Consider the following 57314-nt stretch of genomic DNA (forward strand, 5'->3'; position numbering starts at 1 on the left):
GCGCAGGCCGCCGCATACACCAGCAGCCTCGCGGCCTCCGTCCGCGTGGCCATCTCGGCGGCCCGGTGGGAGACGGCCTGGAGGTCCTTCAGCGGTCCGCCGAAGGCGAACCGGCCAGAGGTGTGCGCGAGCGTCGCGTCGAGTGCGGCCTGCGCCATGCCGACCGCGAAGGCGCCGACGCTTGGCCGGAAGAGGTTGAGGGTGTTCATGGCCACGCGGAAGCCGCGCCCCGGCTCGCCGAGCACGTCCTCTCGGGTGACGGGCACGCCGTCGAACGCCAGGGCGCCGATGGGGTGCGGGGAGAGCATCTCCAGCGCGCTGCCGGTGAGGCCGGGCCGGTCGGCGGGGACGAGGAACGCGGTGATGCCGCGCGCGCCGTGCGCCTCACCCGTTCGGGCGAACACGGTGAAGAAATCCGCCTCGGGGGCGTTGGAGATCCAGCGCTTCTCGCCGGTCAGCCGCCAGCCTTCGGCGCCGCTGCCCACGGCTTCGAGGGCGAGCGCCGCGGCGTCCGACCCGGCGTCCGGCTCGCTGAGCGCGAAGGCGGCGACGGCCCGGCCCGCGACGACGTCCGGGAGCCAGCGCTCGCGCTGCGCGCCGGTACCGGCCTGGACGAGCGGGTAGGTGCCGAGGCCCTGCAGCGCCAGCGCGGTCTCGGCCTCCGTGCAGGCGTAGGCGAGTGACTCGCGCAGCAGGCACAGGTCGAGGGCGCTCGTGTCGCCGAACAGGCGCTTGAGCAGGCCCAGTTCGCCGAGGGCGGCGACGAGGGGCCGGTTGACGCGGCCCGGCTCGCCCTTCTCGGCGAGGGGGCGCAGCCGCTCGGCCGCGAGCGTACGGAGCTCCGCGCACCAGGCGGCCTGTGCCGGGTCGAGCGAGAATGCGGACATCCGTGCCCCCACTTCTTGCGGCAGGGGGTCCGGGGGTGGACCCGGGAAAAGCACCGTATCGCGAACTGTTGACTGTCGTCACCATCACGATACGCTCGATGCGCGACCCCACCACGACAAGGGGGCGAACATGGAGCTGACACCCTCGGCCCACCGCGACACCTTCCCGCGCGAGCATCTCCCGCCCGCGGAGCAATGGCCCCGGCTGCTGCTCGACCTGCCCGAGCTGCGCTATCCGGCGCGGCTCAACTGCGGGGCGGAACTGCTGGACGCGACGATCGAGCGGTACGGGGCGGGCCGGACCGTCTTCCGTGACGGGAGCGGCACCGTCTGGACGTACGGCGAGCTGCGCGAGCATGTGAACAGGATCGCGCACGTCCTGACCGACGAGCTGGGTGTGGTGCCTGGCAACCGGGTGCTGCTGCGCGGACCCACCACCCCCTGGCTCGCGGCCTGCTGGCTCGCGGTGGTGAAGGCGGGTGCGGTGGCTGTCACCGTGCTGGCCCAGCAGCGGTCGCAGGAGCTCGCCACGATGTGCGAGATCGCCCGGGTGGGCCATGCGCTGTGCGACGTCCGTGCGGTCGACGACCTGGTGAAGGCCGAGGTGCCGGGGCTGCGGATCGTGACGTACGGCGGGGACGCGCCCGACGATCTGCTGCGGCTGGCGGCCGGGAAGCCGGCGTCGTACGAGGCCGTGGCCACGGCGGCGGACGATGTCGCGCTGATCGCCTTCACGAGCGGGACGACGGGGCGGCCGAAGGGGTGCATGCATTTTCACCGGGATGTGCTGGCTGTCGCCGACACCTTCTCGGCCCGGGTGCTGCGGCCGACGCCCGACGACGTGTTCGCGGGCAGTCCGCCGCTCGGCTTCACCTTCGGGCTCGGCGGCCTGGTCGTCTTCCCGATGCGGGTGGGCGCGTCGGCGCTGCTGCTGGAGCAGGCGGGGCCGAGGCAGTTGCTGCCGGCGATCGCGGAGCACCGGGTGTCGGTGCTGTTCACCGCGCCGACCGCGTACCGCGTGATGCTCGACGACGCCGCGGGGTACGACCTGACGTCCCTGCGGCGCTGTGTGTCGGCCGGGGAGAACCTGCCGGCCGCGACATGGCACGCGTGGCAGGAGCGGACGGGGCTGCGCATCATCAACGGCATCGGCGCGACCGAGCTGCTGCACATCTTCATCTCCGCGGCCGACGGGGACATCCGGCCCGGCACGACCGGGCTGCCGGTCCCGGGCTGGGAGGCGCGGGTCGTGGACGGCACGACCGGGGTGCCGGTGCCGGACGGCGAGCCGGGGCTGCTGGCGGTGCGCGGGCCGGTGGGCTGCCGGTATCTGTCGGACCCGCGGCAGCGCGACTACGTGCGTGACGGGTGGAACGTCACCGGTGACACGTACGTACGCGAGCCGCAGGGGTGGTTCCGCTATGTGGCCCGCGCCGACGACATGATCATCTCGGCGGGCTACAACATCGCGGGGCCCGAGGTCGAGGACGCGCTGCTGGACCACCCCGACGTGGTGGAGGCCGCGGTGGTCGCCCGCCCCGACGAGCTGCGCGGCCAGATCGCGGCGGCGTACGTCGTGGTGCGCGAGGGGGTGGTGCGCGACGTCGTGACGGCGCGGGCGCTGCGCGACTTCGTCAAGTCCCGCCTGGTCCCGTACAAGTGCCCGCGCGTGATCGTCTTCCTCGACGCGCTGCCCCGTACGCCGACGGGCAAGCTGCAGCGCTTCCGGCTGAGGGGCCTAGAGTGATCACGTGGCCGAGCAGCACACTCCCCGTTCCCTGATCGTCACCCTGTACGGCGCGTACGGACGCGAGACCGCGGGTCCGCTCGCGGTGGCGGAGCTGATCCGTCTGCTGGGTGCGCTCGGCGTGGACGCTCCGTCCGTGCGCTCCTCGGTCTCCCGGCTCAAGCGGCGCGGTCTGCTCGTCGCCGAGCGCACGGCGTCCGGTGCGGCCGGTTACGCACTGTCGGCGGACGCGCGTCAGCTCCTCGACGACGGTGACGAGCGCATTTACGGCCACCCCGTGCCGAAGCCGTCCGACGGCTGGGTGATCGCGGTCTTCTCCGTCCCGGAGGCCGAACGCCACAAGCGGCACCTGCTGCGCTCCCGTCTGGCCCGCCTGGGCTTCGGCACGGCCGCGCCCGGCGTCTGGATCGCGCCCGCCCGCTTCGCCGAGGAGACCCGTCACACCCTGCGCCGTTTGCAGCTCGACCCCTACGTGGATCTCTTCCGCGGCGAACACCTCGGCTTCGCCCCGACGGCGGAGGCGGCGGGGCGCTGGTGGGACCTGGAGGCGATCGCGAAGCAGCACGAGGAGTTCCTGGACACGCACGAACCGGTGCTGCGGTCCTGGGAGTCCCGCTCCGACACCCCGCCCGAGGAGGCGTACCGGGACTATCTTCTGGCCCTCGACTCCTGGCGCCGGCTGCCCTACGCGGACCCGGGTCTGCCGAAGGAGCTCCTCCCCGACGACTGGCCGGGCGGCCGCTCGGCGGCGGTCTTCGCGGGGTTGCACAAGCGGCTGCGGGACGCGGGCGCGGAGTTCATGACGACGGCAGTGTGAGGCGCGGCTTGGGGGCGTCCGTGCGGCCCGTCGGGGGTTTGCGGCTGCCGGCGCGGTACGGGGGCGGCCAGGGGGCGGCCTCGCCGGTGTAGTTCTGGTCGGCGGCCGCGTGAAGGGTCCAGTGGGGGTCGTACAGGTGGGGGCGGGCCAGGGCGCAGAGGTCGGCGCGGCCCGCGAGGAGGAGGGAGTTGACGTCGTCCCAGGAGGAGATCGCGCCGACGGCGACGACGGGGACGCGGAGGGTGTTGCGGATCCGGTCGGCGTAGGGGGTCTGGTAGGAGCGGCCGTACTCGGGCCGTTCGTCGGGGACGACCTGGCCGGTGGAGACGTCGATGGCGTCGGCGCCGTGGGCGGCGAACGCGCGGGCGATCTCCACGGCGTCCTGTGCGGTGGTGCCGCCCGGTGCCCAGTCGGTGGCGGAGATGCGGACGGTCATGGGCCGGTCGTCGGGCCAGACGGCGCGGACCGTGTCGAACACTTCGAGCGGGAAGCGCAGCCGGGCGGCGAGTGAGCCGCCGTATCCGTCCGTGCGCCGGTTGGTGAGCGGGGAGAGGAAGCCGGAGAGCAGGTAGCCGTGGGCGCAGTGGAGTTCGAGCAGGTCGAATCCGCTGTGCGCGGCGCGCCCGGCGGCTGCGGCGAACTGCTCGCGGATCGCCGTGAGTCCGGCCCGGTCGAGCTGGTGCGGGACCTGGTTGACGCCCGGGTGGTACGGGAGCGGTGAGGCGGCGACGAGCGGCCAGTTGCCGTCCGGCAGGGGCTGGTCGATGCCTTCCCACATGAGCTGGGTGGAGCCCTTGCGGCCGGAGTGGCCGAGCTGGACGCCGATGGCCGTGCCGGGCGACCGGGTGTGGACGAAGTCGGTGATGCGGCGCCAGGCTGCGGCCTGTTCGTCGGTGTAGAGGCCGGCGCAGCCGGGGGTGATGCGGCCGTCGGCGCTGACGCAGACCATCTCGGTCATGACGAGCCCGGCGCCGCCGAGGGCCCTCGCTCCGAGGTGGACGAGATGGAAGTCGCCGGGGACGCCGTCCTCGGCGGAGTACATGTCCATGGGCGAGACGACGACACGGTTGCGCAGGGTCAGCCCGCGCAGCCTGAAGGGCGTGAACATCGGGGGCGTGCCGGGCGGGCAGCCGAAGTCCTCCTCGACGGAGTCGGTGAACGCCCGGTCGCGCAGCCGGAGATTGTCGTGTGTGACACGGCGGCTGCGCGTGAGCAGGTTGAACGCGAACTGCCGTGGCGGCTGGTCGAGATACGTCCCGAGCTCCTCGAACCAGCGCAGGCTGGCCGCCGCGGCGCGCTGCGTGGACTCCACGACGGGCCGGCGCTCGGTCTCGTACGCCGCGAGGGCCTCGGGGAGCGTGGGCTGCTCCTCGATGCAGGCGGCGAGGGCGAGGGCGTCCTCGACGGCGAGTTTGGTGCCGGAGCCGATGGAGAAGTGGGCGGTGTGCGCGGCGTCGCCGAGGAGCACGGTGTTTCCGTGCGCCCAGCGGTCGTTGACGACGGTGCGGAAGGCGATCCACGCGGAGCTGTTGCCTCGCAGCGGGCGGCCGCCGAGGGCGTCGGCGAAGACCTTGGCGCAGCGCTCGGCCGACTGCTGCTCGTCGCACTCGTCGAGCCCGGCCGCCCGCCAGACCTCCTCGCGCATCTCGACGATGACGGTGGAGGCGCCGGACGGGTTCTGCGGCCCGGAGGGACTCGTTGTGGGGTGGTGGTCGGGTGAAGGGCGGGAGAAGGGGTATCCGTGGAGCTGCATCACGCCGTGCTCGGTCTCGGCGATCTCGAAGCGGAAGGCGTCGAGGGCGAAGTCGGCGGCGAGCCAGATGTAGCGGCAGCGGTGCGTGGTGATGCGCGGCGCGAAGACGGCGGCGTGCGCGGCGCGGGTGAGGCTGTGCACACCGTCGGCGGCGACGACGAGGTCGTACGAGGCGGCGAGCTCGGCGGCGGGCGGGGCCTCGGTGCGGAACCGGAGCCGCACTCCGAGGGACGCGCACCGCTCGTGCAGGATCTCCAGCAGTCTGCGCCGGCCGAGCGCGGCGAAACCGTGCCCGCCGGAGGTGAGGGTCTGGCCGCGGTGGACGATGTCGATGTCGTCCCAGCGGACGAACTCGTCCTGGAGCGCCCGGTAGACGGCGGGGTCGGCGTGCTCGATGCCGCCGAGGGTCTCGTCGGAGAGGACGACGCCGAAGCCGAAGGTGTCGTCGGGGGCGTTGCGCTCCCACACGGTGATGTCGCGGCGGGGGTCGAGCCGCTTCAGCAGCGCGGCGGCGTACAGCCCGCCGGGGCCGCCGCCGATGACGGCGACGCGCAGGGGTGCGCCGCGGTGGGGGGCGGGGTCTGTGGCGGGTTCCTGCCCGGCCTGCCCCTTCGCGAAGCGGGAGGCATCCCCCCCGGCCCCCCACCGGGGCTCCGCCCCGGACCCCGATTCGGGGGCGCCGTCCCCGCGTCCCCTCCCCCTACGCCCTGGCGGGCCTGGGGGGACCCCCGCCTCGATCGCCGGAGGGGCTCCTGCTGAGCCTGTCCGGCGATGGTGGACGGACATCCGGGCCGACCGGGCGGTACCGGACACGTCCCTGGGGGCTGCGGGCTCGCCCGCGGAGCCGACGTGGCCGCGGGGCTCCCCCGCGTACGACGGCATCGTCAGCGCCCCTGCCAGTTCGGGGCGCGCTTCTCCGTGAAGGCCGCGTGGAACTCCGCGTAGTCCTCGCCGTTCATCAGCAGCGCCTGCGTCGCCGCATCGAGTTCCACCGCCGCGGCGAGCGGCATGTCGAGTTCCGCGGTGAGCAGGGCCTTGGTCTGGGCGTGGGCGAGGGCGGGGCCGTCGGCGAGCCGGCGGGCGAGCGCCGCGGCCGCCTTGTCCGCCTCGCCCTCCCCGGTCAGTTCGCTGATCAGCCCGATCCGCTCGGCCTCGACGGCGCGGACCGGCTCGCCGAGCATCAGCAGCCGCGTGGCGTGCCCGAGCCCGACGACGCGCGGCAGCAGATACGCGGCGCCCATGTCGCCGCCGGAGAGTCCGACCTTGGTGAAGAGGAAGGAGAAGCGGGCTGACGGGTCCGCGACCCGGAAGTCAGCGGCGAGCGCGAGCACCGCCCCGGCTCCGGCGGCGACGCCGTGGACCGCCGCGATCACGGGGAAGGGGCATTCGCGCAGGGCACGTACGACCTGCCCGGTCATCCGGTTGAAGTCGAGGAGCTGGGCGGTGTCCATGGCTAGCGTGGCGCCGATGATCTCGTCGACGTCGCCGCCGGAGCAGAAGCCGCGGCCCTCGCCGCCGAGGACGAGTGCGCGCACGGATCGCTCGCGGGACAGTTCGGCGAGCAGGTCACGCAGGTCGGCGTAGGCGCCGAAGGTGAGCGCGTTGAGCTTGTCGGGGCGGTCGAGCGTGACGGTGGCGACACCGTCCTGCCTGGTCAGGCGGAGATGGCGCCATTCGTCGGTGCGGGGCGCCGAGCTGGGAAAGGGGCTCATGGACGCGGCCTCCCTCGGGCTGCCGGCTGCTGCGGACTGCCGCCGGCCAGTGCCTGCCCCACGAAGTTATCACTTCCACGTGACTCCCGTCACGAGGGCGCGATACGGCGGGCCCGGCAGCCCGGGCAGGCCCGACGACCCGTCACATGGTCGCGGCCGCGCAAAGGTCCCGTATCAGGTGGGGCACAGGTCCTCGGACGGACGGCCCAGAGGCCCTTGGATAGGGTCCTACCCCTCCGTACGGTGGAAAGCAGTACCAGCAGGTACGGAGCACTGCGAACGGACCCGCCTTGTGTAAAGCCCCCTCCACCGCCGCCGCGGCGGCGGCGGACGCCACCACCACTTCCTGGCGTCTCGCGCTGCCGCACACGACGGCCGCCATACCGCTCGCCCGTGCCCTGATCCGTACCGCCTTCGCGGAGCTCGAGGCGGCCGACAGCGACACCGCGGAGCTCCTGACGGCGGAGCTCGTCGCCAACGCGGTGGAGCACACCGCGGGCGGGGGCCCGATCCAGCTGGTCGTGGAGCTGCTGCCGACGGGCTGCCAGGTCGAGGTGCACGACCACGACCCCGCCCCGCCGGGCGGCCTCTGCGAGCCGCTGCCGGACTGCGGGCCCGACCCCTGGCAGGAGCACGGGCGCGGCCTGCTCCTCATCCGCGCCCTCAGCTCCGCCTGCGGGCACCGCCCCACTCCTCACGGCAAGGCGGTCTGGTTCACGCTTCCCGCGGCTGAGGGGCCCGCTGCCGCGGCGGGTCCGGCTCCGGGCGTGCCGTCCCCTCGCCCGCCGCTGCCGGAGTCGTAGCGGCTATTCGCTCGCGCCGCCCAGCGTCGCCACCAGCACCGCCTTGATCGTGTGCATCCGGTTCTCCGCCTCGTCGAAGACGACCGAATGCGCGGACTCGAAGACCTCGTCCGTGACCTCGAGCTCGCTCAGGCCGTGCCTCTCGAATATCTCCCGCCCGATCGTGGTGCCCAGGTCGTGGAGGGCCGGCAGGCAGTGCAGGAACTTGACGTCCGCATGGCCGGTGGCGCGCAGCACGTCCATCGTCACCGCATACGGGGAGAGGGCCTTGATGCGCTCGTCCCACTTCTCCTTCGGCTCGCCCATCGACACCCAGACGTCGGTGGCGACGAAGTCGGCGCCGGCGACGCCCTCGGCGATGTCCTCGGTGAGCGTGATCCTCGCGCCGGAGGCCGCGGCGGCCTCGCGTGCGGCGGCGACGACCTCGTCCGCCGGCCAGTACGCCGCGGGCGCGACGATCCGCACGTCCATGCCGAGCAGGGCGCCGGTGACCAGGTACGAGTTGCCCATGTTGAAGCGGGCGTCACCGAGGTAGGCGAAGGCGATGCCGGTCAGCGGCTTGTCGCTGTGCTCGGTCATGGTCAGCACGTCGGCGAGCATCTGGGTGGGGTGCCAGTCGTCGGTGAGCCCGTTGAAGACGGGGACCCCGGCGTGGGCGGCGAGCTCCTCGACGGTCTCCTGGCTGTTCCCGCGGTACTCGATTCCGTCGAACATCCGCCCGAGCACCCGAGCCGTGTCCCTGACCGACTCCTTGTGACCCATCTGCGAACCGGCGGGGTCGAGATACGTCGTCGACGCCCCCTGGTCGGCGGCGGCGACCTCGAACGCGCAGCGCGTACGTGTCGACGTCTTCTCGAAGATGAGCGCGATGTTCTTGCCACGCAGTCGCGGGACCTCGGTACCGGCCCGCTTGGCGGCCTTGAGTTCCGCGGCCAGGTCGATCAGGCCTCGGAACTCCTCCGCGGTGAAGTCGAGCTCCTTGAGGAAGTGGCGGCCTTCGAGGTGTGTCGCCATGGTGGGTGCTCCTGGGTCGCGAATGCGGGACCATGGAAGTCTATACGAGGCACTGCATTGCTATACGGTCAGGGGGTGCCGGCGCCGGCGGCGTCACGCTCGACGGGACAGCTCATGCACCGCGGGCCGCCGCGCCCTCTGCCCAGTTCGCTGCCCGGGATCTCGATGACCTCGATGCCCTGCTTGCGCAGATGGGTGTTGGTCGTGACGTTCCGGTCGTACGCCACGACCACGCCCGGCTCGACGGCGAGGACGTTGCAGCCGTCGTCCCACTGCTCGCGCTCCGCCGCGTGCACGTCCTGCTTGGCCGTGAGGACCCTGATGTCCTGCAGACCCAGGGCGGCGGCGATCGCGCTGTGCATGTGCTCGGGCGGATGGTCGGTGACCCGCAGGGCCACGCCCCGCTCGCCCTCCGCCGGCTCGATCGTGTACGAGCGCAGCATGCCGAGGCCCGCGTACTGGGTGAAGGTGTCGTGGTCCACCATCGTCAGCACCGTGTCGAGGTGCATGAAGGCCCGCCGCTTGGGCATGTCCAGGGCCACGATGGTCCGCGCGGACCCGGCCTGGAACAGCCCGCGTGCCAGCATCTCCACGGCCTGCGGGGTGGTGCGCTCGCTCATCCCGATCAGCACCGCACCGTTGCCGATGACCAGGACGTCGCCGCCCTCGATGGTGGAGGGGTAGTCGGCCTGGCCCTCCGACCAGTGGCGGAACTCGCCCGCCTCCGGGCCGGTGAACAGCGGATGGTGTGTGTAGATCGCCTCGAAGTGCACCGTCTCGCGCCGGCGGGCGGGCCAGCGCATGGCGTTGATGGAGACGCCGTCGTAGATCCAGGCGGAGGTGTCGCGGGTGAAGATGTGGTTGGGCAGCGGGCCGAGCAGGAAGTCGTCCAGGTCCATCACATGGAAGCGGACGGACGCGGGCTCCGAGTGACCGGCGAGGAACTCCCTCTTGGTCATCCCGCCGACCAGGGCCTCGGTCAGGGTGGCCGTGTCCATCGCGTCGAAGGCGGCCCGCAGATGGTCCGTGGCGAGCGGGCCGTACTCCTTCTCGTCGAAGACGCGGTCGAGAACCAGCTTCCTGGCTGCCGGGATCTCCAGTGACTCACGCAGCAGATCACCGAAGAGATGCACCTTCACTCCGCGGTCGCGGAGCACGTCCGCGAAGCCGTCGTGCTCCTGGCGGGCGCGCCGGACCCACAGGAGGTCGTCGAAGAGGAGCGCGTCCTTGTTGCGGGGGGTGAGCCGCTTCAGTTCCAGATCGGGGCGGTGGAGTATGACCCGGCGCAGCAGCCCGGTCTCGGAGTCGACGTGGAATCCCATGGGGAAACGTTCCCAGACCGGCCCCCTCCCCGCCCACACTGATGGCAAAGCGGGGGCGGAGAGGATGGGAAGGGGCGAGGGGCGGGGCGTGGGCGGGAGCCGGGCCGCGCTTCCTGCGGCGCTACTGGTCGAACCCGAGCACGGCCCCCGGCGTCGCCCGGAGCTCCGGAAGCGACACGCCCGCCTCGGGCCGGGCCAGGCCCGGCAGACCATCCGTCCCGGCGGCGGGAGCCGTCAGGGGCGCGGCGACGTCGGCGCCCGGAGTCGCGGCCATCAGGTCCGTGTCGGGCGACGCGAGGTGGACGGCGCCCACCTCCTCGTCGCTCAGCGGGTGCGGCAGCGGAACCCCGGCCCGCGCCCCCGGCAGCTCACTCGTCAGCGGCACCCGGGGCACGATGCCGGTGGGCAGAACCTTCCCCTCCTCGTACCGCGGACCCTCGGGTGCGCTCGGCACGGGCAGTGGCGCCGCCGCGCTCACGGTGGGCGCCTCCAGGGGAACGGCCTGCTCCAGCGGGTCCAGCGGAACCACGACCGGCACATGCGGCGCGGCCACGGCGGACGGCGCCGCCACCGCCGCGGCCACACATGCCATGAGCGCTCCGAGGCTCCCGCGCGCGATCGACTTCATCCTGCACTCCGTCCTTCCAGAAATCGCGGACACCCTGCTGTCCGGAAGAACGAGCCCACCGCCGGAATCCGGCCACCTTTCCCCCGACTGCAGTAATCGTCGGATCAGCGGCAGGCCCCGTGGATCGGTGCGATCCGTCCACGGGGCCCGGCGCTGGGAGCCGGAGGCCGACCGGAGCGGGCCGTAGGCCGTCGGTCAGAGCCGGGGGTCGACCGGCTCCGACTCCAGGGCGAGCACCGCGAAGACCGCCTCGTGGACCCGCCACAGCGGCTCCCCGTCGGCGAGCCGGTCCAGGGCCTCCAGTCCGAGGGCGTACTCGCGCAGCGCCAACGACCGCTTGTGGCCGAGGAACCGGCTGCGCAGCCGGGTGAGGTTGTCCGGGCGGGTGTACTCGGGACCGTAGATGATCCGCAGGTACTCGCGCCCGCGCACCTTGATCCCGGGCTGGACGAGCCGGCCCTTGCCGTCCCGTACGAGCGCACGCAGCGGCTTGACGACCATGCCCTCGCCGCCCCCGCCGGTCATCTCGAGCCACCAGTCGACTCCGGCGCGCACCGATTCCTCGTCGCCCGTGTCGACGACGAGACGGCGGGTGCGCTGAAGCAGCCCGGATCCGCCGGCGGCTCCGGACGTGGCGGCTCCGGACGTGGCGGCGTCGGCCTCCACGAGCCGGTCCAGCCAGGCCAGTTGCTCGTCGTGCGGTACGGCGGCGAGGGAGCGGCCCTGGACGGCGAGGATCTGGAAGGGCGCGAGGCGCACCCCGTCCAGGCCCTCGGTGGTCCAGCAGTACCGCCGGTACGCCTCGGTGAACGCGGCCGCGTCCGCGGCCCGTTCGCGCTGGCGCTCCAGCAGCTCGCCCACCTCGATGCCGCGGGCGACGGCGGCTTCGAGGGCGGCGGTCGCGCCGGGGAAGACCGCGCCGGACGCGGCGCCGACGGCCGCGTACTGCTTGCGGAGCAGCCCGGACGCCTTGAGCGACCACGGCATCAGCTCGCCGTCCAGCAGCAGCCAGTCGGTCGCGAGCTCGTCCCACAGGCCGGCACCGGTCACGGCCGCGCGCAGGCGCTCCAGGATCTCCTCGGTGACCTGGGCATCGTCGAAGAAGGGACGGCCGGTGCGGGTGTGCAGGGCGCCGGTCGCTCCTTGCACGCCGAAGCGCTCCCGGGCCACGTCCGCGTCGCGGCAGACCAGCGCGACCGCCCGCGAGCCCATGTGCTTCTCCTCGCACACGACCTGCGCGACACCGTCCGCCTTGTACTGTGCGAACGCCTCGGCCGGGTGCTCGAGATAGCCGTCCTCCTGCGAGGTCGCAGTCGGTGCCATCGTCGGCGGCAGGTAGGCGAGGAGCCGCGGGTCGACCGCGAAGCGGCTCATCACCTCGAGGGCCGCGGCCGCGTTCTCCTCCCGCACGGCGACGCGACCCATGTGACGGGTCTCCACGATGCGGCGCCCGTGGACATCGGCGAGGTCCAGCGGGCGGCCCTGGTGTCCGCCGGGCGCCTCGGTGACCAGTGGCTTTACGGGCTCGTACCACACCTTCTCGGCCGGAACCTCGACGAGTTCACGCTCCGGCCAGCGCAGCGCGGTCAGCTTTCCGCCGAAGACCACACCGGTGTCGAGGCAGATGGTGTTGTTGATCCAGGACGCGGTGGGCACGGGTGTGTGGCCGTACACCACGGCGGCCCGGCCTCGATAGTCCTCGGCCCAGGGGTAGCGGACGGGCAGCCCGAACTCGTCGGTCTCCCCGGTCGTGTCGCCGTACAGCGCGTGCGAGCGGACCCGGCCGGAGGTACGGCCGTGGTACTTCTCGGGCAGGCCCGCGTGGCACACGACGAGCTTGCCCTCGTCGAGGACGTAGTGGCTGACGAGGCCCTCGATGAACTCCTGCACCTGCGCACGGAAGTCCGGGTCGGTCGCGTCCTCGCGCTGCAGCTGCTCGATGGTCTCGGCGAGGCCGTGGGTGTGCTGGACCTGCCGGCCCTTCAGCCAGCGGCCGAGCTTGTTCTCGTGGTTTCCCGGCACGCACAGGGCGTTGCCGGTGGCCACCATGCCCATCACGCGGCGCAGCACACCGGGGCTGTCGGGGCCCCGGTCGACGAGGTCACCGACGAACACGGCGGTGCGGCCCTCAGGGTGTGCGCCGTCCCTGTAGCCGAGCGTCGCGAGCAGGGTGTCCAGCTCGGAGCGGCAGCCATGGATGTCGCCGATGATGTCGAACGGGCCTGTCAGATGCCGCAGGTCGTTGTAGCGCTTCTCCAGGACGACCTCGGCCGACTCCACCTCCTCGGCGCTGCGCAGGATGTGCACCTTGCGGAAGCCCTCGCGCTCCAGTCCGCGCAGCGAGCGGCGCAGCTCGCGGCGGTGCCGCTGGATGACGTGGCGCGGCATGTCCGCGCGGTCGGGGCGGCCCTCGTTGCGGACGGCGCACACCTCTTCGGGCAGGTCGAGGACGATCGCGACGGGCAGGACGTCGTGCTCGCGCGCGATCTGGACGAGCCCGCGGCGGCTTTCCTGCTGGACGCTGGTGGCGTCGACGACGGTGAGCCGGCCGGCGGCGGCCGCTTGCCGACGATGTAGTGCAGGACGTCGAAGGCGTCGCCGCTGGCGCTCTGGTCGTTCTCGTCGTCGGCGACCAGGCCGCGGCAGAAGTCGGACGAGATCACCTCGGTGGGCTTGAAGTGCCTGCGGGCGAACGTGGACTTGCCCGAGCCGGTGGCGCCCACGAGGACCACGAGGGAGAGGTCGGGGACGGGCAGGATGCGGGTGGTGGTGGTCATGCCGCCCCCACCTCCTTCGTGGTCAGAGTGAATACGGCCATCTGGGTCGGGGCGCCCACCTCGGGGTCGTCGTCGCCGACGCCCGCGTGACGGACGTCGTATCCGTGGCGCCCGGCGACCCGCTCCGCCCAGTCCCGGAACTCGGCCCGGGTCCACTCGAAGCGGTGGTCGCTGTGGCGGACGTGCCCGGCGGGCAGGGACTCCCAGCGGACGTTGTACTCGACGTTCGGCGTCGTCACGATCACGGTGCGCGGGCGTGCGGAGCCGAAGACGGCGTACTCAAGGGCGGGCAGCCGTGGCAGGTCGAGGTGCTCGATGACCTCGCTGAGCACGGCCGCGTCGTAGCCGGTGAGCCGCTTGTCGGTGTATGTGAGCGAGCCCTGGAGGAGCGTGACGCGGCTGGACCGGCGCTCGCCCATGCGGTCCAGCTTCAGTCGGCGGGCGGCGACGGTGAGGGCGCGCACGGACACGTCCACGCCGACGATGCCGGTGAAGCGCATATCCTTGAGGAGCGCCTGCACCAACTGGCCCTGCCCGCAGCCCAGATCGAGCACGGTGGCCGCGCCCGCCGCGCGCAGGGCCTCCAGGACGGCTTCGCGGCGCTGCTCGGCGAGGGGCACGGGGCGCTCGTCGGTGTCCGTGGTCTCGTCCACGGCGTTGTCGACGTCCTCGACCTCGAGGTCGTCGCTCTCGGCGAGGCGTACGAGCTCGAGCCGCTCCATCGCCTGCCGGGTCAGTCCCCAGCGGCGGGACAGATAGCGGCTGGTGATGAGCCTCTGCTCGGGGTGCTCGGCCAGCCAGCCCTCGCCCGCCCGCAGCAGCTTGTCGACCTCGTCGGGTGCGACCCAGTAGTGCTTGGCGTCGTCGAGGACCGGCAGCAGGACGTACAGCTGCCGCAGTGCGTCGGCGAGCCGCAGCTCCCCTTCCAGGACGAGCCGTACGTACCGCGAGTCGCCCCACTCGGGGAACTGCTCGTCGAGCGCCACCGGTTCGGCGTCGACGGAGGCCCAGCCGAGCGGGCCGAACAGCTTCCGCACGAGCTCGGCCCCACCGCGCGCGGGCAGTGCGGGAACCTCGATCCGCAGCGGCAGCGGGTTCTCCGCCCGCTCCGGTATCGCGTGGCACACGCCGCGCAGTGCGCTCTTGAAGACGGTGCTCATCGCGACGGAGAGGAGCGAGGACGCCGCGTAGGGCCGGTCGTTGACGTACTGCGCGAGGGCCGAATCCGGCGCTCCGCCGCGCCCCTTGCCCTTGCCGCGCCGCACGAGCGCCACCGGATCCACCTCCAGCAGCAGCGCGGCTGTGCAGCGCTCGGCGGTGGCCTCGGGGTAGAGGATGTGCGCCGTGCCGTGGGAGGTGGAGAACATCTGCGCCTTGTCGGGATGCTTGTGCAGCAGAAAGCCCAGGTCGGTGGCGGGACGCTCGGGGGTACCGGTCGTGCTGATCGTCATGAACACGTGTCCGAGTATTGCCCGGTCGACGTCCTCTGACCAGGTATTTTCACGGGTACGGCCATGGCGTACCGCTACGGCTGCGGCCGGGTGAGGGCGGCCAGCCCGGCGATACGGTCCGGGCCCACGCGGCAGCAGCCGCCGACGAGCCGTGCGCCGGCCGACTGCCAGTCGCGCGCGCGTGCCGGATCGAAGGTGACGCCACCGCGCCAGGAGCGTGCGCCGGCGTCCCACCGCTCGCCGCTGTTCGGGTAGACGACGACCGGCTTGCCCGTCAGCCGGGCGGCGAGCTCCACTGCCCGGTCCGCGTCGCCGGGCTCGCAGCAGTTGACGCCGACGGCGATCACCTGGTCGTCGCCCGCGGTGAGGGCGAAGGCCGCCGCCAGGTCCTGGCCGGCGCGGGTGCGCTCTCCCGCGATGGTGTACGAGAGCCAGACCGGCAGGCCGACCGCGTGGGCGGCCCTGAGCAGCGCCTCGGCCTCATCCGTGTCCGGCACCGTCTCCAGTGCGAGTACGTCGGGGCCGGCGGCCGCGAGGGCCTCGATGCGGGGGCGGTGGAAGGCCTCCAGCTCCCGCACCGTGAGTCCGTACCGGCCGCGGTACTCGCTGCCGTCCGCGAGCATCGCCCCGTACGGGCCCGCCGACGCCGCGACCCACACCTCCCGGTCCGCGTGCTCGGCCGCGGCACGGGCGAGATCCACGCTGCGGGCCAGCAGGGCGGCCGCCTCGGCCCTGCCCACGCCGCGCCGGGCGAAGCCCTCGAAGGTCGCCTGGTAGCTGGAGGTGATGAGCACCTGGGCGCCCGCCCGCACATACGCCGTGTGGGCGGCCTCGATCTGCTCCGGGCCGTCGGCGAGCAGCCGCGCCGACCAGAGGTCGTCGGACAGATCGCAGCCCTGCGCCTCCAACTGGTTGGAGAGACCACCGTCGAGGACGAGCGGCCCTTCGGCGAGAGCGGCGGCGAGGCTGCGGACGGGCTTCACAGGTGACTCCGGGTGACTCCGGCCGGTTCCGGGTGGGCTGGGGTGGGGTGAGCGAGGTGACGTGAGGTGGGTGGGTGGGGTCAGGTGGGTGGGGTGGGGATCAGCCGAGCTGGGACTGGACCTGGGAGGAGATGAGCTCCAGGTGGTCGAGGTCGTGCAGGTCGAGGACCTGCAGATAGACGCGGGACGAGCCGGCCGCGGCGTACCGGCCGAGCTTGTCGACGACCTCCGCGGGCGAGCCGGCGAGGCCGTTGGTCTTCAGCTCCCCGACCTCGCGTCCGATGGCGGCGGCACGACGCGCGACCTCCGCGTCGTCCTTGCCGACGCAGACGACAAGGGCGTTGGAGCAGACAAGGTCGTCCGCCTTGCGGCCGGCCTCCTCGGCGGCGGCGCGGACCCTGCCGAACTGCCGCTCGCTGTCCTCCACGGACGCGAAGGGCATGTTGAACTCGTCCGCGTACCGGGCGGCCAGCCGCGGGGTGCGGGTCGCACCGTGGCCGCCGATGAGCACCGGGACCCTGCGCTGGGCGGGCTTGGGAAGGGCGGGCGAATCCTGCAGCTGGTAGTACGTGCCCTCGTAGCTGAAGGTCTTTCCCGTCTCCGTGGCCCACAGGCCGGTCACGATGGCGAGCTGCTCCTCGAGCCGGGCGAACTTCTCCTTGGGGAAGGGAATGCCGTACGCCTTGTGCTCCTCCTCGAACCAGCCCGCACCGAGCCCGAGCTCGATCCGGCCGCCCGACATCTGGTCGACCTGGGCGACCTGGATGGCGAGCACTCCGGGCAGCCGGAACGTGGCGGCGGTCATGAGCGTGCCGAGCCTGATCCGCTTGGTCTCGCGGGCGAGCCCCGCGAGGGTGATCCAGGCGTCGGTGGGGCCCGGGAGGCCGTCGGCCGAGCCCATGCGCAGATAGTGGTCCGAGCGGAAGAACGCGTCGAAGCCGAGGTCCTCGGTCGCCTTGGCGACCATCAGCAGGGTGTCGTAGGCGGCCCCTTGCTGGGGCTCCGTGAAGATTCGAAGATCCATGCCTCCATCCTGCACCGTCGTGCGCGGGTCAACCTCTCCATGCGGGCCGGTCCGCCCCGTCCTGCCTCAGGGCGAACTCGTCGCCGAGTCCGGATCGACCCGGCGACCCTCGCGGTCACAACGACCCTCCCGGTCGCCACCCCCTTCACGGTCCCGGTCACGGTCCGGGTAGCGGGCACGGTCGCGGTCGCGATCGTGGTCACGTAAGGAGAGTCTTCGCAGCATCGCCCGGACGCGGTCGTTGGATTCGTCCGTGGCGTCGATCGCCTCGATGCACTGCCAGTAGAGCCCCTCCTCGTCGGTGGCACAGGCGACGCCGACGAGGGCTATGCCGATCTCTCCGAGCAGCGCGCTCAGGAGTGTCAACGCCCGGCGCGGATCGGTGACTTCGCTGAGCTGCGCGGCCCGGAGGCTGCCGAGCCCGAGCAGCGGGGGATCGGCGATCCCGCCGCCGCGACCGCCCGCCTCGCTGAGGCCGCGGGCCTCGCCGCGCAGCTCCTGGGGCCCGCACAGGGCCAGTTGCGTTCCGACCGCCTGGGCGAGGGCCTGCGCCTGCCAGGCCTCCGCCACGATGTCCAGCGCGACACGGCTCTCCGCCAGTGCGTGCCGGCCGGCCGCGATGAGCCGCTCCGCTTCCATGTACGACGCCCCCGTTCGTACGAAATTCCGCCCAATCAATCACTACCCAGAGTGAAGGTCATCCAGACGAAAAGCCAGGGGAATTCGGAAATCTGTGGACAGGAAGCGGGTTGGGGAAAGGTCGGTCACTCCGAAGAGTGACGGTCTGCTCGTGAGGGTCCGTCCGACGGCCGTTCGGCCGCCGGGAATCGCAGTTCGTTCCGGTCGATCTTCGCGGCGAGAGCGGCCGGCGCGTCGACGCCGAGCACGTCGCAGAACTGCAGCAGATAGGCGAGAACGTCGGCCACCTCGTCCGCCACACGGTGGGCCTTTTGCGGGTCGTCCATCACCCGCGCGGACTCCTCGGGCGTCAACCATTGGAAGATCTCGACGAGTTCGGCCGCCTCGACGGTCAGCGCCACCGCGAGGTTCTTCGGGGTGTGGTACGGCCCCCAGTTCCGGGCGGCCGCGAACTCGGCCAGTCTGCGCTGCAGTGCTTTCACGTCCAGTTCGTTCACGGCACCAGGTCTACCACCGATACTCCCTCGATCTCCCGGGCGAATGCCCCGCGGTCGCGGTCGCTCACGGTGCCCAGCAGCCGGAGATGGCCGTCGGCGCAGACCGAAGCGGCCAGGGAGGCCAGTTCGGCGGCCTGGCGACGGTCCAGACAGCGGTCGAAACCGTCGGCCAGGACCGTGAGGCACTGCAGTGCCCCGGGGACCTCCGCGGCCTGGTCCACCGCGAGCACACCCGGACCCGTGAGCAGGACCAGGGCGAGCGCCAGATAGCGCAGTTCGCCGTCGCCGAGCCGCCCGAGCGGCGTGGCACCGCCGGCGGCCCGGCCGAGGACCGCCCGTACCGTCCCGTCCGCGAGCTCCTCGACGCCCACCTCGGACACCGGGCCCGCGCAGCCCGCCCGGGCGACGGCGGCGAGCCGGGCATGGCGGCGGACGCACTCGCTGCGCGTGCGGTGGAGCACCGCCGCGAGGTTGTCGCAGCCCCGTCGCAGCCGCCCCTCACCCGGCGGGACCGGCGCACGCATCGACCGCGGCTGCGGGTCGCACGCGAACACCGACCGCAGCGCCACCACCACCTGCTCGGCGGCGGCCAGCACCTCGCGCTCCCCGTCCGTCCTGCCGGAGACCCGCAGCGGCAGCAGCGCCGTGCCGAGCCGGTCGTCGGGAAGCGGGGCGCGGGTGACCGGGACGGCGCCCGCCGTGTGCCAGGCGGCCTGCACACAGGGGCGGGCGGGGTCGCGCAGGGCCGTGCTCAGCAGAGTCCGTCCGCCGCTGGTCAAACGCTCGCCGACGATGCGCAGTTCCGGCTCGGCCTGTACGGCGAGGTCGAGGCGCACGGAGCCGGCGGGCCCGTGGACCGTGCAGCCGATGCGGAATCCGCGCCGGCCCTGCGCGTCCGCCTCCGCGCGCTCGGGGACACAGCCCGCGGGGTCGGGGAAGGCCTCGCCCAGCGCCGCGCCCGAGCCGAGTCTGGCCAGCGCCTCGTACGCCCGCAGGGCGCTCGACTTGCCGCTGCCGCTCGGCCCGGCGAGCAGCGTCACCGGCGAGCCGAGCGGAAAGGCCGCTCCCCGGTGCGAGGCGAAGGCGGAGAGCCGCAGCTCGGTGACCACGGGGAGAGCAGCGGCCGCGTGGGGAGCGCAAGAGGAGTCGACGGCCGCGGACACCGCGGGAAGTGTGCTGGTCGGTGCGTTCATACGGGAACGCTACGCAGGGCCGCGCGCGACGAACCGTTACGCCGGAAGGGGCTTCCTACGAATGGGGGACAGCCGCCGCCGCGATGCCTTCGACCTCTGTGCCGAGCGGTGCGAGCAGGAAGACGTTCCGGTCCACCCGGTGCATCCCGCAGCCGAGACCGAAGACGACACCGCTGCTGAAGTCCAGGATGCGCTTGGCCACATCGGCGTCCGCGCTCGTGAGGTCCAGCAGCACCGGGATCTGCGCGAAGAGGTACTCCGCGACCTCGCGCGCGTCGGCGAACACCTGCACCCGCAGGACGACCATGCGGCGCTGCTCGGCCGCCTCCGCGGCCGAAACGCCGTAGCGCTCCCGCGGGATCGTGTCGTGGTTGACTCTCGACGGCCACTCGTTGCGACCGCGCAGTGGAACGACCTGGGCCAGGCCCTCCCACTGCTCGTCGGTGACGTCGTACCTCTCGTACCTGCTCATGGGACCATCCTCGCGCCCCTCACCCGTTCGGCCCAACACCGACACGGCGCGACAGGTCCCCGTTCTTGACGACCGCTCGGTCCTCGACCGCCCGGTCCTCGACCTCTCAGTCCCCGGACCCTCAGCCCTCGAACCGGTAGCCCATGCCGGGGGCGGTGATGAGATGCCTCGGGTGGGAGGGGTCCGATTCGAGCTTGCGCCTCAACTGGGCCATGTAGACGCGGAGATAGTTGCTCTGCGTGCCGTACGTCGGCCCCCAGACCTCCTGGAGCAGCTGCTTCTGGCCCACGAGCCGGCCGCGGTTGCGGATCAGCACTTCGAGCAGATTCCACTCGGTGGGTGTCAGCCGTACGTCACGTCCCTGCCGTTGGACCTTCTTGGCGAGCAGGTCGATCGTGAAGTCCTCGGTCCTGACGGTCAGCGAGCCCTCTCCCGGGGCCGCGGCCGCGGTCCGGCGGGTCGCCGCACGCAGGCGGGCGAGGAGCTCGTCCATGCTGAACGGCTTGGTGATGTAGTCGTCCGCGCCGGCGTCGAGGGCGGCGACCTTCTCTTCGGAGGTCCGCCGCGCGGAGACGACGAGGACGGGCACCTGGGTCCAGACGCGCAGGGCGTGGAGTACGTCGATGCCGTCCATGTCGGGCAGGCCGAGGTCCAGGAGTACGGCGTCCGGCGTGGACTCCCCCGCGATGCGCAGGGCGGAGGCCCCGTCGGTCGCGGCGTCCACATCGAACGTGCGGGCCTTCAGGTTGATCACGAGAGCCCGTACGAGCTGCGGGTCGTCCTCGACCACCAGCACCCGGGTCATCGGTGTGCCTTTCTGTAGTACGGCCCCGGGCAGCAGGCCGCTGGGGTTTCCCAGCTGTCCGCTGCCCGGGGTTCGATCAATTGCCGGTCACCGCTCGGTCACCGCTCGATCACTGCCGACTCACTTCTCGGTGAGCTGCTTCAGCGCGATGTTGAGCTCGAGCACGTTGACGCGGGGCTCACCGATGAAGCCGAGGATCCGGCCGCTGGTGTGCTCGTCGACGAGCTTCTCGACCTGCTTGACGTCGAGGTTGTTCTCCTCGGCGACCCGGTGGACCTGGAGCTCGGCGTACTCCGGGGAGATGTCCGGGTCCAGGCCGGAGCCGGAGGAGGTGACGGCGTCGGCCGGCACGTCCGAGGGCTTGACCGTGTAGGTGGCGGTGGAGTTGTCCTTGATCACGGCGGCCTTGGCACCGAGGACCTGGGCGCAGAGCGTGCCCTCCTCGGCGTTCTCCGGGCACTTGCCGTCGACCGCGCCGTTGTCGCCGGACCGGTTCGTCGCGCCGGACAGGAGCAGCGAGTACTGGGTGTTCACGCTGTTGCTGCCGAGGCCGTTGGACGGGCGCGGCTGGAACCACTTGAGGTCCGCGACCGACGCCTCCTCCGCGTCGTCCGGGTTCTTCTTCGGCAGGTAGTAGGTCTGGCCGATGAGTTCGGAGCCCACCACCTTGCCGTCGGCCTCGATCTCCGAGCCGTTCGCCTTGTTGCTGAACAGGCCCTGGGCGACGCCCGTGACCACCAGCGGGTAGATGACGCCCGTCACCAGGGTCAGGACGAGCAGGGCACGGAGCCCGGCCCCGATCAGCCGTGCCGCGCTTCCGAAAGAGTTGTTCATGGCGATCAGCCGATTCCGGGGATGAGGGAGATGAGCAGGTCGATGATCTTGATGCCGATGAACGGGGCGATGAGGCCACCGATGCCGTAGATCCCGAGGTTGCGGCGGAGCATCTTGTCGGCGCTCGTCGGCCTGTACTGCACGCCCCTGAGGGCGAGCGGCACCAGCGCGATGATGATCAGCGCGTTGAAGATGACCGCGGACAGGATCGCGGACTCCGGCGAGGACAGCTGCATGATGTTCAGCTTGTCCAGGCCCGGGTAGACCACCGCGAACATCGCGGGGATGATCGCGAAGTACTTCGCCACGTCGTTGGCGATGGAGAAGGTCGTCAGCGCGCCGCGCGTGATGAGGAGCTGCTTGCCGATCTCGACGATCTCGATGAGCTTGGTCGGGTTGGAGTCGAGGTCCACCATGTTCCCGGCCTCCTTGGCGGCCGAGGTACCGGTGTTCATCGCCACGCCGACGTCCGCCTGGGCCAGCGCCGGGGCGTCGTTCGTACCGTCACCCGTCATCGCGACGAGCTTGCCGCCGGCCTGCTCCCGCTTGATGAGCGCCATCTTGTCCTCGGGAGTGGCCTCCGCGAGGAAGTCGTCGACGCCCGCCTCTTCGGCGATCGCCTTGGCGGTCAGCGGGTTGTCACCCGTGATCATGACGGTCTTGATGCCCATGCGCCGCAGCTCGTCGAACCGCTCCCGCATGCCGTCCTTGACGACGTCCTTGAGGTGGATGACGCCCAGGATGCGGGCGCCTGCCTCGCCGTCCTCGGCCGCGACGAGCAGCGGCGTGCCGCCCGCCTCGGAGATACGGTTCGCGACCGTGTCGGCGTCGTCGGCGACCTGGCCGCCGCGCTCCTGCACCCAGGCGATGACCGAGGCCGTGGCGCCCTTGCGGACCTTGCGGCCGTCGACGTCCACGCCGGACATACGGGTCTGGGCGGTGAACGGCACCCACGTGGCGTGGGCCAGCTCGCCCTGGTGGCGCTCGCGCAGGCCGTACTTCTCCTTGGCGAGGACCACGACCGAGCGGCCCTCCGGAGTCTCGTCGGCGAGCGACGAGAGCTGGGCGGCGTCCGCGAGCTCGGCGGCGGTGGCGCCGTCGACCGGGACGAACTCGGCGGCCTGGCGGTTGCCGAGGGTGATGGTGCCCGTCTTGTCGAGCAGCAGCGTCGACACGTCACCGGCGGCCTCGACCGCACGGCCGGACATCGCCAGCACATTGCGCTGGACCAGTCGGTCCATACCGGCGATACCGATCGCCGACAGCAGTGCACCGATCGTGGTCGGGATGAGGCAGACCAGCAGCGCGACGAGCACGATCATCGTCTGCGGGGCGTCCGCGTAGGTCGCGAACGGCTGCAGGGTGACGACCGCGAGCAGGAAGACGATGGTCAGCGAGGCGAGCAGGATGTTCAGCGCGATCTCGTTGGGCGTCTTCTGGCGCGCGGCGCCCTCGACCAGCTTGATCATCCGGTCGATGAAGGTCTCGCCGGGCTTCGTCGTGATCTTGATGACGATCCGGTCGGACAGCACCTTCGTACCGCCGGTGACGGCCGAGCGGTCGCCGCCGGACTCACGGATCACCGGAGCGGACTCACCCGTGATGGCGGACTCGTCCACCGAGGCGACGCCCTCGACGACGTCACCGTCGCCGGGGATGATGTCGCCGGCCTCGCAGACCACGAGGTCGCCGATGCGCAGGTCGGTGCCCGGCACGCGCTCCTCGGTCTTGCCGTCCTTGGCCAGGCGGCGCGCCACCGTATCGGTCTTGGCCTTGCGCAGGGTGTCCGCCTGCGCCTTGCCGCGGCCCTCGGCGACGGCCTCCGCCAGGTTGGCGAAGATCACGGTCAGCCACAGCCAGGCCGTGATGGCCCAGCCGAACCAGTCGCTCGGGTCCGTGATCGCGAAGACCGTGGTCAGCACCGAGCCGATCAGGACGACGAACATCACGGGGGACTTGATCATCACCCGGGGGTCGAGCTTGCGGATCGCGTCCGGGAAGGACTTGATCAGCTGCTTGGGGTCGAACAGACCCGCTCCGACACGCCCGGCGTCGGGCTTGTGCCCGGTCGGGACGTCCTGGTGCGGTGCCCGGGTGGGTGTGGCAGTGGACATGGAGCCGGGCTCCTCTTGCTTCTTTACGTTGGTGGTCATGACGCCAGCCCCTCGGCGAGCGGGCCCAGCGCCAGGGCCGGGAAGTAGGTCAGACCGGTGATGATCAGGATCGTGCCGACCAGCAGACCCGCGAAGAGCGGCTTCTCGGTCCGCAGCGTGCCTGCGGTGGCGGGTACCGGCTTCTGCTCGGCGAGCGAGCCGGCCAGCGCCAGGACGAACACGATCGGGAGGAACCGGCCGAGCAGCATGGCCAGACCGATCGTGCTGTTGAACCACTGGGTGTCGGCGTTGAGACCCGCGAACGCGGAGCCGTTGTTGTTGGCACCGGAGGTGTACGCGTAGAGGATCTCGGAGAAGCCGTGCGCGCCCGAGTTGGTCATCGAGTTGGCCGGGGTCGGCAGGGCCATCGCCGCGGCGGTGAAGCAGAGCACCAGCGCCGGGGTGACGAGGATGTAGAGCGCCGCCAGCTTGATCTCGCGGGTGCCGATCTTCTTGCCGAGGTACTCGGGCGTACGGCCGACCATGAGGCCCGCGATGAAGACCGCGATGATCGCCATGATCAGGATGCCGTAGAGGCCGGAGCCGACACCACCGGGGGCGATCTCGCCCAGCTGCATGCCGAGTATCGTGATGCCGCCGCCGAAGCCGGTGAACGAGGAGTGGAAGGAGTTCACCGCGCCGGTCGAGGTGAGCGTGGTGGCGACCGCGAAGATCGACGAGGCGCCGATGCCGAAGCGGGTCTCCTTGCCCTCCATCGCGCCGCCGGCGACCTCGAAGGCCGGGCCGCGGCCCGCGAACTCGGTCCACCACATCAGGACGGTGAAGCCGATCCAGATGATGACCATCGTCGCGAGGATCGCGTAGCCCTGCTTCACCGAGCCGACCATCTTGCCGAAGGTGCGGGTGATCGAGAACGGGATCAGCAGGATCAGGAAGATCTCGAGCAGGTTGGAGAGCGGGTTGGGGTTCTCGAAGGGGTGCGCGGAGTTGGCGTTGAAGTAACCGCCACCGTTGGTGCCCAGTTCCTTGATGGCCTCCTGGGAGGCGACGGCGCCGCCGTTCCACTGCTGCGAGCCGCCCATGAACTGGCCGACCTCGTGGATGCCGGCGAAGTTCTGGATGGCGCCGAGCGCGACCAGGAGGATCGCGGCGATCACGGAGATCGGGAGCAGGATGCGGACGGTGCCGCGGACCAGGTCGGCCCAGAAGTTGCCCAGCTCACCGGTGCGGGAGCGGGCGAAGCCGCGCACGAGGGCGACGGCGACCGCCATGCCCACGGCGGCGGAGACGAAGTTCTGCACCGCGAGGCCGCCGGTCTGGACGACGTGGCCCATGGCCTGCTCGCCGTAGTACGACTGCCAGTTGGTGTTCGACACGAAGGACGCGGCGGTGTTGAACGCCTGGTCCGGGTCGATGGAGGAGAAGCCGAGCGAGCCGGGCAGGCTGCCCTGGACGCGCTGCAGCAGGTAGAGGAAGAGGACGCTGACGGCGGAGAAGGCGAGGACGCCGCGCAGGTAGGCGGGCCAGCGCATCTCGGCGGTCGGGTTGGCACCGATGGCCTTGTAGATCCACTTCTCGACACGCAGGTGCTTGTCGGAGGAGTAGACCTTGGCCATGAAGTCGCCGAGCGGACGGTACGCCAGCGCGAGCGCCGCGATCAGCGCGAGCAGCTGGAGCACACCAGCAAGAACGGGGCTCATATCTGTGCTCAGAACCTCTCCGGCTTGACGAGGGCGAGGACGAGATAGCCCAGAAGGGCGACGGCCACGATGAGGCCGACGATGTTTTCGGCGTTCACAGCTTTGCCACCCCCTTGGCGACGAGAGCCACCAGCGCGAAAACCGCGATCGTGGTGACGACGAAGGCCACGTCGGCCATCGTGTGCTCCTAGATTTGAGGCTCGGAAATTCGGATCGGACCGTTAGAGGAAACCTCGGGACGGAGGCCCCGAGCCCTCCGTTGACGGTGCCCTTACGGCCACTGACACGTCTTTGACGCGACTCTTACGCGTGTCGCCACCGTCCCAGGAAAATCGCAGGCAGGGCACGGGGGCGTGGGCCGAACGGGTGCACCGGAGCACGCGGAACGGCCGGCCGGTCACCGCGAAATCCGGTCACCGGACGGCCGTCGGAGGGCCTGCTTCGATTCTCGGGGACGCCTGAGAGCTCCTCCGGGCCTCAGGGAGGCCCGGAGGTCCTGGGGAGCCTCCTGCGCGCTCAGTCCAGCCGGAAGCGCAGTCGGCAGATCACCGCGTTCGTGTCGCGCCGCACGGCGTGCGCGACCACGGCCCCGCGCTGGTTCTGCAGCATCCGCTGCCACAGGTGCGCCGGCTCGACCTCGGGGATCAGCACGGTGACCCGGACACCGGGGTCGGTGACGGCCAGCTTCCGTACGTAGTCGGCGACGGGACGGCCCAGGCTGCGACGCTCCGAGGGCACACGGACGAGCTCCACGCCCGGGTTCCACAGCGCCCAGTCGCGCTCCAGCGAGTCGGTGGCGGCACGGTCCTCCGCGTCCGCGTGGCAGACCGTGACCGCGCGGACCTCGTCACCGAGCGACACCGCGGCGGTGAGTGCCTCGCTGGTGAGCCGGGTCAGGGATGACACGGGAACGACGACCAGGGACCGCTCGCGGTGGGGCGGCTCGGGGATACGGCCGACGCCGAGGCGCTCACCGATCTTCCCGTACGCGCGGTGCACCAGCTCGAACGCGACGACGAGCAGTGGCAGCGCGACCACGATCAGCCAGGCGCCGTCGTGGAACTTGGTCGCCGTCACGACGACGGCCGAGACGCCGGTCAGGAGCGCGCCGAGGCCGTTGAGCACGGCCTTGCCGGCCCAGCGCGGGCCGCGCACCTTCTGCCAGTGCAGGACCATGCCGGCCTGGGCGATGGTGAAGCCGACGAAGACGCCGATGGCGAAGAGCGGCACGAGAGTGTTGGTGTCGCCGCCCGAGAAGACGAGCAGGGCGGCGGAGACCCCGGCGAGGGCGAGCACACCGTGGCGGTGGACCTGGCGGTCGGCCTTCAGCCCGAAGACGTGCGGCAGGTAGTTGTCGCGGGCCAGCAGCTTCAGCAGGACGGGCAGTCCGCCGAAGGAGGTGTTCGCGGAGAGCGCCAGCAGCACCATGGTGGCGAACTGGATGAGGTAGAAGCCCCAGTTGTGCCCGACGGAGGCGTCGGCGAGCTGGGCGAGGACGGTGACGCCCTCGACCGGCTGGAGCCCGAAGCGGGAGATCAGCACGGACAGGCCGATCAGCATCACGCCGAGGAGCGCACCGAGGGCGACCTCGGCGTGCTGGGCGCGGCGGGCGGCCGGGGCGCGGAAGGAGGGCACGGCGTTGGCGATGGCCTCGACGCCGGTGAGGGCCGAGCAGCCGGAGGCGAAGGCCTTCAGCAGAAGCAGCGCGCCGACCGTGGTGGCGTTGTCCGCGAGGACGGAGGCGTGGCCGGCGGCCGCCTCGGTGGAGGCGGGCCCGTCGCGGAACAGACCGACGACGATCAGGACCAGGATCGAGGCGATGAAGACGACCGTCGGCACGATGAAGGCACGGGCCGAGTCGACGATGCCGCGCAGATTGACACCGGTGATCAGGACGAGGACCGCGAGGCACAGCCACAGCCGGTCGTCGTACAGCGCGGGGAAGGCCGAGGTGAGCGCCGCGACTCCGGCGGTGACGGCCACGGCGACGTTCAGCACGTAGTCCAGGACGAGCGAGGCGGCCGCGACCAGGCTGGTGCGCTTGCCCAGGTGCGTCTTGGCGACCGCGTACGAACCGCCGCCGTCCGGGAAGGCGGAGATGACCTGACGGTACGAGGCGACCAGCACCGCGAGCAGACCGGCGATGGCGAGCGTGACGGGGAGGGTGAAGCCGAGTCCGTAGCCGCCTGCCGCGGCGAGGACCAGGACGATCGCCTCCGGTCCGTAGGCCACCGAGGCCATCGCGTCGAGCGAGAGCGCGGCGAGACCGGTGACGGCGGTCAGCTTGTGTCGCGCACCGGTATCAGGGGGGTCCTCGACGCCGGGGGCGGGGAGGGCCTCGGTGGTGACTGCGGCCATGCGCGGGTGACTCCTTTGGTTCAGATCAGCTCAGGGTGGGTGCGCTCCCGGACATGAACGCCCGCTCCTGGCGCCTTCTTTGCGCCGGACCGCTGCGTCTTCACACCTTCTTGACACCTGGCATCAGGCAGCCGTCAGAAGTGGGCGCCACGGCGTCAGCAGCCCGTCAAGGTCCGCCGCGAGCCGCGGCCGTGTGCTTAGCGTCGGCACCATGGGACGACGTATCACCGGATCCGCGGCGCTGCCGACCGGCGGGACGGCCTACGACGACGGCTGGGCCAAGGAGCTCAGGGACGCCGTGCGCTGTGCCGCACTGCTCCTGGGACTGCTGCTGGTGATCGACGCGGGCAGCGGTCACCTCACCTGGGCGCGCGGCCTGCTGTGGGCGGCACTCGCCGTGGCGCTGTTCGCCGTGCTCGTACCACCGCGGATCTCGGCGGGCGATGGCTGGCTGGCCGCGGACGGCCTCCTGCGCAGGCGGGTCGTGCGTACGGATCGTCTGGTGTCGGTGCGCTGCTCGGACGGGGTGTCCCAGCGTCTGGTGCTCCGCGACACCGAGGGCTCCCGGGTCGAGGTCGACCCGCGGGTCTTCGTGGCCAACCCGGCGCTGTGGCGCCGCCTGGACGAGGACGCGCGGACGTGCGTGGAACACGGGACGCTGCTGTGCGGGACGACGGCCCTGCGGCAGCTGTCCGAGCGGATCGACCGGGAGACGGCGCGGACGGTCTTCAAGGTCTCGGGCCTGGAGTAGGCCGAGGCAGCGTGGCACCGGCCCGACGGCCGGAGCGGGGGCACCATCTCCCCGACCCGCAGCAGGGCAAGGTGCAGAATCTGTACACATCCGTACAATTCACACCCGAACCACCTTGATCTTCCGGAGGAGGGTGCGTGCCAGGTCAGCCGGATCAGCGCGGTCAGTCGTCCATCACCGAGACCGAGCGGCTGATCCGGGCCAAACTGGGCGACACTCCGATCCACCGCGAGCAGATGGCCCTCGTCGGCACCATCCACCGCGCGGCGGCGGCCGTACGCCAGCACGTCGAGAACTCCGTGCTGCGCGGCGCCGACCTCACCTGGACCGGCTTCGTCGTGCTGTGGGTCGTCTGGATCCGGGGCGAGCTGGAGACCCGCCTGGTCGCCGAGGAGGCGGGCATCTCGAAGGGAACCCTGACCGGCGTCGCCCGCACCCTGGAGTCGCGGGGCCTGGTCGGACGCATCGAGCATCCCACCGACGGCAGACGAGTGCTGCTGGCCCTCACGGACGAGGGAGAGACGCTGATGCAGCACCTGTTCCCGGAGTTCAACGCCGAGGAGGCCTTCGTGGCCGAGCAGCTCGGCGACGAGGAGTGCCGGCGGACGGCGGACGCGCTGCGCCGGGTGGTGGTCCAGATCGAGACGCACGGCGAGGAGCGGCGACGGCAACTCCTCGGCGGTGCACCGCCGGTGCCGCGGCGCAGCGGGCGGCGGCCGAAGGCCTGAGCGGCCCACCCGGCGGGTTCGCCCGGCATCCGCTCGATGATCAGTGGCATGGCCGGCACCGTCGGCACCGCCGCCGCAGGACGACGACCGGGGCAGCGACGGCTCCGAGCACCAGCGTCGCCGCCGCGGCGCGCTCCGTGACGGGGAGACCTGGACCTGCCATACGTACGAGGTCGATCGGCTCGGCCTCGTGCTGCGGTTCACGGGCCGGGGACTCCGGTTGCGCCGGGGAGGCGGAGCGCCGCTGCGGGAGACAGTCCGCGACCTGCCCGACGAGCTTGTCGCCCACCTCGGCCATCACCCCACGGCCGAACTGGGCCGTCCGCCCGGTGACCGGGAGACCGGTGCGGACCGACACGGCCGTCGCGCCGCCGAGCCGGGGCGAGCGCGGCCGTGACGGTGGAACGTGCCGTGCCCTGGCCGCGCGCCTCCTTGCCGCCGGCGGTCAGCACCATCCGGTGCGCCTCCTCGTCCTGTCCGCCGAAGACGGCGGTGCCGCGGTAGGTGAGCGTGATCGGGCCGAGCTTGACCGTCGCCGTGCCGCTGGTGGTCTCGCCGTCGTACGTCTCACGGTCGTACGACTCCACGGTCGCCCCGGGCGTGCAGGCGCGACGGCCTCGGTGTCGAGGAGCGCGCGCCAGGCGTCGTAGGCCGGGAAGGGAACGGCGAATTCGTGCCGGAGCTCCACGGTCCGCCCGGCCTGTCAGGCGTTCAGACCGGGTGGATCGCCCCCGCCGTCGCGGTCAGCGGCGCGCCGCTGCCGCCCCAGCGCAGAGCGACGATCTCCGCGGCGACGGACACGGCCACCTCCTCCGGGGTACGGGCCCCGAGGTCCAGGCCCACGGGTGAGCGCAGCCGCGCCAGTTCCGTCTCGCTCAGCCCGGCCTCCCGCAGTCGTTTCATGCGGTCGTCGTGGGTGCGGCGGCTGCCCATCGCCCCGATGTACGCGGCCTCGCGGCGCAACGCCTCCTCCAGCAGCGGCACATCGAACTTCGGGTCATGGGTGAGAACACAGATCACCGTGCGGGAGTCGGTCTCGGTGGCGCCCAGATAGCGGTGCGGCCAGTCGACCACGACCTCCACGCCCTGCGGGAAGCGTTTGGGCGTGGCGAAGACCGGGCGGGCGTCGCACACGGTGACGCGGTAGCCGAGGAAGTCGCCGATGCGGGCGACGGCCGCCGCGTAGTCGATCGCGCCGAAGACGAGCATCCTCGGCGGCGGGGCGAACGACTGCAGGAACACGGTGACGGCGTCCTCGCGGCGCTGGCCCTGCGGGCCGTAGTGCCGGAGCCCGGTCGCGCCCTGCGCGAGCTCGCCGCGCGCGTCGGCGGTCACGGCCGCGTCGAGGCCGGGTGCGCCGAGGGTGCCGGCGACGGTGTCCGGCCACACGGCGAGCGCGGCGCCGCGAAGGGCCGGGCCGTCCGTCACCGACGCCACCGTCACGGGGCGGTGCCCCGCGACCGACTCGGCGACCGCGCCGAACCCCGGGTCGGTGTCCGGCGCCACCCGCCGGACGAGCAGGGTGATCGCGCCGCCGCAGGTCAGCCCGACGGCGAACGCGTCCTCGTCGCTGTACCCGAAGGTCTGCAGCCGCGCCTCGCCGTCGGCGACGACCTCCTTGGCAAGCTCGTAGACCGCGCCCTCCACGCATCCGCCGGACACGCTGCCCAGGACCTCGTCGTCCGGCCCCACGGCCATCGCCGCGCCCGGGCCGCGGGGGGCGCTGCGGCTCACCGCGACGACCGTGGCGAGCCCGAAGGGTTCGCCGGCCGCGTACCACCGGCTCAGCGCCGGGAGGATGTCACGCACGCTCGGCTCCTCTCACGCACGTCCATGCCTGTCCGGGTCCGTGCGACGAGCCTTCTCCGGACGTGCCCGGCACCGTCCGGTCGCCCCGGGTGTCCGTCATCAAGCACCGGACAGGCTCACCGAGAACCGGGACCGTGCAGCCGCCGCCGGCATCCCTCCTCGAACAGCGCACGGGCTCACCGAGAACCGGAACCCTCGAACGCGTCGTCGGCCCGGTCGACTTCATCGACCGGCAGCACGGACGGCCGGGTCTGCAGGGCCCGCAGCAGCGGCCGTTCAACAAGGACGGGGAACCTCCGGTCGCACAGCCCGCCCTCCGACCGCGCGGCGTCGGTGGTCCCGGCGGCCTGCGCGGCCCGCCGGTGCAGCAGCTGCCGCGGGAAGTCCCCGTCGAACAGGGCTTGCGCGGCGTCGATCCCCTCATGGCGCCGGAGCCGGATGCGCGGCGCGCCCGGCATGTCGGCGAGTGCCCCCACAGCGAGGTCCCGCCCACACCCGCGTCGCCCCCGCAGAAGACCGGCCGGTGCAGCTTGAGTGCCGGACAGCAGGCGATGATCAGCCCTTCGTCCATGAGATACCCGACGTCCTCCAACCGCCTCCGCACCTCGTCCGGTCCCACCGTCACCGAGATACGGGTCATCAGCCCTCCCAGGGAGCCCGGGCAGGCAGTACCAGCCGATTTGTATTTGCGTATACGACTTTAGAGCTGCCGAGACACCCCCGCGACCGCGCCCGTCCGCGGCTGACCGGCTCCCCTGACTCGTCGCCAGAGGGTCCTCCACGGTCCTGACCCGGGCCGTCGGGGAGTGCCCGCCCCGCATCGTAGGGGCGCGTCGGCCCCGCGTCGCGAAGCGGTGGGCACGGTCCGCGCGGGATCGCGCGGCCCGGTTTCCCGCGTGGCGCGGCCTCGTGGTGCGACGATCTGCGGATGAGCGATGCCGATGCCGATGCCCCTTCCCTCGCCTCGGCCTGGTGGCCTGCGCGGCTGCACACGGAGCGGCTGGTGCTGCGACCGGTCGGCGAACAGGACCTTCCCGTGGCCGAGGTCCTGTGGCGGGACGAGAGGGTCCGGGCCTATCTCGGCGGACCCGTCAGCGAGGAGAGGATCGCGATCCGGCGGGCCTACCTGCCGGTCGCCGTGGGCGTGTTCGCGGTCGCCCTCCGGGAGACCGGGGCGATGATCGGACTGGTCACGGTCGACCCGCGGTCCTCACGGGGCGCCACGGAGGTGTCGTACCAGTTGCTGCCGGATTCCTGGGGCATGGGCCTGGGCCGCGAAGCGGTGGGAGCCGCGGTGGGCTGGGCACGGGAGAGCGTGCCGGGCTCCGGCCGGGTCGTGGCCGTGACCCGGACGGCGAACCGGGCGTCGTGCAGGCTGCTGGAGGCGATCGGTATGCGCTGCACCGACGTGCTCGTCGAGTACGGAGAACGCCAGGCCGTCTACCACACGGACCCGCCGCCTCCGCCCCTCGGCCGAGACGCGGTCCCGGTCGTCACCGGAGTGCTGCCGGGCGCCGCCTGAGCCGCTCGGTCGTCGATGCCGCCGCCTGAGCCGCGTTCATGGTCCGGCGCCTCCGCCGTCGTATCGCTCGCGAGCCGGGTCAACGGCCGGCAGGTACGGAGCGGAAACTCCTCGGCCGTGGTCAGCAGGGCGTCCCCCGCGAAGCGAGGCGCGGCCGGCCAACGCGCACCGGCCTCCGCCTCGCCGGCTCCGCAGACGTCCGTGACGACGACCGGGACGCATCCCGGGTCCGCCGCGTCGCGGACGGTGGGCTCCACACCGATCTCCAGGGCGACGCCGACGACGGCGACGGTGGTGATCCCGCAGTCGCGGAGCGCGATGTCGAACCAGGTGCCCTCGAAGGCCGACATGGTGATCTTGTCGATCACGGCCTCGCGGTCGGTGGGCCGAACTCGGGGACGAGCTGTGTCCGCGGAGCCCCGGCGGGAAGGACGAGACCACGTCCGCGGCCCGCTCGGCCCGCTTCCAGGCGCGCCACGTGCGCAGGTGGGAGGCGCCCATCAGCTCGACGGGGAGCGTGACCTGACGCAGGAAGTACGTGCGGACCCCGGCGGCGCGGGCGGCCTCGGCCACCTCGACGGCCCGGAGGACGACACGGTCGCGTTCGCCGATCCGGCCAGGGATGCCGATCTGTATGCCGTGGACCAGCAGCGCCGCACGCCGCGGATCGCACGCCTCTGCGAGCGAACGCGGAACACCAAGCCCATTCGCTCACCCACGGGCGTGACGCCACCCCCGCCCGCCCCGCCCCTGTCCGCACGCGGAACGACAGCCTCCCCTGGGAGCACGACCCTTTACCTGCCGTAGGCCCCCCATTCTGGACGTGTTCCTGTCAAGGCGCTGAACTGTCAGCCATGAGTGGACACCACGCTGACGAAGCGCACCGCCACCCTCACTCCCACCCTCACCCCCACCTCAACGCCCCCGGACCGAGCCGCCGTTCCCTGCTCGCCGGTGCGAGCGGCCTGCTGATCGCCGCCGCCGTCCCCGGCACCGCTCATGCGGCGGCGACCCGCACCGCATCGGGCCCCGCACCGGCACCCAGGGCCGGGGCCTCCCGCAACTCCCTGATCACCCAGGGCACTCAACTGGTTCACGCCGATCTGCACAACCACACGCTGATGTCGGACGGCGACGGCGACCCCGCGCTGGCGTTCGCGTCCATGCGCGACGCGGGGCTCGATGTCGCGGCGCTCACGGACCACACCACCCTCTTCGCGATCAACGGCCTCACCAAGAGCGAATGGGACCGCACCCGCCGGCTCGCCGACGCCGCGGACGACCCGGGCACGTACACGGCCATCCGCGGCTTCGAGTGGTCCCACCCGCTCATCGGCCACGCCAATGTGTGGTTCACGGACCAGTTCGTCGACCTGGGCGGGGCGGGGTCGATGAGCTCGCTCTACAACTGGCTCGGCAGCCGCGACGGCGTCGCCGGATTCAACCACCCGGGCCGTGAGGCCGGACGCTTCGACAACTTCGCGTACGTGCCCGCGGCGCGCGAGAAGATGGTCAGCGTCGAGATGTTCAACCGCGGGGACGACTATCTGTTCGACGGCTGGGCGGAGCGCCGGTCCTCGCACCTCAACGCCTGCCTCAACGCCGGCTGGCGCACCGGCATCACCGGTGTGAGCGATCACCACGGCGCCGAGTGGGGCCACCCCGAGGGCGTGGGGCGCGCCGGGCTGTGGGTCACCGAGAACACCCGGGCCGGCGTGCTCGAAGCCCTGCGCGCCCGGCGCTTCTTCGCGACCCGCTACTCGGGCCTGCGCCTCGACGCCACCGCGAACGGCGTCCGTATGGGCGGCACGCTGCCGGTCGCGGCCGGTGACGTCGCCTTCGCCGTGGACCTCGACCGCGGTCCCGACTGGGCGGGCAAGCCCCTCACCATCCAGGTGCTGCGCCCCGGCACCGATGCGGCGGACGTCGTCGACGTGATCGCGACGACGTCCGGGAGCCTTGTCGAGTTCACGGTCCCGCTCGACGTCGAGGACGGTTCATGGGTCGTGCTGCGCGTCTCCGACCCGTCGCAGCCGAACGGACAGCCGGGCCCTGCGGGCCACCCCTGCAACGACCTCGGCGTCGCCTACTCGAGCCCCTGGTGGCTCCAGCCCTAGTGTCCGGCGGCAGCGCTGCGGGCCCCGGCGGCGGCGCCCGGTGTCCCCTCATGACCCGAGGCTGTGGGCGACCGGGTGCAGCGGCTGGTAGAGCGGGAGTTCGGACCCGCTCGGCATCCGCACCGCCGCGAGCCGCCCCCAGCCCTGTTCGCTCACCGGCTGTGTGATCTCGACGCCGTGCTCGGTCAGCTTCGCGAGTACGGCGTCGAGGTCGTCGCACATCAGGTAGAACTCGGTCTGCGCCGGCCCCTCGGTCGGATGCACCGCGATCTCCGCCGGCGGCAGCTTGAAGATCAGCCAGCCGTGCCCTGCATCGACATGCGCAAATCCGAGCACGTCCCTGATGAAGGCCCGGTCGGCGTCGGCGTCCCGGCTGTAGAGGATGACGTGTGCGCCACTGAACACTGCCGCGCCGCCCTAGGTCAGACGGACGACATTGTCCGCCTGGGGACCTTTGGGGCCCTGGGTGACGTCGTACTCGACCTTGTCACCCTCGTCCAGCTGCTTGAAGCCGGTGCCCTGGATGGCGGAGAAATGGACGAACACGTCCGGGCCGCCGTCGTCCTGCTCGATGAAGCCGAAGCCTTTGTCCGCGTTGAACCACTTCACCTTGCCTGTTGCCATGTCGCCAGTGTTCACCACACGACCTCGGCGTCCGCGGCGTGACACGCGCTCATGCGGAGCGCCGGTCGTTCCGGACCAGGTACTCGTGCGGCCGTGAGGCCGTGGCGCGGGTCCGGCGGTCGTGCGCCGCGCGTCGACCGCGGCGCGCAGTGCCGCGGTACCGGCGGCTGTGAACCGGCCGTGCCGGGCCTGCTGATCCGCTTCACTGAGGACACAGCAGTTCGTCAGCCCGTCATGGCATCCCACGAGGACTTTCATGGACACCCAGCCGGACACCAAGCGGGAAACCCCGCTGGACACTCCGTCGAACACGCAGCCGGCCCCCCAGCCGGACACCCAGCCGGACCTCGGATCCGCGCACACACCGGGGACCCCTCCCGGCGGCGGTGACCCGGCGGCCGCCGGCCCGCCCGCGTGGCGCGTGCTGCTGGGCTACGTACGCCCGTACCGGCACTGGCTGTTGCTGGGCGGGCTGCTGAGTCTGGTCACCGGTGCGACCGGGCTGATCCTGCCGCTGGCCGCCAAGCAGCTGGTGGACAATCTGGGCGCGGACCGGCCGGTGACCGGCGCGCTGCTGCTGATGACCGTGCTGGTCGTCGCCAACGCAGGGATCGGGGCGCTCGGGGGGTTCGTGCTGCGGCGCACCGCCGAGTCGGTGGTGCTCACCGCCCGGCGGCGGCTCGTGTCCCATCTGCTGCGTCTGCGCATATCCGCCGTCGACCACGCCGAGCCCGGTGATCTGATGTCCCGGGTCACCTCCGACACGACGCTGTTGCGCGAGGTGACCACCGACTCCCTCGTGGGCGCGGTCACCGGAAGCCTCACGCTGGTCGCGACCGTGGCGATGATGGGCGTACTCGACCCGGTACTGCTGGCCGTCACGCTCGGCGTGCTCCTCTTCGCGGGTACCGTCATCGGGGTCCTCGTCCCCAGGATCAACCGGGCCAGCAGGCGCGCCCAGGAATCGGTCGGGCTGATGGGCGCCGCGCTGGAGCGGATGCTCGGTGCGCTGCGTACGGTCAAGGCGTCCGGGGCCGAGCACCGGGAGGAGGAGGCCATCCACCGGGCCGCCGCCGATTCCTGGCGGTCCAGCGTGCGCGCGGCCAAGTGGGCGGCGCTGGCCGGGAACACCGCGGGCCTGGCCTCGCAGATCGCGTTCCTCACGGTCCTCGCCGTCGGCGGCTCCCGGGTGGCGTCCGGGGCGATCGACGTGGGCACGCTCATCGCGTTCCTGATGTACGTCTTCTATCTGATGCCGCCCATCCAGCAACTCGTCGGCGCCGTCACCGAGTACCAGGTGGGCGCCGCGGCGGTCGGCCGCATCCAGGAGGCCGAGCGGCTGCCGACCGAACCGGTGAGCGGTCCCGCGGCGCTGCCGGCGTCCGGCTCCGAGCCCGCCCGACTGGCCTTCCGGGACGTGCACTTCCGGTACGCGCCGGACCTGCCGCCGGTGCACCAGGCGGTGAGTTTCACCGTCCCGCCGCGCGGGATGACCGCCTTCGTCGGCCCGTCGGGGGCGGGCAAGACGACGGTCTTCTCCCTCATCGAGCGGTTCTACGAGCCGACGTCCGGCACGATCCTCCTCGACGACCGGGACCTGCTGTCCTGGAAGATCCCGGAACTGCGGGCCGCGATCGGTTACGTCGAACAGGACGCTCCCGTGCTGTCCGGCTCCCTGCGCGACAACCTGCTGCTCGGCGCGCCGGATGCCACCGAGCACGACCTGGGGGAGGTCCTGCGCACCACCCGTCTCGACGGCCTCGTCGCCCGGCTCCCCAAGGGCCTCGACACCCTGGTCGGCCACCGCGGCACAAAACTGTCCGGAGGCGAGCGCCAGCGCGTCGCCATCGCCCGCGCTCTGCTTCGCCGTCCCCGTCTGCTCCTCCTCGACGAGGCCACCTCGCAGCTCGACGCGGTCAACGAGTCGGCGCTGCGGGACACCGTCGCCGAGGTCGCCCGCACGACGACCGTGCTCGTGGTCGCGCACCGCCTGTCCACGGTGACGCTGGCCGACCGGATCGTCGTCATGGACGGCGGTACGGTCCGGGCCATCGGCACCCACGCCGAACTGGTCGGCTCCGATCCGCTGTACGCCGAGCTCGCCACGACCCAGTTCCTGGCCGCCGCCGACGCCGCCACCGACGCCGGCACCGACGGTGCCGCTGCCGCCGCCGACGCCGCTGATGCCCACGGTTGAGACGTCCTGAGCGTGTGTCCCCAGGACCGGCATCGGCACGACGCCGGTCCTGGAGGGGTTGCCCTGCGTCAACTCGCCCTGCCTGGCGTGCCGTCGGAACACTTCGACGACCCGGTCGTCATCAGGGCCGGCCACTACGTGGCACCCCGGTCGCCGGGCTTCTCGGCGCAGATGCGGCCGGGCTCCATCGCCCGGTACACCGATCCGGACGGCGCCTTCTGGGCCGCCGACCTCGCGATGAGGACGGAGTTCCCGGCATGAGCGACCTCTCCGGACTCAGGGCCGTCGTCACGGGCGGGGCCTCGGGCATCGGCCTGGCCACGGCTCAGCTGCTCGGCGCCCGCGTGGCCGCCTCGACCTCAGGCCTGACGCCGTCGAGGAGCGGCTGACCACGCTCCGGGCGGACGTCTCCGACGACGCCTCCGTACGGGAGGCCGTCACGGCGGCGGCGCAGGCTCTCGACGGCATCGACATCCTGGTCGACAACGCCGGGATCGGTGCCGGCGGTCGACCGCCTGGACACCACCACCCATGACGGCGCCCCGGACACCGTCTACCGGCTGCGCCTGCGATCCCTCCGTACTCCCGCGGCGTCGGCGGAGTTCCGGTTCACGGTGCACGGTTCATCGCCGCCGGGCAGCGGCGAGGAAATCGAGAATGACGCTCGTCGCGTCCAGCGCGGTGCTGGTGCGGCCGAAACCCGCGGGCGGGGCGACGGATGAGCCGGGCCAGGTGTGGCCCGCACCGTGCACGACCAGGAGCTCGACAGCGGCTCCTCGGTGCCCGGGACTCCACACCGTGCGGTCGTAATCCGCCTCGCTCTCCTCGGCGGGTCCGCTCGCGCCGGCTGCGCCGGCGAACGCCTCGGCACTGGCGCGGGTCGACATGCTGGGGGTGACCGGCTCTTCGCCCGCGGCGGCCGGGCCGGGGCTGGGCAGGCCTGCGAGGGGGCGTACGGGATCGTCGGCGCCATGGATGATCAACACCGGGACCGGTCCCGAGGGCCTGACCGCCGCGGGTCCGGTGGGGAGTTGGCCCGCGACGGCGGCGGCTCCCGCCACAGGCCGGGGCGTTGGGCCGCCACCCGCAGTGCCATCGATCCTCCGTTGGAGAAGCCGACGACGTAGACCCGTTCGGGATCGGCCTGCCCGGTCCGCACCAGCTGGTCGACCAGGGCCTCGGTGAAGCGCACGTCGGCGTCGGGATCCGGCCGCTGTCCGGTGACGGCAGTACCGGCGCCCCATCCCCTGCGCAGCCCCTCGGGACAGGCGATGAGCATGTCGCGTGCCCCGGCCGCCTTGTCGAGGCCGCTCGTCTCGCGCATGCCGGAGGCGGTGGAACCGCGCCCGTGGAAGGCGATGACGAGCGGCTTGCGCCCGCCGCCGTTCGTGCCGGGCCGGTGCAGCAGATACTCCCGGGTGCCGCCGTCCACCCGGACCTGCTCCCGGGTGTCGGCGGCTGCGGGCGCCCGACTGCCGCCCTGTGAGCTGCCGGCCGGAGCCGGCGGGGAGGCCGGCCCGGTCGCCGTGGTGCAGCCGGCGGCGAGGGTGCTCCCGAGGGCCAGGGCGACGAGCCGGCCGGGCATGGTCGTGGCGCGGCGTGAGGGGGTGGAGCGCGAGGTCATGCCCTCGACATGATCAGCACGCCCGGCGGTGTGTCCAGCACCGCCGTCGATCCCGGATCGACCGATCTTCGACATCGTCGCTGCTCATGGAACTGGTAGGTGCATCCGGGGTGATGTGCGACTGTTGCGGAAGAGTGACTGTTCGGTCGGTCCGGGATCGTCTTCAGGGCAGCGGTCAGGCGTTGGGGTCGAACGGGATGCCGGCCGGCTTGGCCTCCGCGAGGTGGCTGTTGAAGCTGCCGTCCTTGAGACCGAAGTGGGCACTGCCGAAGTTGGCCTGGCTCAGCTTGTCGCGGAGACCCGCGGGGTAACCGTTCCAGCCGATCAGCTTGGGGAACTGCCAGCCGTGGTAGTGGTTCTCCGGCGGCTCGTCGTTGGAGTTCGCGGGGCGGAAGCAGTGCGTGCTCGCGCCGTCCTTGTGGTAGACGATCTTGGGGTGCGTCCCGTCCCACCGGATCTGGTCACGGCCGTAGATGTTGAAGTCGCCGTGGGCGGAGGTGGAGACGTACTGGGCCTGGTTGTTCTGCACCCACACCACGACGTGCTCCCAGTCGTGGCGGTGTCCGCCGAGGCTGATGCCGGGTATGGCCTGGTCCTTCTCGAAGTAGAGGCCGTAGATGATCGCGCACCAGCCGTTGTTGCACTTGTAGCGCGCGTATCCGTTGGTGTTGTCGAGGTCCCAGGAGTCGCGGCAGCTGCCGTTGAGGGCCCCGGTCGGGTTGAGGCCGGGGTTGATCGTCCCGTCGGGGCCGATGGCGGGAGTGGGGTAGCAGCCGTCCGTGTCGTAGTCGTAGGCCGGCTGGAAGGACTGCTCCAGTCCGTCCGCGTTGGCGGGCAGGGCCGGCGGCGGGGCGGCGAACGCGCTGCCCGGGAAGGCGACGACCAGCGCGACGGCGCTGCCGACGACGAGCGAGGCCTTGCGGATGCGGGAGCTTTTCTTCACTGCGTCCTCCTGATCGACGGCCGGCGTGGAGCGCCGTCATATTGGCATGCACAGCTCAGCCTGTCCGCACTCGTGTACACACCGACCGTCGACAGGTGTCGGAACGGTGAAAGGTCCACCAATACAAGGGGGTTGGCGAACGGGGCCGGGACGCCGGCCCGCGGTGCACCCGGACCTGCGGCAGCGCCGCGTCCGGTGCCACGGCGAAGGGCCCGACCCCACCGGGTCGGGCCCTTCGCCCGGAGCGCGCGAAGGTGCCCGGAGACGTCAGCCGGCCGCCCCGGCGGCCCGGTGGGCCGCGGTGAGCTCGGCCACCGCGCCCGTCAGGTCGCCCGTCAGGAACAGGTGGTCGGCCTCCGCGAAGGGCTTGGCCACCGCGGGCGTGATGCGCTGCCCGATCCTGTGCTGGGCGATCTCCCGCGCCTTGGTGGCGATGGCGCGGCCTGCCTCGGACGTGGCCCCGCCCGCCCTCTCGACGAGCGCGGCGGCGACCGCCAGGGCCCTGAGGGTGCGCTCGCCGCCGGCCGGGGCGGAGCCGAGCGTCGTGAGCCCCCAGCCGTACGGGAACTGCGGGTCGTACGCCGTGTCCCCGACGTTGATCGGGAGCTGGGCCTCCGACCTGGGCCAGGTGACCGGGAGTTGGCCGGTGAAGGCACGCTTCCCGTACAGCACGTCCGCGACGCCGTCGCCCTCGGTGCCGGGCAGCCACGAGGCGACCAGGGCGTCGATGTCGCCGAGGCGGTCGCCGATGAGCTGCGGACGGCCGGCCACCACGAGGACCGCGCACTTCATGGCGGCACAGACCTTGTCGACCGCGGCCTTGTCGGCGGCCGACAACTCCAGGTCGTGTCCGTTGCCGACGTCGCCGATGCCCTCCGCGTACGGGGTCTCGCCGACCACGACGACACCCACGTCATGGCCGTCCAGGGGCGCCGACGCGTCCTTCGAGTGCGTGACGGTGCCGGGCGCGGCCTTCTCCATCGCGGCCAGGATCGTCGTCCCCTCGGTGCTCCTCCCCGACGAGCCCTGCCAGCTGATCGTCCAGCCGCCCGCCTGGTTGCCCAGGTCGTCGGCGTTCGATCCCGCCACGTACACCTTCTGCGAGGGCTTCAGCGGCAGCAGACCGCCGTTGTTCTTCAGCAGCACCTGGGACTTGGCCGCCGCCTCCCTGGCCACCGCCCGGTGTTCGGCGGAGCCGACCTTCGCCGGACCCGAGGTGTCGGTGTACGGCTTCTCGAAGAGACCGAGCGTGAACTTCTGCTCCAGGATGCGGGACACCGCGTCGTCCACCCGGGCCTGCGGGATGCGGCCCGCCCCGACCTCCGCGACGAGTGTGCGGTGGAAGTCCTGGTACGCCGTCGGCACCATGATCATGTCGAGGCCCGCGTTGACCGACGTACGCACGTCGCTCGCGTAGTCGCCCGGGATCTGGTCGATGGCCTGCCAGTCGCTGATGACGAAGCCCTTGAAGCCCATGCGGTCCTTCAGGACACCGTTGATCAGCTCGGCGTTGGCGTGCATCTTCACCGGGCCCGCGTCGTCGCCGACGATGTCGACGGAGGAGTACGAGGGCATGACCGTGCCCACTCCGCGCTTCACCGCGTCCTTGAACGGGGCGAGGTGGACGGCCTCCAGCTCCTCGCGCGTGACCTTGGTGATGCCCTGGTCGATCGTGTAGGAGCCGGTGGTGGACGAGCCGAACTCGGTGCCGCCGTCACCGACGAAGTGCTTGGCCGTGGCCAGCACCTTGTCGTTGCGCTTCAGGTCCTTGCCGTTCGCGGCGCCCTGCATGCCGCGGATGACCGTCTCCATCGCGGTGACCAGTGCCGGGTCCTCGCCGTACGCCTCGTACGAGCGGCCCCAGCGCTCGTCGCGCGTCACGCACAGACAGGGCGCGAAGTCCCAGGGGATTCCGGTGGCGCGCACCTCGGCGGCGGTGACGGCGCCCGTCCGCTCGGCGAGCCGGGGGTCGCGGCCTGCCCCGATGCCGATGTTGTGGGGCATGATCGTGGCACCGACAACGTTGTTGTGGCCGTGGACGGCGTCCACCCCGTAGATCAGCGGGATCTGGAAGCGGGTCGCCTGCGCGCGCAGCTGGTACGCGTCGATCATCTTCGCCCAGGCCTCGGGGGCGTTGGGTGTCGGGACCGAACCGCCGCCGGAGAGCAGCGATCCGAGGTCGTACGCCGCGATGTCGCCCTGCGCCTTGAGCGCGTTGCGCTCGGCCTGGGTCATCTGCCCCGCCTTCTCGGCCAGGGTCATCCGGGAGAGGAGGTCGGCAACCCGCTTCTTCACGGGCAGCCGCGCGTCCAGATACGGCAGGCCGTGCGCGTCGATCACGACCTGCGGGTTCTCGGCGGGCGCCGTCGCCCCGGAGACCGTCAGCTTCAGCGGGACCGTCTCGGCGGACTCGGCCGAACCGTCCTTCAGGGTGGGCACGGTGACGGTGCGGGAGGTCCCGGAGGGCGTGCCCGCGGGGAAGGTGACCGTGCCGGTCACCGCCGTGTAGTCCTTGCCGGCGGTCGCGGTGCCGCCTTCGGTGGCGTACTCGACGGTCACCGGCTCCTCGATCGGGGCGGAGCCCGTGGTCGCGACGGTGATCCGGACATCGGCCGAGCCGCCCTCGCCGACCGGGTGCACGGCGGCGTCGGTGACGACCTTGGCGGTGAGCGCCGGGTCGGCCTTGCCGTACAGCTCGACGCCGTCGAGGGCGAACTCGCCCTGCTGCCCGACCGGGAGGGTGAGGGCGTAGCCCCAGATCTCGTTCAGGCCGAGCACCTGGTCGATGCCGCCGACCGGCTGGTAGTCGGTGCGGTACTCGAACTGCGAGAACGGGATCTCGACGAGATGCCAGCCCTCCCAGTCGTCGGTGAAGGACGTGGTCCAGAGCTCGGACGCCTCGCCGTTGGCGCCGCCGTCCTTGAGCTCGAAGTTGATCCGCTTGCCGGAGCCGGGCGGCAGGGGCGCGGTGTTCTGGCCGTACCACCAGAAGCGGATGCCCTGGTGGGCGGTCCAGTCGTGGGCGGGCTCGTCGAAGGCGAAGTCGTGGGTGAACCCGCCCCAGCCGCTGATGTCGTACGAGCCCTTGAGGACCTTGGCGCCCTCGGGGGCGTCCGGGCGCTCCTCGAAGGCCAGCCGGGGATGGTCGTCGGCGTCGCTGCCCCAGGTGAAGATGCCTTCGGCGGGCGGGTTGGCGAAGGGCACCTCGCCCTCGAAACGGTCGACCGCGACCGGGGGCGGTTCGTCCGCAGCGGCCGTGGCCGCCGAGGTGAGAGGGAGGAGTCCGGTGAGGACACATGCGGACACGAGCACGGCGGTTCGTGCGAACCGGGGTCTTGCTTGGTGCATGAGGCTTCCTCCGAGGACGACGCCGGCTTCATTTCACGGGGCGCGAGTCAACTGGCCTGGACCATTGCCGTCAAGACTTCACACCAAACACGTGACAGAGCCAATCACCCGAGGTTCGCGGGGAGTTGTTTGTTCAGCCTTTGAACACGTGGCCCGCCGAACGGTTCACCTTCCGTCGGTCCTCCGTATCCGCGCACCGGAACGACAGGCCCGCTCCCGGCCGTCCGCCGGCACCCCGATCCGGGGTCCTCGACCGCGTACGGCACCAAGGTGCTGCTGTCCTCGTCGACCGCGAGGGGCCGGCCGAGCGGTGACACCGCGCGCTGTGGGCAGTCGAGGCGTTGGCAGATGCGGCCGGCCGTGCCCATGGGAGCAGCGGCGTCGCAGTTGACGAGCCCGCGCTGCGCGAGACTCTGCCCCTGCGGGCCGCCGACCACGCGGCCTACCTCGCCTGGGCCACCGAGGCGTTCCGCCTCACCACGAGCGGCGTCCGACCGGACATCCAGATCCACACGCACATGTGCTACGCCGAGTTCGGCGACGTCATCCAGGCCGTCGACGACCTCGACGCCGACGTCATCAGCCTGGAGGCGGCCCGCTCCCACATACAGGTCGCCCGCGAACTCGCCGCCCACGGCTACCCGCGCGAGGCCGGCCCGGGCGTGTACGACATCCATTCCCCGCGCGTGCCGAGCGCCGAGGAGGCGGCCGCCCTGCTGCGCAAGGGGCTGCAGGCCATCCCGCCGGAGCGGATGTGGGTCAACCCCGACTGCGGCCTGAAGACGCGCGACTGGCCGGAGACCCGGGCGTCACTGGAGAACCTGGTCGCGGCAGCCCGGGCGGTGCGCGGGGAACTGCCCTCCTCCTGACCGCTCGCGCAGGCCCGGCCGCTCCTCGGGAAGGGGCGGCCGGGTCCGTGTCGTGCGCGGGCGCTCCTGCGGCTCGTCGTCGCATCCGTTCGACGACATCCGGGTCGGTGCCGAGGCCGGCGCGGCATCGCGGCATCGCGGCATCTCGGCATCGCGGCATCGCGGCATCGCGGCATCGCGGCATCGCGGCGAGCTCCTCTTCCGCGGCAGCGGCCCCGGCGTAGTGGCGCTCCGTCCCGGCGGACGAGTGCGGGCAGGCGCGCCCGGCGCCTCACACCCGGCAGGAGCCCTTGCGACGGGACCCGACCGCGGGACCCGTGACGATGCCGGGGCTCTCGGCGGGCACCGCCCGGGTGTGGAGCCGCGGTGACCGTGCTCGGGCTGCGCCGGGTGCCGGCGGCGACCGCGCTGCCGGGTTCGGCCGTTCTGGTCGGGATCACCGCGACCGCCCGTCGAATCCTCAACTCACCAGCCCGCACCGCGCGGCCGTGCCCCATGATGGGGCAGCCATGTCGTGGACCAGCAGCAGGAGTGCCGCGCGCCGCACCGGTCGGGAACCGGTGACCGGCGTGGCGGTCGCTGCTGTGCGCGCGGCGACCTTCAGCGCGACGAGCACCGCACTTGCCGTCACCGGCCATCACCTGGCCTCCGGGCGTCCCGCGTCGTGGCGGGCCGCCCTGCTCGCCGGTCTGCTGCTCGTCCTGCTCGTTCTGCCGGCCGTACGCTCGCCACGGTCGCTGACCACCGTGACGGCGGCGACCGCAGCAGCGCAGTACCTCCTGCACCTGTGGCTCGCAGGGGTGCAGGCGCACCGGCCTCACCCTTCGCATCAGTCGCCCGGCCACAGCGGGTCGCACGAGACCTGGCACGCCGGCCACCACGGTGCCGCCATGACCGCCGCCCATCTTGCGGCGGCGGTGCTGGTGGCCTGGCTCATGCAGCGTGCGGACGCCGCATGCCGCTCCGCCGGACAGCGCATCGGTGACACGGTTGCCGGGCTCGTCGGCCGTCTCGTGCCCGCACGGCCGCCACAGGCCGTGACGCACATGCCCCGACCGGTCCGGGTGCGGGCTCCGGTGTGCTCACCCGCCTCCCTGGTGCTGGCGCACTCGGTCGTTCGTCGCGGGCCGCCGGTGGGGACCGCTCTCGCCCACTGACCTCGGGGCACGTTCCGGCGTGCCCGCACACCGCCCACCACTTCGGGAGCCACCCGTGCCTCGCATCACGCCGACGCGTACCGCGCGCCGTCTGTCCCTGCTCACCGGCGCCGCCCTCGCGGCCTCCTTCGCCCTCGCCGCCCCGACCGCGGCACACGTGGAGGTCGAGGCCGAGGGCGCCGCCGCCCTCGCCGAGAACGTCACCCTGAACTTCACCGCCGAGTCGGAGTCCGACAGCGCCGGCATCACCAAGCTGGAGGTGATCCTCCCCGAGGGCCTCGCCCCGGCCGACATCGCGTACAAGGCAGGCCCGACCGGCTGGAAGCTCGCCGCCACGGCCCGCGGTTACGCCGTCTCCGGCCCGGCGGTCGCCACCGGCGACGACGCAGCCTACTCCGTGATCGTCCGACAGCTGCCCGATACCAGGACGCTGGCCTTCAAGACCCTGCAGTCCTACGCGGACGGCCGCGTCGACCGCTGGATCGAACTGGAGGAGGCGGGCGGGCACGGGGACGGACACGGGCACGGGCACGGCAACTCCGCGCCGACCCTCGCCCTGAAGCCCGCGGCCCCCGGGGCCGAGACGGTCGCCGCCGGCCCGAGCACCGCGCCCACGACCGCGGCGCCCACCACCCCGGCACCGAGCACGCCCGCCGGGCAGGACGGCAAGCCCGCTGACGGCGCGGCCGAGCAGACGGCGGCGGAGCAGGAGAAGGACAGTGGATCCTCGCCCGCCGCCGCGATCGTCATCGGTGTGCTCGCGCTCGCGGCCCTCGCCGGTGGTGCCTGGTGGTGGAGGCGCCGAGGCTCTGCCGGCCGCGTCTGAAGCCGACACGCCCGCCGGGCGCCGGGCTCGCCCGGCGCCCGGCGCAGGATCCGGAGGGGACGCCCTGTTCCCCGGTCACTTGATCAGGAGGGCCGGCAGCGTGGCCGCGTGCATCACGTACTCCAACGGCCCCCGCCGGAAGAACCGGGTCCGGACGAGAGCGAAGAGCATGACCGCCACGGCGAAGCAGAGGAAGACCGGCAGGGCGGCGGACTCCGGCATGTCGACGTCGCCCAGGGCCCCGATGGCGAGGATGTGGGCGACGTACGCGGTCAGGGCGATCGATCCGACCGCGACGACCGGCGTGGCCGCCCACCGGAACCGCGGCGACCGTTCCATGGCGACGAGGCAGCCGGCCAGCACTGCCAGGGCGACGCCGGTGTTGCCGAGGACGGACCAGGTCGTCTGGCTGTGCGGCGAAGCCACCAGCAGCCAGGCGGGAATTCCTGCGGTGGGGTCCTCGCCCACGGCGTCGGACCACCAGGCCGATGCCGCCGCCCCGGTGCCCGAGGCCTCTCTCACCCCGTTCAGCGCACCGGGGACGAGGTGCAGGGCCAGCCAGGAGCCTCCGTAGCCGATCACGGCCAGCGCACCGCCGAGCAGGCCCACTCTGCCCACGCGGCCGGGCCGGCCGAGGTCCAGTCTCGCCACCGCCATTCCGGCGACGATGAACGGAAGCCAGGTCGGTACCGGGTACGCCCCCGTGATGAACAGTTCGACGAGCCCGTCCGAATCAGTGATCCACGCCGGCGGATCGTGGCCGATGACGGCGTCGCCCCGGCTTCTGTCCTCGACCGCCACCCGCAGCAGGTACAGGACCTGGGGCATGACGAGCGCGGTCGCCGCGGCAATGGCGGCCAAGGAGGCGGCTCGCAGCCGGTACAGCGGAAGGGCGAGGACGAAGAGGACCCCGTAGCAGGGGAGGATCACGTCCACGTCGGTGTCCAGGGCGATCAGGGCGTAGCCCAGGGCGATCAGGAGCACCGAGCGGATCAGCACCCGCCCCACGGCCTGCCGCCCCGCCCGTCCCGTCCGAGGCTGCGGCCTGCCGGTCAGAATCACCAGGGTGAACCCGGCCAGCACCGCGAACAGGGCGGCGGACCGGCCACGCGCCACCTCCATCACCCAGCCCAGCGCACCGCCCACCGACGGCTCGGGGCCGACATGCGCCGCGAACATCCCCAGGATCGCCAGGCCGCGCGCCAGATCGAGGCCGATCAGCCGTCCCGTCGACGACGTGTACGGCCGGCGGCCCGGCCCGGCGGATCTCGACGCCTCCGGCGGCACAGGGGGTGATGCGCAACGCGTCATGTGCTCCAGGGTTGGCGAATTTGCCGGCTTCAACCATCCGACAGGTGTCCGGAGCCACCCCCGCCGACTGACCGGCGCACCCCGAATCTGAGCCGCGCTCCCCGAGAGCACCCTGGTGGGTGGCGCAGCCGGCGAAGCCGGAGATGGCCCCGCACGAGAGTGGGCGCCTCAGCGCCCACGTGCACTTCTCCTTGTGAGCTTCACCGGCGATTGAGCGCTGACACGAGTCCCCCGTCGGAAGGCGTGGGCTCTGCTGCCCCATGAGAGGCCGGGTTGACCCCTCGACATCCCAGCCGCGAAATGCGGGAGGTCACTCCAGGTCGGAAAGGAGATCGTCGAGCACCGTCTCTTCTTCGACGCGAACGCCAAGCTCACGCAGAGCGACATTCAGGCCCGGGTCCCACGGGGTCTCGACAGGCGTGCCCACCAGGGTGGAGGAGCCGGCCACTGCACCGGCTGCCTCCCGGTAGTGTGCGGCGCCATAGCGCCAAGGCTTCCAGGGGACACTTCGCCCGAGTGCATTCGCGATACGCGCTCCACCCCAATCGAAGTCCCCATGGTAGAGAAGCCCTGCCCCACGATCGGCCAGGCCGCGCAAGAGGGTGAGTGCCGCAGCCGAGGGCTGTCCCTGGAGGCACACCATGGGCGGGCAGGCCGGCCCGAACGCGTCGGCGGCGGCGGACAGCACCGCCGGATTCTCACACACCCGGACGACACCGGTCGCCCGGGCATCGCCGACCGGCATACGGCGGGCGAGCTGACGCAACGTGAGAACGGCGGGCTCGCCGGCGTCGGCCATCCAGTCGAGGGACGGGTTTCCCCGCAGGTTGAGGGTGAGGACCGTGGAGGACACGTCGTCCTTGAGCAGGCCCCCCGATGCCCAGGCCTCTCGCCGCCATTCGGCCCCGGAGCCGTCGGGGAAGCCGGTGAGGGCGCGGATCCCGGACAACACAAGCGTGGCGAGCGGAGTCCCGTCGTCCAGAGCGTGGGCATTCGCAAGGGTCCCTGCCGCGAAGGACGCCCGGGAGGTCGGAGGCACGGCGGGCAGCGAACGCAGCGCCCGGACAGCGGCGTCCACCAGCGACCTGGCGCCTTGCGAGGTGCGGGCAAGTCGTCGTACGTGACCGTCCTGGCGTATCCGGTGTGCCCAGTCGGTCAGTTCGGGACCGAGCGTGTCGAGGGGGGCGTACGCCTCCTCCCATGCGCGCGCCTCGTTGCTCCGCGCCTCGGCGAGGACAGTCACCGGGCCGGTGAGTGCCACGACCGCCGCTTCCAGTCCGTCCGGGCTCACGCCGGAGCGCCGCAGGACCGCGTCCACCGCCTCCAGGCGTACGGTCAACGAACGGCCACCCCGCGGGGCGATCCCCAACAGGCGTTCGACGGCGAGACGTTGTGATGCGTCTGGAGAGGACAGGGTGACGGGCCCGGTGAGGGGCCTGCCACGCGCCATGCGCTGCCGGGACCGGTCCACCAGCCAAGCGAGGCCGGGACCGCCGAGCAGCCGGCTGAGGCGGTCGGCGTCGATGCGCCCACCGGAGTGCGGTTCCTGGGAGGGTACGGGGCCCGCTGGGTCTGCCGGCCCCACCGGTTGTCGACGGCCACGAAGTCGCGAGGGCGGCTGCGCAGGTTGTCGGCTCATGTCCACGAGGAATCCTGCTCCCTGGTGTCGTCGGCAGCGGCTGCCCGCCCCGGCACGGTTACCGCTCGACCGGCGTCGCCCGCCCCCTCGTACGATCCTGCGGCTTGTGCCGGGACCGTCGGTACGCGCTCGTGGCCTTCGGGATCCGGGCCGCGGAGCCGTTCGCTGCCGTCCCACTCCCACCTGGTCACCAGGACGGCCGCGATGTCGTCGACGCGGGAGAGCTGAGCGATGGCGATTCCGGGGACCTGCGGGTAGCAGGCCCATTCGCGTTCGCTGGTCATGACCACGTCCAGGTCGAAGGCCCTCAGCAGGCCAAGGCACTTGGCGCGGGAGTCGTCGTCCACCCCGGCGAACGCCTCGTCCAGGGTCACCAGGCGCGGCGCGTACGCACTCCCCGCGCTCGCGTAGTGGGAGGACGCCGCCGCGAAGAGGGGCACCGACGCCGCGAGCACGCGTTCGCCACCCGAGGCCGGCCCGGTCGCCGGCACCCATTTGCCGTGCTGGTGGCGTTCGACGCCGAACTCGTGCCAGGACCGGTAGTCGAGGGCCGCCGTGAGATCTTCCAGCCAGCTGCCGGAGCTGTCGTCGGCCTGACGGCGTGCGATCTGTTCCTGGAGGAACTCACCTACGGCGGCCCGGTCCTGCGGGGACCAGGCGTCGGCGGACTGGCGCAGCCGCTCGCGGGCCTGCGCCAGTCCGCGAGGTGCCCGGCGCGACGCCCGCCACACCAGGCGCAACGTCATTCCCGTCGATGTCGGGCGCTCTTCCAGCTCGTCGTTCATGGCGCGCACCTGCCGTTCGGCGCTGCCGATAAGCTCCTGAAGGGTCCCGGCCACCTCGGTGATCAGGTGGGTCTCCAGCACCTCGCGCTCGTGTGAGGACAGGATGCGGGTCAGCTCGGCGACCTCGGCGGCGAGCGCTTCCGCGAGTTCCGGAACGGCTCGTTCGCGTCCCTGGTAGACGATGTCGACCCGCATACCGTCCTCGCTCGGGCGGGCCGTGGCGGTGTGGCCGTGCCGGGACAGCGCATCCTGCAGCTTGCCGAACTCCTCGCTCAGGCGCTTCTGTACGCGTTCCCATGCACCGTCCGAGTCGTCCGTGGAGGCGAGTTGGGATTCGATGGCGCGAGCGAGGCCGACGGCCGGGGTCGCCGCCCACACGCCACCGCCGGTGTCCGGTACGACGGCATCCGGAAGGGCGACGGCGAGCAGCCCGGTCGCCGCGAACCGCTGCAGGGCGGCGATGGCCCGCTCCCGCGCGGCGGTGGCGTCGGTGACGTCCTCACCGAGCCGCTCGATACGTCCTTCGGCGTGGCTGGCGCGCCGGTCCGCGTCACCGAACTCCACCTGGTTGCCGCGCTGTTCCTGCTCGCAGGCGCGTATGGCAACCGCGGTCTCCTCAAGGAGTCGCTGCAGTTCGGCGACAGCGGCGCCGACGGTGGAGCGCAGGGTGGTGAGATGCTCGTCCGCGGCGGCGGCGCTGCGGGCCGCCTGCGTCGTGCGTTCGGCGAGCTCGGACACGCGGTGTCCGGCCCGCTCGGCCTCCGCCCGTTCGCCGGTGACGGCGTGCTCGGACTCTGCGCGTTCGCGCAGTGCGGGCCACAGGCCGGCGAGGAGTGCGGTGTGATCGGCGAGTGCCTGGCGCACCGCGGCGAGTCCGGCGCGATCGGCGGGCAGGCTCATATCCGCAGCGGTATCGGTGAGTTCGGCCGACGCGTTCTCCGCTCTCCCCCTCGCCCCGGCCAGCTCGGCCGCCCGCTCACCGTGCCGAGCGCGGGCCCGGTGTGCGGCGTCCGCCGCGGTGGTGACGCGGGCGTGAGCGTGGCGCAGGTCGTCGTCCTCGGGGACCGCGGCGAGTTCGGTGTCCAGTAGTCGGCGGCGCTCGGCCACCGTGGCGCGCGTGTGCGCGAGCCGCTCCTTCTCCTCCTCCAACTCGTGCAGGTCGGCGCGCAGTTGCGTCAGCCGGACGCGGCGGGCCTCCTCACGGGCCCCCTCACCCACGTACTGGGCGCGCTGCTTGGCCCAGCTTCCGGTCAGTGCGCCGACCCGGAAACGGCCGTCCGTCGACACCCACGTGCCGCCGTCCTCGGCGTTTTCGGCATCGGTCACGCAAAGTCCCACCGCGGCGAGGAGTCGCGCCACCGTCTTCTCCCCCACGGCGGCGGCCCCCGGGTCCCCGTGGTCCACGGCCGGGCACAGCACCTCGTCGAGGGCGGCAGTGCCGACCGGGCCCGCTGGGTCGAGCAGCACGTCATGGCCGTCCGCGGCGATCGCGGAGCCGTCCGGCAGCACCCAGGCGTCGAGGAGCCCGGACGCCTCCAACGCCGCCTCGAGGCCGGCACGTTCGGCCTCGGTGACATGGGCACGGAAGTCGACGAGCCGCCACAGCGGAGCACCGGAAGCCCGGTCCCGGACGCCGGGCGTGCGGGTGCGGGGAACGTACGGGCCGCGCTGCCCGCCCGCTTCGAGCGCTGCCAGCTCGGCCTCGGCGAGCCGCTGCTGTTCCGCTCTGCCCGCTTCCCGTTGCGCCAGGTCGGCCGCCTCGTCGGCCAGGCGGGACGCGAACACCCGATGAGCCTCGGCGGCCTCGGCCCGCGCCGGGTTGGGTCCGTCCAGGCTGCCCGCCCATTGCTGAGTGGTGTCGAGCGTTCCCGCGAGGCCGTCGAGACGCAGTTCGACGCACCCGCCGAGGTGCGCTGCAGTGAGGGCCACCAGCGCGCGGCCCTCCTCGGCGACGCGCGTTTCGGCCTCGGCCAGCCGCTCCGCGCTGTGCACGACGTCCTCTTCGGCCTCGTCGGCGCGCAGTCGGGCGGCCCGGTGCTCGTCCGCCGCCCGCTCGGCGTGCGCGGCGAGTTCCTCCAGGTGCTCGACGGCGCGGCGTCCGCGCGCGGTCGCCTCGTCCGCCTCCCGGCGCAGCACGTTCTCGGGGGCGCCCTGTGTCCGCGGGACGTCGAGCCGGGTCGCCGTGGCGGTCACGCGTACGCGGTCATGGATGTCATCCAGGGCGGTCTGCGCGGCGGTGAGGCGGTTGTTCGCGGCATCGAGCCGGCCGAGAGCCCGGGTGTGCGTCTCGGCGGCCTTACGGCGGTCCTCCTCGGCCTGGACCAGGTCCCCGGCCGTTCGGGAGGCATCGGACGCCGCCTGCTCCAGCTCGCGGGCGTTACGCATCTCGGGGCCGGCCCGCAGTGTGGCGTCCTGGGCGGTCAGCCGCGTGGCACGCCGGGCGAGTGCCTCCGCCTTCGCTTCGGCTGCCTCTCGGTCCGCGACCGCCTGGGCGCGGTCGCTCTGCGCCTTGAGAAGTTCGCGCTGGAGGTGCTCGTAGCGGGCGTGTTCGGTGCGCGGCAGCCGGGCCCGACGCCGTGTGGCCAAGCGGGCGTAGCGCCGGTAGTGGTCGAGGAAACCCGACGACGCCTGTTCGGCCTCGCGTGCCGCCCGCAGTTCCTCCTTCTCCTCGTCGAGTGACCGGAACGCCTCCGCCGCGTCGGCGATGACTGCCTGGTCCATGGGCGGCAGCGCCTCGGTCAGCGCCCTGGACAGGGCGGCCTCGTTGGGCCGTTTGGACAGTTGCGGCTGGCGCAGCTGGATCAGCAGGTCGACCAGGGCCGCGTAGCGTCGCTCACCGAGGCCGAACAGGGCCTCGTCCACGGCCCTGCGATACGTCCTGGCCGTGTCGTACACGATGCCGTGTCCGGCGATCGCCTCCGCGAGGCGGTCCCGGGACAGGGCCGTGCCGGTGGCGTCGAGCAGGTCGAGCCCGTCGCCGACGCGCCGGCCGGTGACGGCGAACCAGTGGCGGGCGATGCCGCGTCCGGCGACCGCTTTCAGCCCGCAGAGCAGCGTACGGAAGTGCGGTTCACCCGTCGCCTCGTCCAGACGCCCGAACTCGATCCAGGTGTAGCCGAGCCGCTCGGGATGCGGATGCTCGCCGCCCAGCAGCAGATTCCACTCCATGCGCTTGCCCGGGTCGCCGTCGGGCTCCACACGGCGGGCGGAGAGGTCGCCGTCCAGCAGGAACGGCAGAGTGAGGGCGAGCACCTTCGACTTTCCGGTGCCGTTGTTGCCGCGCAGGAGCAGTCGGCCGTCGCGGAACCAGAATTCCTCGACGTCGTAGTGGAACAGATCGACGAGCCCGATACGCAGAGGCCGCCAGCGGCCTGGCGCGGGGCTGGGGAGCGCCGTCACTTCGGTCAACGCGGAGTGCACCTTTCCTTTGTCGTTCAGCGCGTCTGCGGGCAGGTCTTCAGTCGTTCAGCGGCTCTGCCGGGCGCGGGCGGCAGGCGCGCCGGATCCGCCGGCTCCTTCACGACGGGCTCACCCATCGCGTAGCGCGTCAGCGCGGGCCGTGGCGTCACGCCCCTGGCCGTACGCGCCACCACGCCGAGTGCCACCAGCTTCGCCAGCGCCCGCTCGACCAGCTCGGGCTCCGCGCCGGGTTCCCTGGCCGACTTGGACCAGAAGCTGCCGTGCCGGTCCGCCAGTTCACGCACCTGCACCGCGAGCTCCGCTGTATCGACGGGCGCGGTGGCCTCCGCCAGGTAGGCGGCGAGCAGCAGGGTGATGTGCCCGTGCGTGCCCTGCTCCGGCATCCGCACGTCCGTGAGGTCGTCCAGAGGGTCGACCATGGCGATGCCCTCGGCGCGGGCTTCGGCGACCAGGCCGGTCAGTTCACTGATCCGCGCGGTGATGAAGCCGCGCTGCCGGGTGAGGTAGGCCAGTTCGTCGTCGGTCAGGTCGTCGTAGTAGAGCACCGGGTCGTCGAGCAGGCAGCGGGTCAGCTTCCAGCGGATCGCGCGGAAGCGCAGCTCGTCGCTGTCGAGCGCGGTCTGTGCGGTCATCTCCACCAGACGCGCCTCGAAGTCCTGGGCTTCGACCATGGAGGGTCCGCGCCGGGTGGCCGGCATCCCGGCCAGCACGCGTCGCCGCACGTCGTAGAGAACGTCTCCCGATCCGCTGACGTACGCCTCCTCGTCGCCCGCCACCCGGCGCAGTACACCGAACCGCAGCAGCAGCCGTACGACGGCGGCGAGGTCGAGGCGCTCGTCGCGGCGCTCCAGGGTGAACGTGATGCCTGCGGCGATGAGTTCCGGATCGGACGCTGCCAGCACGACCTGCTCGGCGAGCCGTCCGAGGGCGACCTGCGACTCGCCGCGCTCCAGTGCGGCCAGCGTCAGGCAGAGCAGCACGTAGCGGCGACGGGTGAAGGGCAGCGCCGCCCGGCTCGCCTCGCACGCCGGATGCGTGGCGTCGGAAAGGGTGCCCGGTGTCTTGCGCAGCCGTACGGCCTCCGCGTCCGTCTGCAGCGTCCAACCGGTGTTGCGCTCGAACCATTCGCGCAGCTCGGCAGCGTGCTGCCGCACCAGCCGGAACTCGTCCGCGTGCGGGCCGCCGGCGGTGATCAGCGGCTCCTTCAGCAGGGCCCGCCCCGCCTTCTGGAGGTCGGCGGCGCGCTGACCGTCCAGGATCTCGGCCAGAGGTGTGGTCACCGGGACTCCTCGTCGGGAAGCTCCGCGAGACGTGCCTCGCGCGGCCGGGCGGTTCCGCGTGCAGCGACGGACGGCGTGAGGTCGATGATGTCGACCACATGGTCGGGACCGCGGAACGTGCCGCCCGGTGTGCGCACCTGGGCCGTCACTCCGTCGTCGAGCGCCGTGAGCCGGATCTCCATCGAGCCGTCCGCGCTGGTCGCCACGGTCGTCGTCATGCCGGGCCGCCAGGTGGCCAGGGCGTCGCCGAGCAGGCGCAGGAACAGGTCGAAGCCGAGTGGATCGAGTTCCCCGAGCCGGGAGAGGCGGACCGGTCCACCGGTGGCGAGACGGGCACGGGCCGCGGCCGTCTGCTCCGCCTGCCGGGCGGCGAGCTCGGCAAGCCGCTGCTTCGCCTCGCCCCGGTCGGCCACGCTGCGGGGTTTGCCGCGCCGCTCGTAGCTGCCGGTGCGCCGCAGCTGCGGGCTGATCCGCAAGGGCCGCGCCTCGGACCAGGGAGTCGACGCCGGCACCGGCGCGGCCGTCCGTTCGGCGAGGGTGTCGGCGTCCACGGAGAGATGCCGGGAGGAGTACAGGCCGAACGCCACCCGCCACAACCGGTGCCGCGCCGCGTCGTCGGGCGCCTGGGCGAACCAGCGCGCGAGGGTACGGAAGTCCGCCGAACGGTCGGAACGCCCGGCCCGGCGCTCGTTCAACTGCCGTACGACCGAGAGCAGTTGGGGGATGGACCCGAGTGCCCGCCCGCGCAGCAGCCGCGCCTGCGACTCGCGCCCCTCCGCGGACACGAACCAGTCGGCGAGCCCGGACCAGCGGGCCGCCCACTTCTCGTACGCGGCGGCCTCCGCGTGTTCGGTGTCGTCCGGGGAGGCGTCGCCCGCCTCACGGGCGGCGGCAAGGCGCAGCAGCGGTCCGATGCGCCCCCGGCCCTCCAGCTCTCCGATCAGCAGGGCGATCCGGCCGCCGAGGGTGATGAGGTCCTGGATGAACCGCTCCAGGTACTGGATCAGCCGGTCCTTGTACGCGAGGAACGCCTCGACCTCGATGTCGTGCAGGTCGATGGTGCGCTGGAGCGACCCCATGAAGGCCCGGGCGTTGTCCGCGAGGTCGGTGAAGCGTGCCGCCAGCGAGGTCAGGGCGAGGTGCGCCTTGGCCGGGTCGGGCTCGTCCTCCGACGCGATCACCAGGAGCGCCCGGAGCTGGGTGACGATGTCGTGCAGCGCGACCGCCTGGAGTTCACCGCGCCGCCCGAGCACCTCGTCGTAGGTCCCCAGAGCCGCCTCGGCAGCCTCGCCGGCCCGCGTGAGCTGGTAGATGAACCGCTTGCGGTAGAAGTCCTCGACCGCCGTCACCCGTGCGGTGTCCGGGTCGGCCCGCAGATTGCCCCAGTCGACCAGGCTGTCCAGCGCCTTCGTCACCGTCTCCACGTCGGCGGGGCGCTGCCCCGGCTCCATCGCGGTGTGCACGTCCTCCGGCCGCAGGTGGACCGCGAATCGTTCCTTGGCGGCCAGGAACGTGCGCATCACCTGCCGGTAGAGGGCGGCGTTGGGGACGGTCAGGTGGGCGAAGGGGGCGTAGTCGGGCTGCTCGGGGCCCTCGGTCCGGGGTGTCATCGTCGATCATTCTCCCCGACGCGCACCCGTGCCCAGGGCGAGATATCAGAATCCGCCTGATTTCCCGCACCTCCGCCTGCACACGTGGGCGCCCTCCAGCGGCGAGGCCCTGCGCCCTGCCTGGACTGTTGCGTCGAGGAGCGGGTAGGACCGGCGTGCGCGTCACTCGCGCCGGCCCGGTCGTCCCGCGTTCGCCCATGCGCGCACCGGCCGCGCATCGGGACCCATCGGGTGCCGGAAGGGGCGCAGTGGGTCGACCTCCGCCCAAGGGGTGAGTGCCGCCGCCGGGTCACCACGCTGAGGCAGCCAGGGGGCGAGCCGTTGCCACACCTCGCCCGCATGGGTGGGGCGGTCGCGGGGGTCCTTGGCGAGGAGTTGGAGTACCAGTGTTTCCAGGTCGCTGGGGATGTCGGGGCGCAGTTCACGCAGTGGAGTGGGCGGCCGGTCGAGAATGAGGCCGGGGAGCATCAGCTCCGAGCGGTGCTCGAAGACCGGTTCGCCGGCGAGCATCTTGTGCAACAGGCAGCCGAGTGCGTACAGATCGGTGCGGTGGTCGATCTGTTTGCCCTTCACCTGTTCCGGTGCCATGCACTCCAGGCTGCCCGGCCGCTCGCCGGTGGTGGTGAGCTTGGCGGTCTCGGGGTCGAGGAAGGCGGCGACGCCGAAGTCGAGGACCTTGACCACTCCGTCGGTGCGGATGATGACATTCCTGCCCTTGAGGTCGCGGTGGACGACGTCGCGGGTGTGCACGGAGCCGAGGACGGAGGCGATCTGCACGCCGACCGACGCGGTCTCCTCGATGGTCAACCGCTCCTGCTCGGCGATCCGGTCGTCGAGGTCGATGCCGGTCACGTACTGCATGACGAGGTACCGGGTGCCCTTCTCCTCGCCGAGGTCGTAGACCATGGCGATACCGGTGTGGTCGAGACGGGCGGCGGCCCTGGCCTCGCGCTGGAACCGCTCGGCGTCCCGGGTGCGCTGGTCCTCGGTCAGGCCGGGGGTCACGTTCATGGTCTTGAGTGCGACGTCACGGCCGAGGTGTTCGTCATGGGCGAGCCAGACGACGCCCATTCCGCCCGAGCCGATCTCCTGCTTGATCCGGTAGCGCTTGGCGATCACAGGTCCGATGTCCATACGCGGTGCGGCTCCGTCTGGTCCGTCTGGTCCGTGGCCCGATGTGCCCGCGTGGCGGGCGCCTCGGAGTGAGTGTGGCATGAGCACGGC

General features: G+C 72.2%; 47 protein-coding genes and 4 pseudogenes (1 of these 51 only partly in view). 14 read left to right on the top strand and 37 right to left on the bottom strand.

Annotation, left to right across the window (positions count from 1 at the left end):
* Positions 1-887, bottom strand: partial view of an acyl-CoA dehydrogenase family protein gene (locus tag ACWCP0_RS25690; protein WP_451081142.1) — the 5' portion only. It extends 256 nt beyond the left edge of the window; only the first 887 of its 1143 coding nucleotides appear in the window; the start codon lies at positions 885-887; its stop codon lies beyond the left edge, outside the window.
* Positions 888-1017: 130 nt separating this feature from the next.
* Here ACWCP0_RS25690 and ACWCP0_RS25695 point away from each other — a divergent pair, with 130 nt between their 5' ends.
* The gene (locus ACWCP0_RS25695) at positions 1018-2634 is read left to right on the top strand and encodes an AMP-binding protein (RefSeq protein ID WP_451081143.1); all 1617 of its coding nucleotides are present in this window, start codon (positions 1018-1020) and stop codon (positions 2632-2634) included.
* A 4-nt stretch (positions 2635-2638) separates the two neighbouring features.
* A complete protein-coding gene (locus ACWCP0_RS25700; RefSeq protein WP_451081144.1) occupies positions 2639-3451 on the top strand; it encodes a PaaX family transcriptional regulator in 813 nt (270 codons plus the stop codon).
* Here ACWCP0_RS25700 and ACWCP0_RS25705 read toward each other — a convergent pair.
* On the bottom strand, positions 3432-5759 hold the full coding sequence (locus ACWCP0_RS25705) for a bifunctional salicylyl-CoA 5-hydroxylase/oxidoreductase (RefSeq protein WP_451081201.1): 2328 nt from the start codon (positions 5757-5759) through the stop codon (positions 3432-3434). The two genes, ACWCP0_RS25700 and ACWCP0_RS25705, sit on opposite strands and share 20 nt — an antisense overlap.
* Positions 5760-6088: 329 nt before the next feature.
* A complete protein-coding gene (locus tag ACWCP0_RS25710) occupies positions 6089-6916 on the bottom strand; it encodes an enoyl-CoA hydratase family protein (protein WP_451081145.1) in 828 nt (275 codons plus the stop codon).
* A gap of 290 nt (positions 6917-7206) precedes the next feature.
* Between ACWCP0_RS25710 and ACWCP0_RS25715 the strand changes: the two genes are divergently transcribed.
* Entirely contained in the window at positions 7207-7719 is a 513-nt protein-coding gene (locus ACWCP0_RS25715; protein ID WP_451081146.1) for an ATP-binding protein, read from the top strand.
* 3 nt (positions 7720-7722) lie between these two features.
* Here ACWCP0_RS25715 and argF read toward each other — a convergent pair whose 3' ends face one another.
* The 17 genes and pseudogenes from argF to ACWCP0_RS25800 all read right to left on the bottom strand — a co-directional run bounded on the left by argF (position 7723) and on the right by ACWCP0_RS25800 (position 27530).
* Positions 7723-8733, bottom strand: a complete 1011-nt coding sequence (gene argF, locus ACWCP0_RS25720; RefSeq protein ID WP_451081147.1) for an ornithine carbamoyltransferase — start codon at positions 8731-8733, stop codon at positions 7723-7725.
* A gap of 68 nt (positions 8734-8801) precedes the next feature.
* Positions 8802-10055 carry an arginine deiminase gene (locus tag ACWCP0_RS25725; protein ID WP_451081148.1) on the bottom strand — a complete coding sequence of 418 codons (1254 nt, stop codon included), beginning with the start codon at positions 10053-10055 and terminating at the stop codon, positions 8802-8804.
* 121 nt (positions 10056-10176) lie between these two features.
* The gene (locus ACWCP0_RS25730) at positions 10177-10683 is read right to left on the bottom strand and encodes a hypothetical protein (protein ID WP_451081149.1); all 507 of its coding nucleotides are present in this window, start codon (positions 10681-10683) and stop codon (positions 10177-10179) included.
* A gap of 195 nt (positions 10684-10878) precedes the next feature.
* Positions 10879-13460 (bottom strand): annotated as a pseudogene (locus tag ACWCP0_RS25735) (polynucleotide kinase-phosphatase).
* Positions 13457-14917: a 3' terminal RNA ribose 2'-O-methyltransferase Hen1 gene (locus ACWCP0_RS25740; RefSeq protein WP_451081150.1), complete on the bottom strand. Its 1461-nt coding sequence runs from the start codon at positions 14915-14917 to the stop codon at positions 13457-13459. Before ACWCP0_RS25740 ends, ACWCP0_RS25735 begins: the two are co-directional and overlap by 4 nt.
* Positions 14918-14985: 68 nt before the next feature.
* On the bottom strand, positions 14986-15894 hold the full coding sequence (mmuM, locus tag ACWCP0_RS25745) for a homocysteine S-methyltransferase (protein WP_451081151.1): 909 nt from the start codon (positions 15892-15894) through the stop codon (positions 14986-14988).
* Positions 15895-15994: 100 nt separating this feature from the next.
* Entirely contained in the window at positions 15995-16918 is a 924-nt protein-coding gene (locus ACWCP0_RS25750; protein WP_451081152.1) for an LLM class F420-dependent oxidoreductase, read from the bottom strand.
* 66 nt (positions 16919-16984) lie between these two features.
* Positions 16985-17557 carry a DUF6099 family protein gene (locus ACWCP0_RS25755; protein WP_451081153.1) on the bottom strand — a complete coding sequence of 191 codons (573 nt, stop codon included), beginning with the start codon at positions 17555-17557 and terminating at the stop codon, positions 16985-16987.
* Between the two features lie 125 nt (positions 17558-17682).
* On the bottom strand, positions 17683-18054 hold the full coding sequence (locus ACWCP0_RS25760) for a nucleotide pyrophosphohydrolase (RefSeq protein WP_451081154.1): 372 nt from the start codon (positions 18052-18054) through the stop codon (positions 17683-17685).
* Positions 18051-19247 (bottom strand): ATP-binding protein, encoded by a 1197-nt coding sequence (locus ACWCP0_RS25765; RefSeq protein ID WP_451081155.1) that lies wholly within the window; start codon positions 19245-19247, stop codon positions 18051-18053. The genes ACWCP0_RS25760 and ACWCP0_RS25765 overlap by 4 nt, the downstream gene beginning before the upstream one ends.
* A 55-nt stretch (positions 19248-19302) precedes the next feature.
* Positions 19303-19719, bottom strand: coding sequence for a cell division protein SepF (locus ACWCP0_RS25770; protein WP_451081156.1), 417 nt, complete (start codon positions 19717-19719; stop codon positions 19303-19305).
* A 121-nt stretch (positions 19720-19840) separates the two neighbouring features.
* On the bottom strand, positions 19841-20524 hold the full coding sequence (locus tag ACWCP0_RS25775) for a response regulator (protein WP_451081157.1): 684 nt from the start codon (positions 20522-20524) through the stop codon (positions 19841-19843).
* A gap of 120 nt (positions 20525-20644) precedes the next feature.
* Complete coding sequence (locus tag ACWCP0_RS25780; RefSeq protein ID WP_451081158.1) at positions 20645-21358, bottom strand: potassium-transporting ATPase subunit C; 714 nt, start codon at positions 21356-21358, stop codon at positions 20645-20647.
* Between the two features lie 5 nt (positions 21359-21363).
* Positions 21364-23511, bottom strand: coding sequence for a potassium-transporting ATPase subunit KdpB (kdpB, locus tag ACWCP0_RS25785; RefSeq protein ID WP_451081159.1), 2148 nt, complete (start codon positions 23509-23511; stop codon positions 21364-21366).
* The gene (gene kdpA / locus ACWCP0_RS25790) at positions 23508-25172 is read right to left on the bottom strand and encodes a potassium-transporting ATPase subunit KdpA (RefSeq protein WP_451081160.1); all 1665 of its coding nucleotides are present in this window, start codon (positions 25170-25172) and stop codon (positions 23508-23510) included. The genes kdpB and kdpA overlap by 4 nt, the downstream gene beginning before the upstream one ends.
* Positions 25173-25180: 8 nt before the next feature.
* Positions 25181-25270, bottom strand: coding sequence for a K(+)-transporting ATPase subunit F (kdpF, locus tag ACWCP0_RS25795; protein WP_063785316.1), 90 nt, complete (start codon positions 25268-25270; stop codon positions 25181-25183).
* A 418-nt stretch (positions 25271-25688) separates the two neighbouring features.
* Entirely contained in the window at positions 25689-27530 is a 1842-nt protein-coding gene (locus ACWCP0_RS25800; protein ID WP_451081161.1) for an APC family permease, read from the bottom strand.
* 211 nt (positions 27531-27741) lie between these two features.
* Between ACWCP0_RS25800 and ACWCP0_RS25805 the strand changes: the two genes are divergently transcribed.
* On the top strand, positions 27742-28281 hold the full coding sequence (locus ACWCP0_RS25805; RefSeq protein WP_451081162.1) for a hypothetical protein: 540 nt from the start codon (positions 27742-27744) through the stop codon (positions 28279-28281).
* Positions 28282-28418: 137 nt separating this feature from the next.
* Positions 28419-29009, top strand: a complete 591-nt coding sequence (locus ACWCP0_RS25810) for a MarR family winged helix-turn-helix transcriptional regulator (protein ID WP_451081163.1) — start codon at positions 28419-28421, stop codon at positions 29007-29009.
* A gap of 200 nt (positions 29010-29209) precedes the next feature.
* Here the strand turns inward: ACWCP0_RS25810 and ACWCP0_RS25815 are convergent, their stop codons facing one another.
* The 3 genes from ACWCP0_RS25815 to ACWCP0_RS25825 form a co-directional block, all read right to left on the bottom strand.
* On the bottom strand, positions 29210-29596 hold the full coding sequence (locus ACWCP0_RS25815) for a hypothetical protein (protein WP_451081164.1): 387 nt from the start codon (positions 29594-29596) through the stop codon (positions 29210-29212).
* A 124-nt stretch (positions 29597-29720) separates the two neighbouring features.
* Positions 29721-30818: an XdhC family protein gene (locus ACWCP0_RS25820; RefSeq protein WP_451081165.1), complete on the bottom strand. Its 1098-nt coding sequence runs from the start codon at positions 30816-30818 to the stop codon at positions 29721-29723.
* Positions 30819-30994: 176 nt separating this feature from the next.
* Positions 30995-31294, bottom strand: coding sequence for a hypothetical protein (locus ACWCP0_RS25825; RefSeq protein WP_451081166.1), 300 nt, complete (start codon positions 31292-31294; stop codon positions 30995-30997).
* A gap of 452 nt (positions 31295-31746) precedes the next feature.
* Between ACWCP0_RS25825 and ACWCP0_RS25830 the strand changes: the two genes are divergently transcribed.
* The gene (locus ACWCP0_RS25830) at positions 31747-32340 is read left to right on the top strand and encodes a GNAT family N-acetyltransferase (RefSeq protein WP_451081167.1); all 594 of its coding nucleotides are present in this window, start codon (positions 31747-31749) and stop codon (positions 32338-32340) included.
* Here the strand turns inward: ACWCP0_RS25830 and ACWCP0_RS25835 are convergent.
* Positions 32259-32729, bottom strand: a pseudogene (locus ACWCP0_RS25835) (isochorismatase family protein); the annotation flags it as partial. The gene ACWCP0_RS25830 and the pseudogene ACWCP0_RS25835 overlap by 82 nt on opposite strands.
* 97 nt (positions 32730-32826) lie before the next feature.
* Between ACWCP0_RS25835 and ACWCP0_RS25840 the strand changes: the two are divergent.
* Entirely contained in the window at positions 32827-33147 is a 321-nt protein-coding gene (locus tag ACWCP0_RS25840) for a hypothetical protein (RefSeq protein WP_451081168.1), read from the top strand.
* Between the two features lie 47 nt (positions 33148-33194).
* Entirely contained in the window at positions 33195-34457 is a 1263-nt protein-coding gene (locus tag ACWCP0_RS25845) for a CehA/McbA family metallohydrolase (protein WP_451081169.1), read from the top strand.
* A gap of 48 nt (positions 34458-34505) precedes the next feature.
* Here ACWCP0_RS25845 and ACWCP0_RS25850 read toward each other — a convergent pair whose 3' ends face one another.
* Both ACWCP0_RS25850 and ACWCP0_RS25855 read right to left on the bottom strand, forming a co-directional pair.
* Positions 34506-34862 carry a VOC family protein gene (locus ACWCP0_RS25850; RefSeq protein ID WP_451081170.1) on the bottom strand — a complete coding sequence of 119 codons (357 nt, stop codon included), beginning with the start codon at positions 34860-34862 and terminating at the stop codon, positions 34506-34508.
* Positions 34863-34874: 12 nt separating this feature from the next.
* Entirely contained in the window at positions 34875-35081 is a 207-nt protein-coding gene (locus tag ACWCP0_RS25855) for a cold-shock protein (RefSeq protein ID WP_451081171.1), read from the bottom strand.
* Positions 35082-35337: 256 nt separating this feature from the next.
* Here ACWCP0_RS25855 and ACWCP0_RS25860 point away from each other — a divergent pair, with 256 nt between their 5' ends.
* From ACWCP0_RS25860 to ACWCP0_RS25870, 3 genes and pseudogenes are all read left to right on the top strand, one after another.
* A complete protein-coding gene (locus ACWCP0_RS25860) occupies positions 35338-37278 on the top strand; it encodes an ABC transporter ATP-binding protein (RefSeq protein ID WP_451081172.1) in 1941 nt (646 codons plus the stop codon).
* A gap of 96 nt (positions 37279-37374) precedes the next feature.
* Positions 37375-37539: pseudogene (locus tag ACWCP0_RS25865) on the top strand (fuconate dehydratase); the annotation flags it as partial.
* Positions 37536-37786 (top strand): annotated as a pseudogene (locus ACWCP0_RS25870) (SDR family NAD(P)-dependent oxidoreductase); the annotation flags it as partial. The pseudogenes ACWCP0_RS25865 and ACWCP0_RS25870, both read left to right, overlap by 4 nt.
* A gap of 115 nt (positions 37787-37901) precedes the next feature.
* Here ACWCP0_RS25870 and ACWCP0_RS25875 read toward each other — a convergent pair.
* The 5 genes from ACWCP0_RS25875 to ACWCP0_RS25895 all read right to left on the bottom strand — a co-directional run bounded on the left by ACWCP0_RS25875 (position 37902) and on the right by ACWCP0_RS25895 (position 43561).
* Positions 37902-38264 (bottom strand): hypothetical protein, encoded by a 363-nt coding sequence (locus ACWCP0_RS25875; RefSeq protein ID WP_451081173.1) that lies wholly within the window; start codon positions 38262-38264, stop codon positions 37902-37904.
* A complete protein-coding gene (locus ACWCP0_RS25880; RefSeq protein ID WP_451081174.1) occupies positions 38258-38902 on the bottom strand; it encodes an alpha/beta hydrolase family esterase in 645 nt (214 codons plus the stop codon). Before ACWCP0_RS25880 ends, ACWCP0_RS25875 begins: the two co-directional genes overlap by 7 nt.
* A 175-nt stretch (positions 38903-39077) precedes the next feature.
* The gene (locus ACWCP0_RS25885) at positions 39078-39845 is read right to left on the bottom strand and encodes an NPP1 family protein (RefSeq protein WP_451081175.1); all 768 of its coding nucleotides are present in this window, start codon (positions 39843-39845) and stop codon (positions 39078-39080) included.
* Between the two features lie 267 nt (positions 39846-40112).
* Complete coding sequence (locus ACWCP0_RS25890) at positions 40113-43193, bottom strand: glycoside hydrolase family 3 protein (protein ID WP_451081176.1); 3081 nt, start codon at positions 43191-43193, stop codon at positions 40113-40115.
* 104 nt (positions 43194-43297) lie between these two features.
* Positions 43298-43561 (bottom strand): short-chain fatty acyl-CoA regulator family protein, encoded by a 264-nt coding sequence (locus ACWCP0_RS25895; RefSeq protein ID WP_451081177.1) that lies wholly within the window; start codon positions 43559-43561, stop codon positions 43298-43300.
* On the opposite strand from ACWCP0_RS25895, the gene ACWCP0_RS25900 reads away from it, so the two are divergent.
* The 3 genes from ACWCP0_RS25900 (at position 43535) to ACWCP0_RS25910 (ending at position 46045) form a co-directional block, all read left to right on the top strand.
* A complete protein-coding gene (locus ACWCP0_RS25900) occupies positions 43535-44062 on the top strand; it encodes a hypothetical protein (protein ID WP_451081178.1) in 528 nt (175 codons plus the stop codon). The two genes, ACWCP0_RS25895 and ACWCP0_RS25900, sit on opposite strands and share 27 nt — an antisense overlap.
* 509 nt (positions 44063-44571) lie before the next feature.
* Positions 44572-45219, top strand: coding sequence for a hypothetical protein (locus ACWCP0_RS25905; protein WP_451081179.1), 648 nt, complete (start codon positions 44572-44574; stop codon positions 45217-45219).
* A gap of 55 nt (positions 45220-45274) precedes the next feature.
* Complete coding sequence (locus ACWCP0_RS25910; protein WP_451081180.1) at positions 45275-46045, top strand: DUF1775 domain-containing protein; 771 nt, start codon at positions 45275-45277, stop codon at positions 46043-46045.
* Between the two features lie 75 nt (positions 46046-46120).
* Here ACWCP0_RS25910 and ACWCP0_RS25915 read toward each other — a convergent pair whose 3' ends face one another.
* From ACWCP0_RS25915 to ACWCP0_RS25940, 6 genes are all read right to left on the bottom strand, one after another.
* Entirely contained in the window at positions 46121-47356 is a 1236-nt protein-coding gene (locus ACWCP0_RS25915; protein WP_451081181.1) for an acyltransferase family protein, read from the bottom strand.
* Positions 47357-47666: 310 nt separating this feature from the next.
* Positions 47667-48941 (bottom strand): TIGR02679 family protein, encoded by a 1275-nt coding sequence (locus ACWCP0_RS25920; RefSeq protein ID WP_451081202.1) that lies wholly within the window; start codon positions 48939-48941, stop codon positions 47667-47669.
* A 50-nt stretch (positions 48942-48991) separates the two neighbouring features.
* Complete coding sequence (locus ACWCP0_RS25925; protein WP_451081203.1) at positions 48992-53179, bottom strand: TIGR02680 family protein; 4188 nt, start codon at positions 53177-53179, stop codon at positions 48992-48994.
* A gap of 35 nt (positions 53180-53214) precedes the next feature.
* The gene (locus tag ACWCP0_RS25930) at positions 53215-54480 is read right to left on the bottom strand and encodes a TIGR02678 family protein (RefSeq protein ID WP_451081182.1); all 1266 of its coding nucleotides are present in this window, start codon (positions 54478-54480) and stop codon (positions 53215-53217) included.
* Entirely contained in the window at positions 54477-56090 is a 1614-nt protein-coding gene (locus tag ACWCP0_RS25935) for a TIGR02677 family protein (RefSeq protein ID WP_451081183.1), read from the bottom strand. Before ACWCP0_RS25935 ends, ACWCP0_RS25930 begins: the two co-directional genes overlap by 4 nt.
* 162 nt (positions 56091-56252) lie before the next feature.
* A complete protein-coding gene (locus ACWCP0_RS25940; protein ID WP_451081184.1) occupies positions 56253-57224 on the bottom strand; it encodes a serine/threonine-protein kinase in 972 nt (323 codons plus the stop codon).
* Between the last annotated feature and the right edge of the window lie 90 nt (positions 57225-57314).

The sequence above is a fragment of the Streptomyces sp. NPDC001970 genome, assembly GCF_053594115.1.

What these genes read in the sequence shown, in the direction of transcription:
- ACWCP0_RS25695 (WP_451081143.1), top strand. Translation starts at nt 1,018, where the DNA reads ATGGAGCTGACACCCTCGGCCCACCGCGACACCTTCCCGCGCGAGCAT.
- ACWCP0_RS25710 (WP_451081145.1), bottom strand. Translation starts at nt 6,916, where the DNA reads ATGAGCCCCTTTCCCAGCTCGGCGCCCCGCACCGACGAATGGCGCCAT.
- argF (WP_451081147.1), bottom strand. Translation starts at nt 8,733, where the DNA reads ATGGCGACACACCTCGAAGGCCGCCACTTCCTCAAGGAGCTCGACTTC.
- ACWCP0_RS25725 (WP_451081148.1), bottom strand. Translation starts at nt 10,055, where the DNA reads ATGGGATTCCACGTCGACTCCGAGACCGGGCTGCTGCGCCGGGTCATA.
- ACWCP0_RS25730 (WP_451081149.1), bottom strand. Translation starts at nt 10,683, where the DNA reads ATGAAGTCGATCGCGCGCGGGAGCCTCGGAGCGCTCATGGCATGTGTG.
- ACWCP0_RS25750 (WP_451081152.1), bottom strand. Translation starts at nt 16,918, where the DNA reads ATGGATCTTCGAATCTTCACGGAGCCCCAGCAAGGGGCCGCCTACGAC.
- ACWCP0_RS25755 (WP_451081153.1), bottom strand. Translation starts at nt 17,557, where the DNA reads ATGGAAGCGGAGCGGCTCATCGCGGCCGGCCGGCACGCACTGGCGGAG.
- ACWCP0_RS25765 (WP_451081155.1), bottom strand. Translation starts at nt 19,247, where the DNA reads ATGAACGCACCGACCAGCACACTTCCCGCGGTGTCCGCGGCCGTCGAC.
- ACWCP0_RS25770 (WP_451081156.1), bottom strand. Translation starts at nt 19,719, where the DNA reads ATGAGCAGGTACGAGAGGTACGACGTCACCGACGAGCAGTGGGAGGGC.
- ACWCP0_RS25775 (WP_451081157.1), bottom strand. Translation starts at nt 20,524, where the DNA reads ATGACCCGGGTGCTGGTGGTCGAGGACGACCCGCAGCTCGTACGGGCT.
- ACWCP0_RS25780 (WP_451081158.1), bottom strand. Translation starts at nt 21,358, where the DNA reads ATGAACAACTCTTTCGGAAGCGCGGCACGGCTGATCGGGGCCGGGCTC.
- kdpB (WP_451081159.1), bottom strand. Translation starts at nt 23,511, where the DNA reads ATGACCACCAACGTAAAGAAGCAAGAGGAGCCCGGCTCCATGTCCACT.
- kdpA (WP_451081160.1), bottom strand. Translation starts at nt 25,172, where the DNA reads ATGAGCCCCGTTCTTGCTGGTGTGCTCCAGCTGCTCGCGCTGATCGCG.
- ACWCP0_RS25800 (WP_451081161.1), bottom strand. Translation starts at nt 27,530, where the DNA reads ATGGCCGCAGTCACCACCGAGGCCCTCCCCGCCCCCGGCGTCGAGGAC.
- ACWCP0_RS25805 (WP_451081162.1), top strand. Translation starts at nt 27,742, where the DNA reads ATGGGACGACGTATCACCGGATCCGCGGCGCTGCCGACCGGCGGGACG.
- ACWCP0_RS25830 (WP_451081167.1), top strand. Translation starts at nt 31,747, where the DNA reads ATGAGCGATGCCGATGCCGATGCCCCTTCCCTCGCCTCGGCCTGGTGG.
- ACWCP0_RS25845 (WP_451081169.1), top strand. Translation starts at nt 33,195, where the DNA reads ATGAGTGGACACCACGCTGACGAAGCGCACCGCCACCCTCACTCCCAC.
- ACWCP0_RS25855 (WP_451081171.1), bottom strand. Translation starts at nt 35,081, where the DNA reads ATGGCAACAGGCAAGGTGAAGTGGTTCAACGCGGACAAAGGCTTCGGC.
- ACWCP0_RS25860 (WP_451081172.1), top strand. Translation starts at nt 35,338, where the DNA reads ATGGACACCCAGCCGGACACCAAGCGGGAAACCCCGCTGGACACTCCG.
- ACWCP0_RS25880 (WP_451081174.1), bottom strand. Translation starts at nt 38,902, where the DNA reads ATGACCTCGCGCTCCACCCCCTCACGCCGCGCCACGACCATGCCCGGC.
- ACWCP0_RS25890 (WP_451081176.1), bottom strand. Translation starts at nt 43,193, where the DNA reads ATGCACCAAGCAAGACCCCGGTTCGCACGAACCGCCGTGCTCGTGTCC.
- ACWCP0_RS25895 (WP_451081177.1), bottom strand. Translation starts at nt 43,561, where the DNA reads ATGGGCACGGCCGGCCGCATCTGCCAACGCCTCGACTGCCCACAGCGC.
- ACWCP0_RS25905 (WP_451081179.1), top strand. Translation starts at nt 44,572, where the DNA reads ATGTCGTGGACCAGCAGCAGGAGTGCCGCGCGCCGCACCGGTCGGGAA.
- ACWCP0_RS25915 (WP_451081181.1), bottom strand. Translation starts at nt 47,356, where the DNA reads ATGACGCGTTGCGCATCACCCCCTGTGCCGCCGGAGGCGTCGAGATCC.
- ACWCP0_RS25935 (WP_451081183.1), bottom strand. Translation starts at nt 56,090, where the DNA reads ATGACACCCCGGACCGAGGGCCCCGAGCAGCCCGACTACGCCCCCTTC.
- ACWCP0_RS25940 (WP_451081184.1), bottom strand. Translation starts at nt 57,224, where the DNA reads ATGGACATCGGACCTGTGATCGCCAAGCGCTACCGGATCAAGCAGGAG.